Annotated in this window: 49 protein-coding genes and 1 pseudogene (2 of these 50 only partly in view); 31 read left to right on the top strand and 19 right to left on the bottom strand. The window is 49.2% G+C overall.

Translation table 11 applies throughout. From position 1 onward, the window contains the following. The 10 genes from MJO57_RS25100 to hemE form a co-directional block, all read left to right on the top strand. A protein-coding gene (locus MJO57_RS25100; protein WP_252019679.1) for a pilus assembly protein PilM crosses the window boundary here: on the top strand, positions 1-604 show its 3' portion. It extends 461 nt beyond the left edge of the window; only the last 604 of its 1065 coding nucleotides appear in the window; the start codon falls outside the window, past its left edge; the stop codon is at positions 602-604. Then, positions 604-1167, top strand: a complete 564-nt coding sequence (locus MJO57_RS25095) for a PilN domain-containing protein (protein ID WP_252019677.1) — start codon at positions 604-606, stop codon at positions 1165-1167. Before MJO57_RS25100 ends, MJO57_RS25095 begins: the two co-directional genes overlap by 1 nt. Then, positions 1164-1775, top strand: a complete 612-nt coding sequence (locus MJO57_RS25090; protein ID WP_252019674.1) for a type 4a pilus biogenesis protein PilO — start codon at positions 1164-1166, stop codon at positions 1773-1775. The genes MJO57_RS25095 and MJO57_RS25090 overlap by 4 nt, the downstream gene beginning before the upstream one ends. Further along, positions 1772-2308 (top strand): pilus assembly protein PilP, encoded by a 537-nt coding sequence (locus MJO57_RS25085; RefSeq protein ID WP_252019673.1) that lies wholly within the window; start codon positions 1772-1774, stop codon positions 2306-2308. Before MJO57_RS25090 ends, MJO57_RS25085 begins: the two co-directional genes overlap by 4 nt. 245 nt (positions 2309-2553) lie before the next feature. Further along, positions 2554-4578: a type IV pilus secretin PilQ gene (locus MJO57_RS25080; protein WP_252019670.1), complete on the top strand. Its 2025-nt coding sequence runs from the start codon at positions 2554-2556 to the stop codon at positions 4576-4578. A gap of 187 nt (positions 4579-4765) precedes the next feature. Next, a complete protein-coding gene (gene aroK, locus MJO57_RS25075; protein ID WP_252019669.1) occupies positions 4766-5287 on the top strand; it encodes a shikimate kinase AroK in 522 nt (173 codons plus the stop codon). A 14-nt stretch (positions 5288-5301) separates the two neighbouring features. Continuing rightward, positions 5302-6381: a 3-dehydroquinate synthase gene (aroB, locus tag MJO57_RS25070; RefSeq protein WP_252019668.1), complete on the top strand. Its 1080-nt coding sequence runs from the start codon at positions 5302-5304 to the stop codon at positions 6379-6381. Positions 6382-6842: 461 nt separating this feature from the next. Continuing rightward, positions 6843-11300 carry a glutamate synthase large subunit gene (gene gltB, locus MJO57_RS25065; protein WP_252027109.1) on the top strand — a complete coding sequence of 1486 codons (4458 nt, stop codon included), beginning with the start codon at positions 6843-6845 and terminating at the stop codon, positions 11298-11300. Positions 11301-11395: 95 nt separating this feature from the next. Continuing rightward, a complete protein-coding gene (locus MJO57_RS25060) occupies positions 11396-12871 on the top strand; it encodes an FAD-dependent oxidoreductase (protein WP_252019666.1) in 1476 nt (491 codons plus the stop codon). A 119-nt stretch (positions 12872-12990) separates the two neighbouring features. Continuing rightward, positions 12991-14061 carry a uroporphyrinogen decarboxylase gene (gene hemE / locus MJO57_RS25055; protein ID WP_252019664.1) on the top strand — a complete coding sequence of 357 codons (1071 nt, stop codon included), beginning with the start codon at positions 12991-12993 and terminating at the stop codon, positions 14059-14061. An 80-nt stretch (positions 14062-14141) separates the two neighbouring features. Here the strand turns inward: hemE and purD are convergent, their stop codons facing one another. The 5 genes from purD to MJO57_RS25030 all read right to left on the bottom strand — a co-directional run bounded on the left by purD (position 14142) and on the right by MJO57_RS25030 (position 19702). Further along, complete coding sequence (gene purD / locus MJO57_RS25050) at positions 14142-15440, bottom strand: phosphoribosylamine--glycine ligase (RefSeq protein WP_252019663.1); 1299 nt, start codon at positions 15438-15440, stop codon at positions 14142-14144. A 127-nt stretch (positions 15441-15567) separates the two neighbouring features. Continuing rightward, the gene (purH, locus tag MJO57_RS25045) at positions 15568-17151 is read right to left on the bottom strand and encodes a bifunctional phosphoribosylaminoimidazolecarboxamide formyltransferase/IMP cyclohydrolase (protein ID WP_252019662.1); all 1584 of its coding nucleotides are present in this window, start codon (positions 17149-17151) and stop codon (positions 15568-15570) included. 182 nt (positions 17152-17333) lie between these two features. Further along, complete coding sequence (gene fis / locus MJO57_RS25040) at positions 17334-17648, bottom strand: DNA-binding transcriptional regulator Fis (protein WP_252019660.1); 315 nt, start codon at positions 17646-17648, stop codon at positions 17334-17336. Then, positions 17645-18664, bottom strand: a complete 1020-nt coding sequence (gene dusB / locus MJO57_RS25035; RefSeq protein ID WP_256493376.1) for a tRNA dihydrouridine synthase DusB — start codon at positions 18662-18664, stop codon at positions 17645-17647. The genes fis and dusB overlap by 4 nt, the downstream gene beginning before the upstream one ends. Before the next feature lie 483 nt (positions 18665-19147). Then, positions 19148-19702 carry a hypothetical protein gene (locus MJO57_RS25030; protein WP_252019659.1) on the bottom strand — a complete coding sequence of 185 codons (555 nt, stop codon included), beginning with the start codon at positions 19700-19702 and terminating at the stop codon, positions 19148-19150. Between the two features lie 355 nt (positions 19703-20057). Here MJO57_RS25030 and MJO57_RS25025 point away from each other — a divergent pair. Both MJO57_RS25025 and MJO57_RS25020 read left to right on the top strand, forming a co-directional pair. Further along, positions 20058-21115, top strand: a pseudogene (locus tag MJO57_RS25025) (transposase). Positions 21116-21128: 13 nt separating this feature from the next. Further along, complete coding sequence (locus MJO57_RS25020; RefSeq protein WP_252019658.1) at positions 21129-22343, top strand: hypothetical protein; 1215 nt, start codon at positions 21129-21131, stop codon at positions 22341-22343. Between the two features lie 289 nt (positions 22344-22632). Here the strand turns inward: MJO57_RS25020 and MJO57_RS25015 are convergent, their stop codons facing one another. Beyond that, entirely contained in the window at positions 22633-22779 is a 147-nt protein-coding gene (locus MJO57_RS25015) for a hypothetical protein (protein ID WP_252019655.1), read from the bottom strand. Between MJO57_RS25015 and MJO57_RS25010 the strand changes: the two genes are divergently transcribed. The 5 genes from MJO57_RS25010 (at position 22778) to MJO57_RS24990 (ending at position 28715) form a co-directional block, all read left to right on the top strand. After that, positions 22778-23863 carry an IS66 family transposase gene (locus tag MJO57_RS25010; RefSeq protein WP_252019652.1) on the top strand — a complete coding sequence of 362 codons (1086 nt, stop codon included), beginning with the start codon at positions 22778-22780 and terminating at the stop codon, positions 23861-23863. The genes MJO57_RS25015 and MJO57_RS25010 overlap by 2 nt on opposite strands. Positions 23864-23874: 11 nt before the next feature. Next, a complete protein-coding gene (locus MJO57_RS25005) occupies positions 23875-24291 on the top strand; it encodes a transposase (RefSeq protein ID WP_252017803.1) in 417 nt (138 codons plus the stop codon). 36 nt (positions 24292-24327) lie between these two features. Continuing rightward, complete coding sequence (locus MJO57_RS25000; protein ID WP_252019649.1) at positions 24328-24843, top strand: polysaccharide biosynthesis/export family protein; 516 nt, start codon at positions 24328-24330, stop codon at positions 24841-24843. 43 nt (positions 24844-24886) lie between these two features. Further along, on the top strand, positions 24887-27154 hold the full coding sequence (locus MJO57_RS24995; RefSeq protein WP_252019647.1) for a polysaccharide biosynthesis tyrosine autokinase: 2268 nt from the start codon (positions 24887-24889) through the stop codon (positions 27152-27154). Positions 27155-27302: 148 nt separating this feature from the next. Continuing rightward, positions 27303-28715 carry an O-antigen ligase gene (locus MJO57_RS24990; protein WP_252019644.1) on the top strand — a complete coding sequence of 471 codons (1413 nt, stop codon included), beginning with the start codon at positions 27303-27305 and terminating at the stop codon, positions 28713-28715. On the opposite strand, the gene MJO57_RS24985 is transcribed toward MJO57_RS24990, so the two are convergent. Next, a complete protein-coding gene (locus MJO57_RS24985) occupies positions 28706-29272 on the bottom strand; it encodes a RimK/LysX family protein (RefSeq protein ID WP_252019641.1) in 567 nt (188 codons plus the stop codon). The genes MJO57_RS24990 and MJO57_RS24985 overlap by 10 nt on opposite strands. Positions 29273-29472: 200 nt before the next feature. On the opposite strand from MJO57_RS24985, the gene MJO57_RS24980 reads away from it, so the two are divergent. Further along, on the top strand, positions 29473-29733 hold the full coding sequence (locus MJO57_RS24980; protein ID WP_252019639.1) for a hypothetical protein: 261 nt from the start codon (positions 29473-29475) through the stop codon (positions 29731-29733). Positions 29734-29764: 31 nt separating this feature from the next. Continuing rightward, the gene (locus MJO57_RS24975) at positions 29765-30190 is read left to right on the top strand and encodes a CpsB/CapC family capsule biosynthesis tyrosine phosphatase (protein WP_252019636.1); all 426 of its coding nucleotides are present in this window, start codon (positions 29765-29767) and stop codon (positions 30188-30190) included. On the opposite strand, the gene MJO57_RS24970 is transcribed toward MJO57_RS24975, so the two are convergent. Continuing rightward, positions 30177-30569 carry a transposase gene (locus tag MJO57_RS24970; protein WP_252019634.1) on the bottom strand — a complete coding sequence of 131 codons (393 nt, stop codon included), beginning with the start codon at positions 30567-30569 and terminating at the stop codon, positions 30177-30179. The two genes, MJO57_RS24975 and MJO57_RS24970, sit on opposite strands and share 14 nt — an antisense overlap. Here MJO57_RS24970 and MJO57_RS24965 point away from each other — a divergent pair. Next, positions 30568-32082: an IS66 family transposase gene (locus MJO57_RS24965; RefSeq protein ID WP_252017330.1), complete on the top strand. Its 1515-nt coding sequence runs from the start codon at positions 30568-30570 to the stop codon at positions 32080-32082. The two genes, MJO57_RS24970 and MJO57_RS24965, sit on opposite strands and share 2 nt — an antisense overlap. On the opposite strand, the gene MJO57_RS24960 is transcribed toward MJO57_RS24965, so the two are convergent. Both MJO57_RS24960 and MJO57_RS24955 read right to left on the bottom strand, forming a co-directional pair. Next, positions 32083-32274 (bottom strand): DUF6444 domain-containing protein, encoded by a 192-nt coding sequence (locus MJO57_RS24960; RefSeq protein WP_371924672.1) that lies wholly within the window; start codon positions 32272-32274, stop codon positions 32083-32085. Beyond that, positions 32271-33584 carry an IS66 family transposase gene (locus MJO57_RS24955; protein ID WP_252019632.1) on the bottom strand — a complete coding sequence of 438 codons (1314 nt, stop codon included), beginning with the start codon at positions 33582-33584 and terminating at the stop codon, positions 32271-32273. The genes MJO57_RS24960 and MJO57_RS24955 overlap by 4 nt, the downstream gene beginning before the upstream one ends. Here MJO57_RS24955 and MJO57_RS24950 point away from each other — a divergent pair. Then, positions 33583-34008: a CpsB/CapC family capsule biosynthesis tyrosine phosphatase gene (locus tag MJO57_RS24950; RefSeq protein ID WP_252019631.1), complete on the top strand. Its 426-nt coding sequence runs from the start codon at positions 33583-33585 to the stop codon at positions 34006-34008. The genes MJO57_RS24955 and MJO57_RS24950 overlap by 2 nt on opposite strands. After that, complete coding sequence (locus tag MJO57_RS24945; protein ID WP_252019628.1) at positions 34005-34622, top strand: hypothetical protein; 618 nt, start codon at positions 34005-34007, stop codon at positions 34620-34622. The genes MJO57_RS24950 and MJO57_RS24945 overlap by 4 nt, the downstream gene beginning before the upstream one ends. Positions 34623-34740: 118 nt before the next feature. Here the strand turns inward: MJO57_RS24945 and hmpA are convergent, their stop codons facing one another. Continuing rightward, positions 34741-35943, bottom strand: a complete 1203-nt coding sequence (gene hmpA, locus MJO57_RS24940; RefSeq protein WP_252019626.1) for an NO-inducible flavohemoprotein — start codon at positions 35941-35943, stop codon at positions 34741-34743. A 94-nt stretch (positions 35944-36037) separates the two neighbouring features. Between hmpA and MJO57_RS24935 the strand changes: the two genes are divergently transcribed. Further along, positions 36038-36466: an Rrf2 family transcriptional regulator gene (locus MJO57_RS24935; protein ID WP_252019624.1), complete on the top strand. Its 429-nt coding sequence runs from the start codon at positions 36038-36040 to the stop codon at positions 36464-36466. 153 nt (positions 36467-36619) lie between these two features. On the opposite strand, the gene MJO57_RS24930 is transcribed toward MJO57_RS24935, so the two are convergent. The 7 genes from MJO57_RS24930 to ppa all read right to left on the bottom strand — a co-directional run bounded on the left by MJO57_RS24930 (position 36620) and on the right by ppa (position 44057). Then, positions 36620-37579: a DUF3426 domain-containing protein gene (locus MJO57_RS24930; protein ID WP_252019620.1), complete on the bottom strand. Its 960-nt coding sequence runs from the start codon at positions 37577-37579 to the stop codon at positions 36620-36622. A gap of 152 nt (positions 37580-37731) precedes the next feature. Next, complete coding sequence (gene prmA / locus MJO57_RS24925; RefSeq protein ID WP_252019617.1) at positions 37732-38619, bottom strand: 50S ribosomal protein L11 methyltransferase; 888 nt, start codon at positions 38617-38619, stop codon at positions 37732-37734. Between the two features lie 193 nt (positions 38620-38812). Further along, the gene (gene accC, locus MJO57_RS24920; RefSeq protein ID WP_252019615.1) at positions 38813-40153 is read right to left on the bottom strand and encodes an acetyl-CoA carboxylase biotin carboxylase subunit; all 1341 of its coding nucleotides are present in this window, start codon (positions 40151-40153) and stop codon (positions 38813-38815) included. Positions 40154-40174: 21 nt separating this feature from the next. Beyond that, positions 40175-40639, bottom strand: coding sequence for an acetyl-CoA carboxylase biotin carboxyl carrier protein (accB, locus tag MJO57_RS24915; RefSeq protein WP_252019612.1), 465 nt, complete (start codon positions 40637-40639; stop codon positions 40175-40177). Positions 40640-40863: 224 nt separating this feature from the next. Further along, a complete protein-coding gene (gene aroQ / locus MJO57_RS24910) occupies positions 40864-41316 on the bottom strand; it encodes a type II 3-dehydroquinate dehydratase (RefSeq protein ID WP_252019610.1) in 453 nt (150 codons plus the stop codon). 230 nt (positions 41317-41546) lie between these two features. Continuing rightward, entirely contained in the window at positions 41547-43331 is a 1785-nt protein-coding gene (gene dsbD / locus MJO57_RS24905) for a protein-disulfide reductase DsbD (protein ID WP_252019607.1), read from the bottom strand. 198 nt (positions 43332-43529) lie between these two features. Next, positions 43530-44057, bottom strand: a complete 528-nt coding sequence (gene ppa / locus MJO57_RS24900; RefSeq protein ID WP_252019605.1) for an inorganic diphosphatase — start codon at positions 44055-44057, stop codon at positions 43530-43532. A gap of 549 nt (positions 44058-44606) precedes the next feature. Between ppa and MJO57_RS24895 the strand changes: the two genes are divergently transcribed. The 8 genes from MJO57_RS24895 to MJO57_RS24860 all read left to right on the top strand — a co-directional run bounded on the left by MJO57_RS24895 (position 44607) and on the right by MJO57_RS24860 (position 55232). Then, positions 44607-46859: a hypothetical protein gene (locus tag MJO57_RS24895; protein ID WP_252019604.1), complete on the top strand. Its 2253-nt coding sequence runs from the start codon at positions 44607-44609 to the stop codon at positions 46857-46859. 128 nt (positions 46860-46987) lie between these two features. After that, positions 46988-47833: a hypothetical protein gene (locus MJO57_RS24890; protein ID WP_252019602.1), complete on the top strand. Its 846-nt coding sequence runs from the start codon at positions 46988-46990 to the stop codon at positions 47831-47833. A gap of 18 nt (positions 47834-47851) precedes the next feature. Further along, positions 47852-48328 (top strand): SycD/LcrH family type III secretion system chaperone, encoded by a 477-nt coding sequence (locus MJO57_RS24885; RefSeq protein WP_252019601.1) that lies wholly within the window; start codon positions 47852-47854, stop codon positions 48326-48328. 17 nt (positions 48329-48345) lie between these two features. Further along, positions 48346-50004: a type III secretion system translocon subunit SctE gene (sctE, locus tag MJO57_RS24880; protein WP_252019600.1), complete on the top strand. Its 1659-nt coding sequence runs from the start codon at positions 48346-48348 to the stop codon at positions 50002-50004. Positions 50005-50051: 47 nt separating this feature from the next. After that, on the top strand, positions 50052-51584 hold the full coding sequence (locus tag MJO57_RS24875; RefSeq protein WP_252019599.1) for a hypothetical protein: 1533 nt from the start codon (positions 50052-50054) through the stop codon (positions 51582-51584). A gap of 104 nt (positions 51585-51688) precedes the next feature. Next, a complete protein-coding gene (locus MJO57_RS24870) occupies positions 51689-54340 on the top strand; it encodes a TyeA family type III secretion system gatekeeper subunit (RefSeq protein ID WP_252019598.1) in 2652 nt (883 codons plus the stop codon). A gap of 9 nt (positions 54341-54349) precedes the next feature. Then, positions 54350-54718 carry a hypothetical protein gene (locus MJO57_RS24865; RefSeq protein ID WP_252019596.1) on the top strand — a complete coding sequence of 123 codons (369 nt, stop codon included), beginning with the start codon at positions 54350-54352 and terminating at the stop codon, positions 54716-54718. Positions 54719-54803: 85 nt separating this feature from the next. Continuing rightward, complete coding sequence (locus MJO57_RS24860; protein WP_252019595.1) at positions 54804-55232, top strand: EscI/YscI/HrpB family type III secretion system inner rod protein; 429 nt, start codon at positions 54804-54806, stop codon at positions 55230-55232. Between the two features lie 626 nt (positions 55233-55858). Here MJO57_RS24860 and MJO57_RS24855 read toward each other — a convergent pair. Beyond that, positions 55859-57671, bottom strand: the 3' portion of a protein-coding gene (locus tag MJO57_RS24855) for a hypothetical protein (RefSeq protein WP_252019594.1). The gene runs 371 nt beyond the window's last position; the window shows 1813 of its 2184 coding nt (coding positions 372-2184); its start codon lies beyond the right edge, outside the window — the gene reads right to left on this strand; it ends in the stop codon at positions 55859-55861.

Below are 57671 nucleotides of genomic sequence, written 5' to 3'. Positions count from 1 at the left end.
CGAGGAGGCACTTCGGCTTGGGGGAGTAACTGCCAGGGTCGTTGATGTAGAAGCCTTTGCCATGGAGCGGGCATGCGAGTTAATTGAAGACCAGCTTGACCTGCCAGATCAGGATCCGGTGCTTGCAGTCGTCGATATTGGCGCCACGAAAACCACACTGAATGTGATCAGTCGGGGTAAAACCGTATATACCCGTGAGCAGCTGTTCGGTGGACGTCAGCTGACTGATGAAATTCAGCGCCGCTACGGGCTCACCCCTGAAGAAGCGGAAAAAGCCAAGTGTAAGGGGGGGCTGCCTGATGATTATGAACCAGAAGTTCTGGAACCATTTCGGGAAACGGTGGTTCAGCAGGTATCACGCTCACTGCAATTCTTTTATTCCTCCAGCCAGTTCAATGATGTAGATGCTATTGCGCTGGTAGGAGGCTCCGCATCAATCCCAGATATGGCGGAAATGATTCAGGATAAACTGGGGGTTCCGACCAGACTGGCAAACCCTTTTGCCGGAATGTCCATGGCTGGGAAAGTGGATACCGACCAACTGGCCAGTAAGGCACCATCTCTGATGATTGCCTGCGGCCTTGCCATGAGGAGTTTCGACTGATGGCAAGAATTAACCTTTTACCCTGGCGTGAAGAACTCAGGAAAGAGCGGAAGCAACGTTTCATTGCTGCCTGGGCGGTAACGGTGTTGGTTGGTATTGGCCTGGTCTTTATTGGCGATTTTTATATCAGCCATAACATTAGCCACCAGCAGAGCCGTAACCAATATCTGCAGAATGAAATTACGCTGCTTAATCATCGAATCAGTGAAATCAAGGATCTGAGAACCAAGAAAGAGCAACTGCTGGAGAGGATGCAGGTCATTCAAAATCTGCAGGGAAACCGACCTGTGATTGTTCGTATATTTGACCAGGTTGCACGCGTGGTGCCTGAGGGGGTTTATTTCAAGCAGATAACGCTGGAGGGAAATCGCCTGACGCTTGTTGGGGTTGCCGAGTCCAATAATCGAATCTCTGCCTTGATGAGAAACTTTGATAACTCTGAATGGTTTACTGAGCCAAATTTGACGGCGGTCAGGAAAGTAGCAGCAAACAGTCAGCGCTGGAATGAGTTTGATCTAACGGTTAAGCAGATCAATCCCACTCAGGCCAAGGGGGGACTATGAGCTTTGCAGATTCTCTACAAAAGCTGAATGAGCTTGATTTGAATGACATTGATTTTGATAACATCGGTTCATGGCCTATGGGTGTCAGAGTCGTTGCCTGTGTTCTGACATTGGTTTTAATCCTGGGGTTTGGTTATCAATTTCACCTGACCAGTATGCAGAAACGGTATGATGTTGCTGCCAGCCAAGAACAGGATTTACGTGAGCAGTATCGAATCAGGGCATTCCAGTCTGCAAACCTGCAAGCCTACCGTGAACAGATGGCGGAAATGGAAAACTCTTTTGGTGCCCTGGTGAAACAACTGCCCAGTGATACAGAGGTTCCCGGTCTGCTGGAGGATATCACCTTCACTGGACGCGGTGCTGGTCTTCAGATCGAGGAAATAAAACTTCAGGATGAAAATGTCAGCCAATTTTATATTGAGCTGCCAATAAGTATTGGCGTGACGGGTACTTACCACGACCTGGGTAACTTCGTTAGTGGCGTCGCCAGTCTTTCGCGAATCGTTACCTTGCATGATTTTGAGATTCGTCCGGGCAAGAGTGGTCAGTTAACCATGAGCATCCTTGCAAAAACTTACCGTTACAATGATCAAGGGGGGCTATGATGAAGCTGCTTCAACTGGTAATTGTTGCGGGTACTGCGCTGATTCTTGCTGGATGCTCGGATGGTGGTCATCAGGGATATAAAGACATTGATGACTATATGGCAGAGATGAGGGATCGTCCTATGGGTAATATTGAGCCATTGCCCCAATTCAGACCATATGAGGCTTTTACTTATCAGGCATCAGCCATGCGGAGTCCTTTTAAGCAGCCCGTGAGAATTGAATTGACGACAGAACAGATCAATAGCAACATCAAGCCGGACCCATACCGTGTTAAACAGTATCTGGAGCAGTTTGAAATGGATTCGTTCCGTTTAGTGGGCTCAATCAGTAATGAGGAAGGATTCTGGGGGCTGGTACGAGGGGCTGATGGTGTTCACCGGGTTCGTGTGGGGGATTTCCTGGGGCGTAACCATGGTCGTATTACTTACATTGATGACCAAGAGTTGCGTGTGACCGAGATTGTTCCAGCTGGTCCAAGGTATTGGATTGAACGACCAAGGGTTCTCCGCGTTAACTTTAACAGTCAATGACTTTACTTCCATTATTGTAAATTAATCATCATATTTCCAATAAGTGTGCTGCTGTCATACCCTGAGCGGTTGACAGTTCGCCGCTGGGTTGGCTGGTTGTTTTCAGGCATGGATGCTGGTTTTCTATTTGGGGGCTTTGAAGTATGAAAGGATCTGGTTTTGAGTCATCGTGGCCTGATTGGCTGGATTATTTAGCAATGATGCCGATGAAAAAAACAATTCTGATTCTGAAATAGGTAAGTTAGATGAATATTAGTCCCCTGTTGCAGGCCAGGGCTGTTCGAGGGCTTCTGTATACGTTGCTGGCCGTGTTGCCTATTTCCGCGTGGGGTGTCGTCCTGAAAAATATGGATGCCGCTGCATTGCCGGGTGATATGGTTGAGCTACGTTTGATCTTTGATGGCGAAGCGCCGGTTGCTCATGGCTACAGTATTGAGAAGCCTCCCAGGATTTCCATAGACTTGCCTTTTACCCGCAGTGAACTCCCCAAGTATAATGAGATTGGTTTTAATAATGCCAAGAGCGTGACCATACTTGAGGCTGGTGACAGAACGCGTCTGGTCATTAATCTTCAGCAACCTACCCGCTTTAGTAGCCAGTCTGATGGCAGGACGCTCAGCATTTATCTTGGCGAGGATAACAGTGTCGCTGCGGTACAAAGGGAGTCAGCCCCGGAGAGCGAACCGTCTGATCAAGCAGCTGAGATCAAAACAGGCATCACCGATATTGATTTTCAGCGAGGTGATGATGGTGAAGGTGAGGTCATCATTGCCCTGTCCGATGACAAGATCCCAATGGATATGAATGAGCAGGGGGGGCGTATCCGTCTGGAGTTCCAGGGTGATGTATTGCCAAAGAATTTGAGAAACCGCCTGGATGTTATCGATTTTGCAACACCGGTTAAGTTTATTGATGCAACTGTTGAGGATGGTAACAGCATTATTGTTATCGAGCCCAAGGGGGAGTTTGAGTATCTGGCCTATCAGACAGACAATCTGTTAACGGTCAGTGTCAAGGCTCCAGACCCTAAAGATCGCGGTAGAAGAAGTGCAGGGCTTTCCTATAAAGGTGACAAACTGTCGTTAAACTTTCAGGATATAGAAGTCCGGGCCGTACTTCAGTTAATCGCTGATTTTACCGATCTGAACCTGGTTGCGTCGGATACCGTTGGGGGCAATGTTACCCTGCGGTTACAGAATGTTCCCTGGGATCAGGCACTTGATATTGTGCTTAAGGCCAAAGGGCTCGATAAGCGACTGGAAGGTAATGTTCTCACCGTGGCCCCGGCTGCGGAAATTGCAGCACGTGAGCGTGAGCAGCTGGAAAACGAAAAACAGATTCGTGAATTAGCCCCGGTATATACCGATCTGGTTCAGATTAATTACGCTGACGCTGCAGAAATTGCCACGGTCTTGCAGGGAGCAGAAGGTGCCAGTCTGCTGACAGAAAGAGGCTCGGTTCAGGTGGTTGCAAGAACCAATAGTCTGTTGATCAAGGATACTCAGGCCAAGCTGGATGAATTGAGAGAGCTGATTGATCAACTGGATATTCCCATTCGTCAGGTTATGATTGAAGCTCGTATCGTGACGCTCAGCTCCAATTTCAAAGAAGATCTTGGGGTCAAATGGGCTGGCTCAAGAGAAGATGACAACTTTTCTGTTGGTGGTGGTCAGGATGATAATGTTTTCACTGACCTGAGTGTAACCGGAGCGGGTTCAAGTGCTATTGCCATTGGCTTTTCCACCAATGGAGGCACCATTTTGAACCTTGAGCTTTCTGCCCTGTTGAGTGATGGCGGCGGTGAAGTAATTTCACAACCAAAAGTCATTACAGCAGATAAGAAAACGGCGGTGATCAAATCAGGTAAAGAAATCCCGTACGAAGAGAAAACTTCCAGTGGAGCTACTTCTGTGGCGTTCAAGGATGCAGTGCTGGGACTGGAGGTGACACCACAGATTACCCCGGATGGTCGGGTCATTATGGATATCAAAATCAATAATGACGATACCACCGATCAGGCATCCAATAATGTACCTATTATTTCGACCAATGAAATCACTACTCAGGTGCTGGTTGAAGATGGTGAAACCGTTGTACTAGGTGGTGTCTTCAAGCAGAGCAAGAAACAAGGTATTACTAAAGTACCTGTGTTGGGAGATATTCCCTGGGTTGGTGGCTTGTTCCGCAATAAAACAGAAAGTGATGATAAAGAAGAACTACTGGTCTTTATTACCCCAAGAATCGTTACTGAAGGTGTTTCATTGCGTTAAACTGCCTCATATTCCCTCGTTCTCAGGGAGGGCTGCGGAGGCGAAGCGGTAGGCGTCACTGTCGATATAACCACAACCGGGAAATTCACGAAAGCGGGAGCAGCTGCTCCCGCTTTTTTGTTGTCATAACTGCTTACGATGCGCTACGCTCGCTGCACACAGGCAGGAAGTCAGGCTGGCAAAGAGCATGCCATTAACAAATATCTATCTGATTGGGCCCATGGGGGCTGGCAAAAGTACCATCGGCAGGATGTTGGCTAAAGAGCTGTCCCGTCCCTTTCTTGACTCGGATCATGTCATTGAAGAGCGCAGTGGGGCAGATATTCCCTGGATTTTCGATGTTGAAGGTGAGCAGGGGTTCCGGTACAGAGAAAGCCAGGTCATCGAAGAGATTTGCTGTCAAAAAGGTGTGGTCATGGCAACCGGTGGGGGTGCTGTTGGCCAATCAGAAAACAGGCGGAACTTGAGCACCAATGGTTTTGTTGTTTATTTAAGTACACCGGTGTCAATCCAGTTGCAGAGAACAGAAAAAGATAAGCGTCGTCCACTGCTGCAACGACCAGATCGCGAAGAGGTTCTGACCAGGCTGCTTGAAGAGCGTGATCCGCTGTACCGGTCGATTGCAGACCTTGTTCTGGACACAGCCATCCTATCACCCCGCCAGGTTATTAAAAAAATTATTCAAACCGTTGGTTTGGAAAAACAGTGAGGGAGTAATCAGCCATGTTGGAACTTAAAGTCGATCTGATGGAGAGAAGTTATCCCATTTTTATCGGCTCTGAACTCTGTTCAAACGCTGATTATTTTCAGCCTTATATCAAAGGCAGGCGTGTTGCGATTGTTACCAACGGGACAGTTGCAGCTTTCTATCTGGATCTTATCAAGCACACCTTGGCAAATTATGAGTTAACGGTAATCACTTTGCCGGATGGTGAAAAGTATAAGAATCTTGACACACTCAACCTTATTTTTGATCAGCTTTTACAGGAACGGCATACACGAAAAACAACATTACTGGCATTAGGTGGCGGTGTCATCGGGGATATGACCGGTTTTGCGGCGGCCTGCTATCAGCGGGGTGTGGATTTTATTCAGGTGCCAACGACTCTGCTCTCCCAGGTTGACTCTTCGGTGGGGGGAAAGACCGGGGTCAACCATGCCTTGGGTAAAAACATGATCGGAGCATTCTATCAGCCCAATGCCGTCATTATTGATACAACGACACTGAACACCTTACCAGATCGGGAGCTTTCAGCGGGGCTGGCAGAAGTGATCAAATATGGCTTGATTTGTGATAAGCCATTTTATCAATGGTTACAGGAAAATATCGGGCGTTTGAGAGATCGTGACCCGGAGGTACTTTCCTATGCCATCCATCAATCCTGCCAGGACAAAGCCCGAGTGGTCGAGGCGGATGAAACCGAGTCCGGTATCCGTGCCATTCTTAACCTTGGACACACCTTTGGCCATGCAATAGAAACCCATATGGGTTATGGCTCCTGGTTGCACGGTGAAGCGGTTTCTGCCGGTATGGTGATGGCAGCTGATCTTTCCTGTCGGGAAGGGAATATATCCAGAGAAGACGTCGATGGTCTTGTCGCTTTGCTTGAGTCGGTGAGCCTGCCGGTCATGCCTCCTGCCGGTATTTCGCCGGAGCGCTTTCTTGAGCTAATGGCGGTGGATAAAAAAGTACTGGATGGCCAATTGCGGTTGGTGCTTCTGGATGCTATTGGCAATGCAGTGGTTACGGACCGTTTTAGTCATAAAAATTTAATGGACAGCCTTCAGCAGTTCTCTACCTGACTACTTTCTCAATGGCTGGAGAGTTCTCTCCAGTTCATCTCGAACTGATCAACTTTGTCCGGGAAAGTGTGGATTTGCCACAATTTGCTGCAAGCGGTTTCGATTTTTAGCTTTTTGTTGTGGTTTTTACTTGCATTGATAAGGGTCATTTGTGGTTGCCGTGACAGCCGTGTAGAATGACGAGCCGTTGTGCGTGTCAGATTTTTTTATGTATTTAAATTATATAATTATGGCTGCAGATGCACAGTGCGCCAGTAGTACACAGAACGTTTTAAAAGATGCGGAATCCACCTGATTAAGACGTGGAATGCGGAGCCTTCCGGGACAAAGCCTCCTTCCGGGCTACACCCCGGGGTATAAAAGACGCTCTGGGAAAAGTCGGGATGACTTTGATGACGAGTTATGACGAGCAAGGCAAGCCAGAAAAATAATGGGTTGATGAGGTTGGTGAGATAATGCCTATGAAAGCAGGTCTGTATAATCCCGGGGAGTTTCGGGATAACTGTGGTTTCGGGCTAATTGCCCAGATGGAAGGTAAAAAAAGTCATCACCTTTTGACAACGGCGATTGAAGCATTGACCTGTATGACACACCGCGGTGGTATTGCTGCCGATGGTAAAACAGGCGACGGTTGTGGTCTTCTTATTCAAACGCCGGATTCTTTTTTTCGAGCGGTGGCAAAAGAAAAGTTTGGCTGCGAACTCCCCGGGCAATATGCCGTGGGTATGGTTTTTCTCAACACGGATAAAGCAAAAGCCGGGAAAGGCAAAAAAACACTGGAAAAAGAGCTGGAGAAACAGCGACTCCACGTTGTTGGCTGGCGCAAGGTTCCTGTCAATATTGAATGCCTTGGACCTATTGCCAAAGACCTGCTTCCTGGCATAGAACAAATTTTTGTGACTCCCGAAGGTGAGCTGGACGAGAAAGAGTTCAATGCCAGGCTCTACATGGCTCGCCGTTATACCAATATGGAGATGGCAGAAGATCAGGATTATTATATCTGTTCCCTGTCGCCCAGAGTCATCACCTACAAAGGTTTGATGATGCCGGTTGACCTGTCGACGTTTTATCCGGATCTCGGCGATACCCGCTTTGAAACAGCGATCTGTGTATTCCACCAGCGGTTTTCTACTAATACCATGCCGCGCTGGCAGCTGGCTCAGCCATTCCGTATGCTGGCTCACAATGGGGAAATCAACACCATCACCGGTAACCGTAACTGGGCAGAAGCCCGTCGTAAGAAGTTCCAGTCACCGTTGCTGCAGACCCTCGATGATATTTCTCCACTGGTGAATCGCACCGGCTCTGACTCATCCAGCCTGGATAACATGATGGAGGTTCTGGTCACTGGCGGTGTGGATCTTTATCGTGCCATTCGTATGCTGGTTCCACCCGCATGGCAGAATGTCGATACCATGGACCCGGATCTCAGAGCGTTCTACGAGTATAGTTCCATGCATATGGAGCCATGGGATGGCCCCGCTGGCCTGGTGATCACCGATGGCCGCAATGCCGTCTGTGCCCTGGATCGTAACGGCCTGCGCCCTTCACGCTGGGTCATTACCAGAAACGGTTATCTGACCGTGGCTTCCGAGGTTGGCGTTCATGGCTACAAGCCTGAAGATGTCGTTGCCAAAGGCCGGGTTGGACCGGGGGAAGTTCTGGCGATTGATACCGAGACTGGTGAATTGCACCAGGCTCATGATATCGATGACAAACTGAAAGTCCGACAGCCCTATAAGCAGTGGCTAAAGCAGAACGCCTACCGTATCCGTTCGCACTTCAGCGAAGATGATTACAAGGTTGACCACTTTTCTCCTGAGCAGCTGAACGTCTATCAGAAGATGTTTATGGTCACCTTTGAGGAGCGTGACCAGGTAATCCGTCCGCTGGTAGAGTCTGGTCAGGAAGCGGTTGGCTCTATGGGGGACGATACCCCAATGGCGGTGCTCTCGAACAGAACCCGAACCGTATATGACTATTTCCGCCAGCAGTTTGCCCAGGTAACCAACCCACCCATTGATCCACTGCGTGAAGCGATCGTTATGTCGCTGGAAACCTGCCTTGGTCGTGAGTTGAACCTGTTTGAAGAAACGCCGGAACACGCTGCCCGGGTCATTCTCAAATCACCCATATTGTCCACAGCGAAGTTCCTGGATCTGATGAGTGTTCGTCATCAGCATAAGTCCTTAGAAACGGAAACCATCAACCTGACTTACGACCCGTCCACTGGTCTTGAACAGGCTGTACTCAATGTCTGTGACCAGGCAGAAAAAGCGGTGCAATCCGGCAAGGTGTTAATCTGCCTTTCTGACCGACATATTGATCAGGGTCTGTTACCCGTACCAGCCGCTATGGCGACAGGTGCCGTGCATCACCGATTGATTGAAAAGGGCCTGCGTTCTGAGTCCAATATCATTGTTGAAACGGCGTCTGCCCGTGACTCTCACCAGTTTGCAGTTCTGATTGGTTTTGGTGCCACTGCTGTTTACCCATATCTGGCCTATGAAATCATCAATGACCAGATTCGTTCCGGGGAGGTGATCACTGATCCTCGCGAAGCTTACAAGGGTTACCGTAAAGGTATCGGTAAAGGGTTGATGAAGATCCTGTCCAAAATGGGGATCTCTACCATTGCCTCCTATCGGGGAGCACAGTTGTTTGAGGCTGTTGGTCTTTCCAGAGAGATTGTTGACCTCTGCTTCTGTGGCGTTCAAAGCCGTATCCAGGGTGCCCGCTTTGAAGACTTCCATTATGAACTGGGCCTGCTGGCAGAAACGGCCTGGAAAGCTCGTAAGCCGATTCAGCAAGGTGGTCTGCTGAAGTATGTACACGACAGTGAGTACCATGCCTTTAACCCGGATGTGGTTCAGCAATTACAGATTGCCGTTAAAACCGGTGACTATCAGGAATACCGCAAGTACGCTGAACTGGTCAACAAGCGTCCGGTGGCTACTCTGCGCGACCTGCTGGGCCTTAAGCTGAGTGAAAAAGCACTGGTTGTGGATGAAGTGGAAGCCGTTGGTGAGATCGTTCGTCGTTTTGACTCGGCAGCCATGAGTCTCGGTGCTCTATCCCCGGAGGCTCATGAGGCACTGGCGGAAGCAATGAACCGTCTTGGCGGTCGTTCTAACTCCGGTGAAGGTGGTGAAGATGAGGCTCGCTACGGTACCAACCGTATGTCCAGGATCAAGCAGATTGCTTCAGGCCGTTTTGGTGTAACCCCTCACTACCTGGTCAACGCCGAAGTGCTGCAGATCAAGGTTGCTCAGGGTGCCAAGCCGGGTGAGGGGGGGCAGCTGCCGGGTGGTAAGGTGAATGCGCTGATTGCTCGTCTGCGTTACTCGGTGCCGGGAGTTACCCTGATTTCGCCGCCACCGCACCATGATATCTATTCCATCGAGGATCTGGCTCAGTTGATTTATGACCTTAAGCAGGTCAATCCTGAGGCGCTGGTCTCCGTAAAACTGGTGTCTGAGCCAGGCGTCGGTACTATCGCGGCAGGTGTCGCCAAGGCCTATGCGGATCTGATTACCATCTCTGGCTATGATGGTGGTACTGCTGCAAGTCCTCTGACGTCTATTCGTTATGCCGGTTCTCCCTGGGAGCTCGGGTTAAGTGAAGCCCATCAAACGCTCCGGGGTAATGGTCTGCGCGGCAAGGTCCGACTGCAGACAGATGGTGGTCTCAAGACCGGTCTGGATGTAGTCAAGGCGGCCATTCTCGGTGCAGAAAGTTTTGGTTTTGGTACTACACCCATGATTGCCATGGGCTGTAAATACTTGCGAATCTGCCACCTGAATAACTGCGCTACGGGTGTGGCGACTCAGGATCAGTCGCTGCGGGAAGAGCACTTCAAAGGTGAAGTGGAGATGGTCATGAACTTCTTCACGTTTGTTGCCGAAGAAGTGCGTGAGTGGCTGGCTTTGCTGGGAGCAAAAACCCTTGAAGAAGTGGTGGGCCGAACGGAGTTGCTGGAGCTTCTGCCGGGTCTGACGGAAAAGCAGCAGAATCTGGATCTGTCTCCGATTCTGGGCAGTGCCGATGTGCCTGTGGATAAGCCCATGACCTGCCAGGTGGATCGTAACCCACCATACGACCAGGGGGAGCTGGCAGAGGAGATGGTCCGGCAGACAATACAGACCATTGAAAGTGGGGAAGGTGGCGAGTTCAGTTTCACTGTCGGTAACTGTGACCGTTCCATCGGAGCCCGGCTCTCGGGTGAGATTGCCAAACGTTACGGTAACCAGGGTATGGCTGATCAGCCACTGAAGTTGAAGCTGACCGGTTCCGCTGGTCAGAGCTTCGGGGTATGGAATGCGGGTGGTCTGGAAATGCGTCTGGAAGGTGATGCCAACGACTACGTCGGTAAGGGCATGACCGGCGGTAAGCTGGTGATCTTCCCGCCGGTTGGCAGCAGTTTCGTTACCCATGAAACCGCCATTATTGGTAACACCTGTCTTTATGGAGCCACCGGTGGAACACTATACGCTGCTGGTCGTGCAGGTGAGCGTCTTGGTGTTCGTAACTCTGGTGCCAATGTTGTGGTGGAAGGCGCTGGTGATCACTGTTGTGAATACATGACCGGAGGTTTGGTAACAGTGCTGGGACGCGCTGGTCATAACTTTGGTGCAGGCATGACCGGTGGCTTTGCCTACGTGCTGGATCTGGAAAGAAGTTTTGTTGATCGTTATAACCATGAACTCGTGGATATACATCGCATTGATAATGAAGCCATGGAGCCTTATCAATCACACCTGCTGAGTGTCCTGGAAGATTATGTTTCAGAAACCGGCAGTGCCTGGGGGCAGGAGCTGATTGATGACTTTTATGACTACAGTGGTCGTTTCTGGCTGGTGAAGCCAAAAGCTGCCAGTCTCGATACCTTGCTGGCCAGTACCCGTGGCAGTCCTGAGTAATCAGGGCGGATGTGACCGGAATGAAAACGGTTCACAGCCATGGAGAAAAAAGCAACGGGTATTGAACACAAGAACAGCTTTGTGAGGTCAGCGAAATGTCACAGATACCGTTAAACAATGGCAGCAGCCTGAGCCGGAGAGACAGCCTGGGCCAAAAAGAGCGGCTTAATAACCACTTTCAATTTGTTGATGTGGGTCGTCATGACCCGGATAAGAAAAGCCTGCGTCAGCGAAAAACAGAATTTGTTGAAATCTATCAGCCGTTTGATGAAAAGCAGGTCAAAAGTCAGGCGCACCGTTGTCTGTCCTGTGGTAACCCATATTGTGAGTGGAAGTGTCCTGTTCACAACTACATTCCGGATTGGCTGAAGCTGGTCTCCGAAGGTCGTCTTTTTGAGGCGGCCGACCTGTCACACCAGACCAATACGCTGCCAGAGGTGTGCGGACGGGTTTGTCCACAGGATCGCCTCTGTGAAGGGGCCTGTACGCTAAATGACGGTTTTGGTGCGGTAACGATCGGGTCAACCGAAAAATACATTACCGATACGGCGCTGGCTCTTGGCTGGCGCCCGGATATGTCCAGGGTGTCCTGGACCGATAAAAAAGTGGCCATCATTGGTGCCGGGCCTGCTGGTCTTGGCTGTGCTGATGTGCTGGTGCGCAATGGTGTGACGCCTGTCGTGTTTGATAAAAACCCGGAAATCGGCGGGTTGCTGACCTTCGGTATTCCAGAATTCAAGCTGGAAAAACACGTCATGAGTCGTCGTCGTGATGTGTTTACTGAAATGGGAATTGAGTTCCATTTGAGTACGGAGATCGGTCGGGATATCGCCATGGAAAAGCTGCTGGAAGAGTATGATGCGGTGTTCATGGGTATGGGTACCTACACCTATATGAAAGGGGGATTCCCGGGTGAAGATCTTGAGGGGGTCCATGATGCGCTACCTTACCTGATCTCCAATGTGAACCGTAACCTCGGCTTTGAACAGGATCCGGCAGAGTTCATCGATATGAAGGGCAAGCGGGTGGTGGTGCTTGGTGGTGGTGACACCGCCATGGACTGTAACCGTACCGCCATTCGTCAGGGGGCCAGGTCAGTTACCTGCGCTTACCGTCGGGACGAAGAGAATATGCCCGGTTCTCGTCGGGAAGTGGCCAACGCCAGACAGGAGGGTGTGAACTTCCTGTTTAACCGTCAGCCGGTAGCAATTGTTGGTGAAGGTAAGGTTGAAGGTATCCGTCTGGTTACCACAGAACTGGGCGAGCCGGATGAGAATGGTCGCCGTCGTCCACAGGTGGTAGAAGGCAGTGACCAGATACTGGAAGCAGATGTGGTTCTGGTGGCATTTGGTTTCCGTCCAAGTCCGGCTGACTGGTTTGAACAGCACGATATTCAGATTGACGAAAGTGGTCGGGTAGTAGCCCCTGAAAAAGCAAAGTACAAGTTCCAGACCAGCAATCCCAAAGTGTTTGCCGGTGGTGATATGGTTCGGGGATCTGACCTGGTGGTCACTGCCATCTGGGAAGGGCGTCAGGCAGCTGAAGGCATTCTTGATTACCTGGATGTCTGATCATTAACGTTTTATAAAATATTATAGGCGCTTTCCCAATGGGAGAGCGTTCCTGCTTTTTCTAAAGCCTGAAATACTGTGAAATACTGATAGTTCTTGAAAATGGTATCAGGACTTTTATGACTCCATTAAAAAATGACCGCTTTCTTCGAGCTTTGCTCAGGGAGCCAGTTGATGTAACGCCTGTCTGGATGATGCGCCAGGCCGGCCGCTATTTGCCAGAATACCGGGAAACCAGGGCTCGTGCCGGAGACTTTATGGCCCTGTGCCAGAATGCCGAGTTGGCCTGTGAAGTCACCCTGCAGCCATTGGAGCGTTTTCCTTTGGATGCAGCGATTCTCTTTTCCGATATTCTCACTATTCCTGATGCCATGGGGCTTGGGCTCTATTTTGAAGCGGGAGAAGGGCCGAAATTCAAAAAGCCGGTACGTACGGCAGCCGATGTCGAAGCGCTGTCTGTACCCGATCCGGTAAAAGACCTGGGTTATGTGATGGACGCAGTGAGAACCATTCGTCGCGAACTCAATGGCCGGGTGCCACTGATCGGTTTCTCTGGCAGCCCCTGGACGCTGGCGACCTATATGATTGAAGGTGGCAGCAGCAAAGATTTTCGTCGTATAAAAGCGATGATGTTTGATCAGCCAGAGTTACTGAGGCATGTATTGACGGTACTTGCCGACTCGGTTACCAGCTATCTGAATGCGCAGATTGAAGCAGGTGCCCAGGCGGTTCAGATTTTTGATACCTGGGGTGGTGTGCTTAGCCCGGAGAATTATCGTGACTTCTCGCTGTACTATATGGACAGGATTGTTAAAGGCCTGAAGCGTGAAAATGAAGGCAGAAAAGTGCCGGTTATTCTCTTTACCAAAAACGGTGGGCAGTGGTTGGAATGGATGGCCGATACCGGTGCTGATGCTCTGGGCCTGGATTGGACCGCCGATATCGGTGACGCACGTCAGAGAGTAGGTAGCCGCGTCGCCTTGCAGGGCAATATGGACCCCTCAACGTTGTATGCATCACCAGAACGTATCCGACAGGAAGTCGCCACCATTCTGGCAAAATTTGGTAATGGCAATGGCCATGTGTTCAATCTGGGTCATGGTATTCACCAGTATGTTGAGCCTGAAAAAGCAGGTGCTTTTGTGAATGCCGTACATGAACTTTCTGCCAGGTATCATGTGTCAGCATAACGATGCTGTCTGCGGTTCAGGAATTGTCTTTGGGGGGGCATTCCCACGGGGACCGTGGGAATGAGGCCAGTTAATGTGGACTACGCTTCCTCACGGGTGATGCCCCGGTGGCCGATGTCGGTGCGGTAGTAAACATCTTTCCAGTTAATAGTCTTTACTGCCTTGTAGGCCAGCTCTTGCGCTTCTTTCACGGTATTGCCCAGTGCAGTCACACAGAGAACACGACCGCCGTTGGTCAGGGTTTTGCTATCGTCAATACGAGTTCCGGCCTGGAAGACTTTTACGTTGCTGGCGTCGCTGACGTTGCTGACATTGTCGATGCCAGTGATTTCATCCCCCTTGCGGTAGGCTTCCGGGTAACCGCCGGCAGCCATGACGACACCAAGGGCGGTGCGGCTATCCCACTCAACTTCAGCCTTGTCCAGCTCACCACGGGTGCCAGCCAGACAGAGTTCTACCAGGCTTGATTTCAGGCGCATCAGGATTGGCTGGGTCTCAGGGTCACCAAAACGACAGTTGTATTCCAGTACCCTGGGTGTGCCATCGGCCTCAACCATCAATCCGGCATAGAGGAAGCCTTTGTATGGCATACCCTCGCTGGCCATGCCTTCAACGGTAGGAATGATGACTTCCTTCATGGCGCGCTCATGAATCTCCTGAGTTATTACCGGGGCTGGTGAGTATGCACCCATGCCACCGGTATTCGGACCTTTATCGCCATTATCCCGAGCCTTGTGATCCTGGCTGGTGGCCAGTGGCAGAATGTTCTTGCCATCCACCATGACGATAAAGCTGGCTTCTTCACCAGTCAGGAACTCTTCTATCACTACGCGGTGACCTGCTGCACCAAAAGCATTGCCGGCCAGCATATCGTCGATAGCATCAAAGGCTTCCTGTTCCGTCCGGGCAAGAATCACGCCCTTGCCTGCAGCAAGACCGTCAGCCTTCACCACAATAGGTGCACCTTGCTGTTTAACGTAGGCTTTGGCTGGCTCAATATCAGTAAAGTTCTGGTAGGCGGCGGTGGGGATGTTATGGCGGGCCAGGAAATCTTTGGTGAAGGCCTTGGAGCCTTCCAGCTGGGCCGCTGCCTGTGACGGGCCGAATATTGCCAGCCCTGCTTGTTCAAACTGGTTAACAACGCCAGCCACCAGTGGCGCTTCCGGACCGACAATGGTCAGGCCAATATTTTCTGCCAGGGCAAACTCAACCTGCCTGGCGATATCCAGTGCATCGATATCAATATTGGCCACTTTGTTTTCAGAAGCGGTGCCAGCATTACCGGGAGCGACAAACACTTGTGTAACATGGTCGTCTTGAGACGCTTTCCATGCCAGGGCATGCTCCCGCCCGCCATTACCGATGATCAGCACTTTCATAAAAGGTGTCCTTTTTTGAACTGCAGAGATCACGAAATTCACAACGGTTTTCTTTTTGTGATGTCTGCCGGGAAAATTTTTTTCTCGAAGGCTGAGCCTGTTCTTCAGCCTTTTTTGCTTTAAACCATCAATGACGGAAATGACGAACGCCGGTAAACACCATGGCTATGCCGGCCTGGTTGGCAGCATCAATCACTTCCTGGTCTCGCATGGAACCACCGGGCTGGATGACGGCAGTAATACCTGCACTGGCTGCCGCATCAATGCCGTCACGGAATGGGAAGAAGGCATCGGATGCCATCACAGAACCACGAACTTCCAACCCTTCATCCGCTGCTTTGATGCCGGCAATGCGGGCGCTGTAGACACGGCTCATCTGGCCCGCGCCGATACCGATGGTCTGAGCATTCCGGGCGTAGACAATGGCGTTGGACTTGACAAACCTGGCCACTTTCCAGGCGAACTGAAGGTCCGCCATTTCCTGTTCGGTCGGTGCGCGATCCGTGACTACTTTCAGTTCAGCTGAGTCGACAAGGTGGGTATCGTAATCCTGAACCAGCAGACCACCATTGACGCGTTTAAAATCCAGGAATGGGGTTTGCCCGACAGGCAGCTGGCCTGCGCTCAGCACACGAATGTTCTGCTTATCCCGGAGAATGGCGGCCGCTTCAACATCCACTTCGGGAGCAATGATGACCTCCACAAACTGGCGTTCAATAATGGTACGGGCCGTCGTTATATCCAGCTTGCGGTTGAAGGCGATAATGCCACCAAACGCGGAAGTGGGATCGGTTTGATAAGCACGGTTGTAGGCTTCCAGGATGTCTGCGCCGGTTGCAACACCGCAGGGATTAGCATGCTTGACGATTACACAGGCTGGCAGATCAAATGACTTAACGCACTCTAGTGCCGCATCGGTATCGGCAATGTTGTTGTAAGAAAGTGCTTTACCCTGCAGTTGTTTAGCACTGGACACCGTGCCTTCCAACGGGTTCTTTTCCGTGTAGAAAGCGGCTTTCTGGTGTGGGTTTTCACCGTAGCGCAGATCTTCCACTTTCATAAACTGGCTGTTCAAGGTGCGGGGGAAGGTTTCCGGCTCATCGTCATCGCTGTCAAGGAGGGTACCCAGGTAGTTGGCAATCGCACCGTCGTAGCCAGCCGTATGTTCAAACGCCTTAACGGCCAGATCAAAACGGGTGGTGAGGTCAATCGACCCATCATTGGCTGTCATGCTGTCCAGTACCCATTGGTAATCACCGGCATTCACCACAATGGTGGTATCGAGGTAGTTCTTGGCAGCAGCACGAACCATGGTGGGGCCGCCGATATCAATATGCTCAATGGCGGTGGCCAGGTCGCAGTCAGGGCGGGCAATGGTTTGCTCGAAGGGGTAGAGATTGGCGACCACCAGGTCGATAGGCTTGATGCCATGCTCGTCCATCACTGTTTCGTCCTGGTCGCTGCGGCCCAGAATACCACCATGAACCTTTGGGTGAAGGGTTTTTACCCGGCCGTCCATCATTTCCGGGAAGCCGGTATAGTCAGAAATCTCAATGGCGGGAATGCCATTCTCTGCCAGCAGTGCATAAGTTCCGCCCGTGGATAGGATTTCAACCGAATACTGATGCAGGGCCCGGGCGAATTCGACAATGCCTGTTTTGTCGGAAACGCTAATCAGAGCCCGTCGAATCGGGCGTGTCGTGACTGCCATCGTTTCTCACTCACCGCTTGTTGGAATTGATAGTTGGAATAGATAGTTGGAATAGAAATTCCGGCAGATTTTAGCTGGAAATAACAGTTATTGGCAGGGGCAGGGGGAATAAAGTGAAAACCAGTAGCATCCCGTGTTGTAGAAGCTACTGATCAGATTGACAAGAAGGGTGAATAAAACAATCAGAGCAAGCCGTATTGCTTCAGCTTCTTACGCAGGGTACCCCGGTTCAGCCCCAGCAGCGTGGCCGCACGGGTCTGGTTGCCCTTGACGTAAGTCATTACCGTTTCCAGTAGAGGCGCTTCTACTTCAGACAGAACCATCTGATAGACATCAGTGACATCTTGCCCGTCCAGATGGGCAAAGTAGTTATTCATGGACTTTTCCACACTGTCGCGCAGAGTCTGGGACTCCGGGATTATCGACGCTGTGGCAAGGCTTCCCCCATGGCCATTTACTGGACGACCTTCTTCTACGATTACTTGTGTTGCCGTCATGCCGCTATGTCCTCTCCGTTACCTTTAACAAAAGTCGACGCTGAAAAATGGTGAAAATACTCCCGTATGCAGGATTGCTGTTGTTCCGAAGATTCCAGCTTATTAAAATACCGGCGAAACTCCAGGCCGGATGGCTGGTCCTGCATGTACCAGCCGACATGTTTTCGGGCAATCCGCACAGCATGGCTCTCTGGGTAAAAAGCGCCATAAAACTGATGGAGGGCGTTAAGATGCCCCAGGAGGATTGCCTGAACCTCATTCTGATCCGGTGCTGCCAACCGTTCCCCGTGTTGCAGGAAGTGGTTGATCTCCCGGAAAATCCATGGGCGACCCTGAGCGGCACGGCCAACCATTAATGCACTGGCACCGGTAGCGTCCAGTACATGCCGTGCTTTCTCCGGTGAGGTGATGTCACCATTGGCTATCACCGGTATGTTCACCGCCTCAACAATTCTGGCGATGGTTTGGTATTCCGCTTCACCCTTATACATGCAGGCCCGGGTGCGGCCATGAACCGCCAGGGCGGCAATGCCGCACTGCTCTGCCAGCCTGGCAACCGTAACTCCGTTGCGGTTGTCCGGATCCCAGCCGGTGCGAATCTTGAGCGTTACCGGAATATCCACCGCCGCAATAACAGCTTTCAGGATGGCCTCCACCAGTTCAACATCTCGCAGCAGTGCGGAGCCAGCCGCCTTGTTGCACACTTTCTTGGCCGGGCAACCCATATTGATATCAATGATCTGGGCACCAAACTCCTGGTTCAGTCTGGCTGCCTCGGCCATCTGTTTCGGATCACCACCGGCAATCTGGACGGAGCGTGGTTCGGATTCACAGCTGTGATCCATGCGCAGCCTGGACTTCCGGGTATTCCAGAGTTTCGGGTTGCTGGTCACCATCTCCGACACCGCCATGCCTGCACCCATCGACAGGCAGAGTTTGCGAAACGGACTGTCGGTAACGCCCGCCATGGGCGCCAGTACCACCGGGTTGGCGATGGAGTAAGGACCAATCTTCAGCGGTGTTGGCGTTGTTGGTGCTGCTGTTTGATCTGGTGCTTGATCTGGCACTTGTTCTGGCACTTGTTCTGGCAATAGCTGACCTGACAAAAAAGAAAGCCTCAATCTGATGGATGATGAAACCAGCGGGTCATCATACTCTCTACATATTTCACGATAAAGTAAGATTGATCAATATTTGTTCAGCTTGAGATGGTGGGCTTGCCTATGCAAAAACCTAACTCGCTGTTACTCAGGCCTTCCGACAGAGATCAATAATAGGGCCAATGGAGTGCTCATTTTTTGATATAAGTCAGCAAGAAACGGGTTCAGTGAAGGCATAAGCACTGAATTTGTACAAATTCTTGATGAATTGTATGAAAACTGAACGATCCTTAAGCTGTTGGGTGGAAACACAAGGGGCTTCGTGGCACGAAAAAGTTTTTGCGCTCAGGGTTGTTTTAACGATAAAAAAACACCCGAGCAAGGTCGGGTGTTTTCAGGTCAGTTCGGACTGGTGGCAGGAGGTTTATCGTTTGGCGTGTTGTTAGCTGGTGGCGGTGGCGGTGGAGGCGTCGGAGCCGGTGACTCATTGGCTGGTGCTTCGGTCTGTTCTGCTTCTGTTTCTGGCTCTTCACCCTGTGGCTGAGTCCCGGTGTCACCCCGGGCAATGGTCTGTTCAGCAGCATCAGCAGCCTGGTCAACGACGGCCTGTGCTTCAGCGGTATTTCCCAGCTGGGCTACGGCGGCGCTGGTGATGGCTGCTTTTTGATCCGGGGCTTCAGTGACGGCAATGTATACGATCTGGGAAGCTTGTTCAGGGAACGCCTTGATCGCTTCACTGACAATGGCCTGCAGCAAGGCTGGCTGGTCTTTAAACTGGGCAGCCAGATCACTAATCAGGGTTTCAACCGAAACACCCAGGGTTTCAGCGGTCTGTGCCAGGGACTCTGCGGTTGGCTGTCCGGCAGCCAGTTCTGCTGCCAGACCTGCCTGAGCCACACCGGCCATGGCAGAAACTGCCAGTGCAGTTGCAGCAACAAGTAGTTTAGATTTCATGGTCATCCTTTGTTTTAGTTTAATGGCCGGGAGTCAATTCTTGTTCATTCTGAGCAGGGAGTCCCTGATCGTATAATTTCAGGGGTTTATAGCGATTTCCCACGATAGATTTGTGTGTGAAAAAAAGATAGTTAACCCGCTGGAAATTATATTGACAATCTATTTATAATACAATCCGCGTCGTGCAGTGAGTTTTTACTTCTATAAATTATAAAATATTCAGAGAACTCTGGCAGTGCGCCCCTCTGGATGCGGAATCTTAATCAGCTGCCTTTCATGGCGGTTATTTTATACAGCAGGGTGAAATAATAACTCAAGTTACGCACCTTGCTGAAAATCAGCCATTATTGGTGGCATGAAAAATGATCTCATAGAACTTTATTCTGACTACCTGTTGTCGTCGTCTGGGAAGACCACTGCAACGGGAGTGTCAGAGCTTTTGGATAATGTCTACAGTCATGACCAATTCACCCGATTGCTTTCAAACAATGAGTTTACCAGTCGTGACTTATGGCTTTACGTTAAACCCGTCGTGCGACAGGTTGAGTGCAGTGATGGGGTTTTGATCTTTGACGATACGATTCAGGAAAAGCAGTTCAGCAAAGAGAATGCCCTGAACACCTGGCATTTTGATCATACAAAAAATCGCACCGTGAAAGGTATAAATCTGCTCAATGCACACTACCATGCCGGAGATGCGTCGATTCCTGTCGCCTATAAATTGATCGAGAAAACCATCCTGTACACCGACTTGAAGACAAAAAAGGTAAGACGATATGCAGAGCAAACCAAAAATGAAATGATGCGGGAGATGCTGATGATTTGCTGCCATAACCAGCTTATGTTCCGCTATGTCCTTGCAGATAGCTGGTTTTGCTCAAACGACAATATGATGTTTATTCGACACGACTGTAATAAACATTTCCTATGGCGATGAAGTCAAACCGCAAGGTATCCCTCAGTCTGGACGACAAATTACAAGGCCGTTCACAGCGTATAGATACTGTTGATTTTTCAGAAGATAAGCCTGTACAAGGGTGGATAGCAGGTGTCGATTTCCCTGTTCTGCTATACCGTCAGGTCTTTAAAAACAAAGACGGAAGCACAGGCATTCTCTATCTGGTTTGCAGCGATCTTGACTGTGATGCCGAGACTCTCAAGGCAATCTACGAGAAACGGTGGAAAGTCGAGGTCTTCCATAAAACGCTGAAATCGAATGCGTCAATGGCCAAGTCACCGGCGCATACTGTGAGAACACAGAGTAATCATATCTTTCTTTCAATTTACTCAGCCTTCAGGTTGGAAGTATTGTCATTGAAAGTAAATCTGAATCACTTTCAGCTCAGAGCCAAAATCTATATGGCAGGGCTGAAAGCTTCGTTGGGGCAGCTGAGAGAGCTGTTAGCTGCGTAACTTCAGATAATAAATGAAAGGGATCAGCAAGCTGAGCCTGGCCATGGCCATGGCAGGTTATGGCGTGACTGCGATGGCAGCGGTGGAAGATGCCGGTCATGTCAATATGGGGCCGGTGGAAGTGACGCCAATGGCGGCGCTGGCCATTGGTCACGATGACAATATCTTTCGTGAAGGCGAAGGTGAGCTGGCCGACAAAAGCTCTACGGTGGTGGATGTCGATGCTTCCGTTGCTTTTAAAGCTCAGCAGGGCATGAGCACCTATGAAGCCAAACTGGCTGCCAAAAACACCAGCTTTACCAGCGTGTCTGACGCCAATTTCACCGATTATGGTGTAACGGGCTTGATCCATCAGGAATTTAACAGCCGTAACCGTCTGGATGTGGACTTTGATCTTGGCCGTTACCATGATGCAGGGTCCACGGTTGATGGGGCAGACAATAAGGAGGCGCCAGAGTTTACCCGCACCAAAGGTGGCCTGAAGTACGGCTTTGGTTCTACACAAGCCATGATGCGTGCAGATCTTTTTGGTAACTATAACAAACAGACGTATCAGGAAGCTGCTGGAGAAAAAGAAGGCAGTGACCGTAAGAGCGTTGAGTATGTAACCACCGTCTTCTATCGCTTTATGCCAAAAACCGACGCGCTGGTGGAGATTAAACAGCGTGAGCTGGATTACACCAATGAGCAGGGCGCTGGATACGACATCACCAGTTATCTGGTGGGTCTGAGCTGGGAGGCGACGGCTAAAACCAGTGGTTATGCCAAGTTGGGTCGTCGTTACCGGGACACTTCAGCCAGTGATGTGGATCGTCAGGGCTACACTGGCTGGGAAATGGGGGTCAGCTACATGCCCGTTGACCACTCTGTATTTCAGTTGAGCACCAGCCGTGACTACGGTCTGGAATCTGAAAACCCACAGACTGCAGACTTTACCCAGGGTACTACCAGCTCAGTGAGCTGGAATCACCAGTGGACCGGGAAAATTAGCACCAACGCTAACTACAGCTTCACCGATGAGGAAGTTCAGAATAGATTCGGTGTCAGCCAGAAAGATCGTACCATTAATCAGTTTGGTCTCTCGGTAAACTGGAACGTCATGCGTAATGTGACCGTATCGCTTGCTTATGAGAACAGTGACCGTGATGAGTCTGCCCGCCAGGTGGCTGTTGACGAAGATGGTTACCAGCGTAACGTTTACATGCTGAGCGGTACCGTTGCTCTTTAGTAATGGCTGTTAATGAATCGTAAGGCATGCAGGCTGGTATAAATCCAGCCTGTTTTTTTCGTGGCTCTTGTAGGATTTCAGACTGCTACTGGGTTGAACATTGCTGAAGCCCTTTATCTACAAAGGTTGTCAGCATATTGTCCGGTAATGTTGCTCAATCCTTGTTTTTCGTGACCTACAGTCAGTTTTCACTGTAGAGCAGTTCGTAATCAAAATAGAGCCTTTTTCGTATCGAATGTTTACTCGCTGGTCAGGTTGTCAGTTCTCTACTGACGCTTCCAAGGAGTTATCAAGCAGGTTGTGGTAATGAGAACGATTCGAACCTTATCAATATTTTCATCATTTGTAACTGTTCAGCACCCCCACATAAATCTGGAATTTTCTGATTTTTATACCATCCTCTTAAGCACCATTTTTCCACAATATTCGCCAGCATGATTCCAGAACTACCCGCAACTATGTCGGCTGAGATTCTCTTGAAAGAGAATGCAGAGCTGCGGATGAGAGTTGCCTGTCTGGAAGAGCGATGTCGAGAATTGGAAGAAAAGGTTGGCAAGAACAGTCAAAACAGCAGCAAGCCGCCATCGTCTGATGGTTATCAAAAACCTTGTAAAAACAGTAATTCTCCAGATCATTCTGACGACCTTTCCGCAGATAAAGGTACCGATCCATCGGATGAAAAACCCAATCCTAAAAGTCTGAGACAGTCTTCTGGTAATAAAGCCGGTGGAAAGAAAGGGCATCAGGGCACTTGTCTTAAACAGGTCGATATCCCTGACTATATTGAGTACCTTCCGGTTAAAGAATGCAATAAATGTCAGGCGTCTCTTCTTGATAGTGAGCCGGTCAAATATATTGAACGACAGGTGTTTGAACCAGGGAGACCGGGTGAATTTGAAGTAACGGCCCATAGAGCTGAAGTAAAAATCTGCACTTGTGGTTGTCGGAATCAGGCTGAATTCCCGGAAGGTGTTACCGCTGCCGCACAATATGGCTCAGCCACACAGGCTATGGCCGTCTATCTTAACCAATACCATTTCCTGCCTTTTAAGCGCGTGTCAGAGTATTTTAATACTCTCTATAAAATGAGTGTAAGTGCAGGCACTGTCGCCAATTTTGTGGCCAGAACCTATGAAAATCTGGCTTCTACTGAAGAGGTTATTCGTGACGCCTTGCGGGAATCGTCTGTTGCCGGAGCCGATGAAACGGGTATGCGGGCCGAGGGCTCTTTGCACTGGCTACACGTTATGCGGGATGAACAATGGACGCTCTACTACTTGTCTGAAAAGCGAGGTCGTGAGGCCATGGACACGATGGGCATACTGCTAACATTTGCAGGCGTTCTGGTTCATGATCATTGGAAATCCTATTTTGCATATGCGGCAACTCACGTACTTTGCAATGCCCATCACCTGAGGGAGCTTTTGGGTGTTGTTGATAGGGACAGCAATCAACTGGCGTTGCGATTGATGAAGCTACTGAGGCTTTCCTGGCATTACTGCAAGGGCTTAAGACCATAGGTATGCTACAGATGCCAAGTGTTGTCTGTGAACGAATCGAGAAGATTTATGACCGGTTGCTTCAGCGGGCTCTAATGAAAGAAGTCGTCTATATGGAGAAGCAACGAGAGGAGCTTAAGCGCAAGAAAGTCAAGAATACTAAAGCTTACAATCTCTTCAAACGACTCACTGAGTTCAAGGCTGAGACACTGCGCTTCATGTCAGATTTTACCATTCCCTTCGATAACAATGGCAGTGAGCGGGATGTTCGAATGGCCAAGTTAAAGCAGAAAATCTCAGGCTGCTTCAGGAGTGCAGACGGTGGTTCTATGTTTGCACGGATTCGCAGCTATTTGTCGTCTGCCAGAAAACAGGGAATGGACATATATCAATCACTTCATAGAGCTGTTCGGAATTACTGTAATATGCCTTTGCTCAGTGCTGAATAGTTACCATCATTTTTTTCATTAATAGCCGCAGGACTGATGATGTCTGCGTTTCTGGTCAGCGCAGTTGCCAGTGCTGATCAGTTAATGAGTCTCTCCCGCTATGAACTGGGCTCGGGCGATAAAATTGGCATCTCGGTATTTGGCGAAGACGATATGGAGAAAGAGCTAATCCTTACGGATGCAGGTACCGTTTCCTACCCATTTCTGGGGGAGTTTCGAGTGAAGGGAATGACCGTCGGCCAACTGGAAAATCACATTACCCGACAGCTGAAAGATGGTTATTTTGTTGATCCGCGAGTGAGTGTTTCCATACTGGAATATCGTAAGTTCTTTGTCAGTGGTGAGGTGAAATCCCCCGGCGGTTTCAGCTTTGAGCCGGGTTTGACCCTTGAAAAAGCGGTGGCGCTGGCTGGGGGGTTTACCCAGCGGGCTTCCAAAAAAGGCATTATGGTCACCCGTGAAGAAAGTGGCCGTGCCGTTGAGCGGGAACTGGCGTTGAATGAGTCCGTCCTGCCGGGCGACATCATTACGATAAATGAAAGCTTCTTCTGATGAATTAATGCAGTATCGCTGCTGATAACGTTGTGCAGACTTTATGATGACAGATTCTAAAAAGACTTCGGCAGCACCCGCAGCCAGACCGATACAGGACGAAGATATTATTGACCTTCGTCAGATTTTCCATGTACTAGTCTCTTACCGCTGGCCCATTATTGGCTTTACCCTGGCTGTCATCCTGATGGCGGTACTGGTGGTGTTTTCCATGACGCCGGTGTATCAGGCGACAGCTGTCCTGCAGATTGAGCAGGAGCAGGCCAAGGTGGTCTCCATTGAAGAGATCTATGGTATTGAAGGTGGTAATGACAGCTATCTGAATACCCAGTTTGAAGTTTTGAAATCCAGAGGGGTTCTGGAAAAAGTGGTGCATAAACTCGGGTTGCTGAAGAATCCGGAGTTTAATACCTCGCTGCAGGAAAAGCCCTGGTATGCCGGGTTGACCGACTGGCAGGGGTTACTGGGTATTGCTCAGCCGGAAGAGGTAGCAGACGATAGCGCCACTCTACGGGATACGGTCAATGTATTGGCTGAACACGTCACTATAGAGCCGGTCAGGAAAACCCAGATTGTTCGCATTCATGCGGAATCGGAAAGTCCGCGTCTGGCTGCTCAGATTGCCAATGCCATCGCCAGTGCCTATATCGAATCCTATATGGAGGCGAAGCTCTCCCTGACCCTTAGTGCTACGAACTGGATGGAGGGGCGTTTAAGTGAACTCTCTGAAAAACTGAAATTGGCAGAACAGAACCTGCAGGCCTACCGCGAGCAGGAGCAGCTGATTGATATGGAGGGTGTTCTCACCGTTTCCAGCAATGAGTTGAAAGCCTTGACTGAATCACTGGTGCAGGTCCGTCATAAGTTGGCGGTTTCTGAAAATATCTATCAGCAGATCCGTGCCGGGAAACTGAAAAAGGATGATAACCGAACCCTTCAGGCGGTGCTGGCGCACCCATTAATCCAGGATTTGAAGCAGGACGAATCCAGGCTGGAGCGTCAGGTGCTGGACCTTTCCCGCCGCTATGGGCCAAAGCATCCGAAAATGATCTCTGCCCGTTCTGAGCTGGAAAGCATTCGACAGAATATAGAACTGGAGGTTCTCAATATTGTTGAAGGTGTTGAGCGTGAATATGAGATTGATAAGGCCAATGAGCGCAGCCTGGAAAGGGCGGTGGTTGAGGCCAAGATCAAGGTTCAGGATATCAACCGCAAGCAATTCCGCTTAAGAGCCCTGGAGCGTGAGGTTCGCATTAATAAAGATCTGTACGATGCCTTCTTTAAACGTATTCAGGAAACATCCGCAACCAGTGACCTGCAAACCGCCAATGCCCGTGTGGTGGATCAGGCATTTGCCGCACAGCATCCGGTCAAGCCTAAGAAAAAGCTGATTGTTGCTATTGCGGGCCTGCTTGGTTTGCTGGTCTCCTGTGGTATTGCCTTCCTGTTGGAAATGTTGAACAACACGGTGCGTACAACCAGAGATATTGAAGAGAAACTGAATCTTCCAGTACTGGGTGTGCTGCCAAAACTGACCGATAAAAAGCTGGATGGACAGATTTACAGCCTGTTCACCAATAAGGAGCAGCATGGTTTTGGTGAGGCGATTCGCACCATTCGAACCGGTATTAATCTGAGTGCCATGGATCGGGACAATAAGCTGTTTGCCGTCACTTCCACTGTGCCGGGTGAGGGTAAATCATCCACCGCTTCCAATATGGCGCTGGCGCTGGCGCTGGGGCAGCTGGGTAAAACGCTGTTAATTGACTGTGACTTGCGCCGACCGGTAGTGGGTAAGAACTTTGCTATTAAAGGCGGCTCTGCTGGTCTGGCAAACCTGCTGGCGGGTTCGGCTGCTGTTTCAGAGGCGGTGCATAAGGTGGATGGCATTGAGGTTATTCCCTGTGGCCTGGTGCCACCAAATCCACAGGAACTGCTGGCTTCTGAACGTTTTGGTACCCTGCTGAAAAAGTTGAAAGGGCATTACGATTATGTGGTGCTGGATTGTCCACCGGTGCAGAACGTCAGTGATGTATTAATGATTTCTCGCCATTGTGATGGCCTGGTTTATGTGGTGGAGGCTGGCCGTATGCAGATTAATGCCATTCAGGTAGCCCTTGGTCGTCTGTTGCAGGCCCGTGCACCGGTGACGGGTGCTGAACAAGATCAACCCGGCGCAGAAAGACGCTTATGGTTACAGTCAGGGGTATTACGACCACGACGGTTATTACTCTGGTTCTGCCTGACTGGTGCTTTACGGTCCCCGTTCAAATACCTGGATAAAGTCACCCGGTTCCAGGCCAGGTTTTAGGCAAATGCTTTGCGGGATGGTCACTTGCCGTTTAGCGGTTAATTTATGCATGTGGAATCTCTTTTGAGGATACTTACGAGCGCACCTGATTTGGTTTAACGCTTTTTAGTGGTTTAAGCATCGAATAACAATGACCTATAGACAGTGTTTGTTCTGGTCGTTACTGGCCATCGTTTTCTGGTTACCGCTACCAATGGGCAGTAACCCGCCCTGGGCTCGGGGAATTCTGGTATTGCTGATTGCTGTTCTCAGCCTGTTCTGGGTGTTGGGTTATGCCCTTGGCCGGTTGGAAACCACACCGTCTTTCCACCGGGCCAAATGGCTGCATGCGGGTTTTATGGGGGTTATTGGCTGGTTGTTTATCCAGCAGTTGCCCATCCCGTCGGGCTGGGCCTTGCAGCTTTCTCCGTTCTCATGGAATCTTCACGTCACTGCGGCAGAAGCACTGGGTTTGGCAACGCCCCAGTGGATGACGTTGTCGATCTCTCCTCACGATACGATGGTCAGTACTCTGTTGACCATGGCCTACTATCTGTTTTTTTGTCTCTGTCTACTGCTGGTGGAGCGGCCTGATAAATTACGCTGGTTTGCCTGGGCTTTTGTGGTCTCCGGAATTTTTCAGGCCGTGTTTGGTTCGCTGAGTACGCTTTCCGGGGCAGAAGTGCTGCTGTTCGGTGAAAAGCCATCTTACTTTGGTGTCGCTACCGGTACTTACGTTAACCGGAACAGTTTTGCCGGATGCATGGAGATGACACTGGCCTTTGGTATGGGGTTGCTGATTGCCCAGTTGAAGGATAGCAAAGCCGACAGCTGGCAGGAGTGGCTTCGCCAGACCCTGCAAACGTTGATGAGTAACAAGGTCATACTTCGTACCGGGCTGGCCATTATGGTGATTGGCCTGGTGCTTTCCCGTTCCCGTATGGGGAATACGGCCTTTTTCTCCAGTTTGCTGGTGACCGGAATTCTGTACGTTATCTGTCGTAAAAAGCTCAGCCGTGGGATGGTCGTTCTTTTTGTCAGCCTGCTGGTGATTGATACGGCAATCCTCAGCCAGTGGTTTGGCCTTGAAAAGGTGATGGAACGTATTGAACAAACTTCTCTGGAGCGGGAGACCCGCCCCAATGTGTCTGAGGTCACCCTGGTGGCAATCAGTGACTACTCACTGACAGGTTCCGGTGCAGGTAGCTTTTATACAACACTGCCTGCTTATCATGATGGCAGCTGGAAAGGTTTTTATGACCTCGCCCATAATGATTTTCTACAGTTTCCCCTGGAGTTTGGGGTTCCGGTATTTCTGATATTGGCGTTGATGGTGATCTGGTCATCCTGGCTGGCGGTTCAGGCGATGAAGCAGCGTCGCAGTCGGTTGATGATCGGTATGGGGTTCTCGTCGTTTATGGGGATGCTGGCCATCATGATTCATTCGTCGGTGGACTTTAACCTGCAGATGCCAGCCAATGCGGCGTACTTTGTGTCACTGATGGCATTGGGGGTTCTGGCCAGGTACTTGCCGTCCTGTTCCCGTAAAGATTCCTGTAAAAAAGCTGCTGGTCAGGGTTGACGGCTGATGTGTAGACAGTGATTTTTCAGCAGAAATTCTTCTGAGAGATCAATAACGGCCAGGTTCTTCAGCGTATTGGTGCCGAGAAGCATCTGGTTTTTGAATCGGGAGCGGGAGGTCAGGCTGAAATCGGTACGGATTTCAACAGGTCCCAGTCGTATGGTTGCTTCGATCACCGGGCGTTTCTGCGGAACACCGGAGTGGGTTTGTATCCGGGCGTAACGTTTCAGTGGTTTTATCATGTTAACCATTTCCTGTTGAGTGCCGCCGGAGAGAACGGAAAAGTAAACCCATAGGGTGCCATTGGTGTGTTTTCTGATGCTGATGTCTCTGGCATCCATGGAAGATAGGGTAGAGCCGGAGTCAATCAGTGCATTAATGCGGGTGGGAAATGCATCGATTTGATCCACCGTCTCCTGCAAGCCAAACCAATAACGGTCACCGATCAGGCATTGGTGCTGAGTATGAGGTGTTTCGGCTCTGGAATAGGTGTTGCTTATAAGCAGCAGTGCCAGGGTGGCAACAGAAAGGCCAGAAAAATTGGCGGAAAACAGCATGACTTCCTCCATGAAGGTACTGCACAATGAAATCCTTCTCTTTATATTTGTAGCTTCTGACGTTAGATTGAACCTATTTAGCGGTTGGTAAGTGGCGTTTATTGACGGTTTTGCGACGGGGTATTCCGGCGATTGGCAGATGAGCCTTTAGATTGCCGGGATTCTGTTACTTTGATGGGTAATCTGATGGTGCGGTTTTCATGAAAAAGTGGGTACCCGGGTGGGATATTCCCCTGATTATGGTGATTCTGGCCGGGGAAGTTCTGTGGCTAAACTACCTTTCCGGACCAAATGATTCACCGTTGAGCTTAAGTGTTGTGGATGCGGTGGTCAGTATTGCCTTTGCGTTTACCTATTTTCATGTTCCGGTTCCTGTCGCACTGTTTTTGACAGGAGCATTGCTACTGGTTCCCGCGTACTTGCTGACATTGCTGGTGCGCCGGCTGCTATCCAGAAGCTGAAAATATCAGTAACTAAGACTTATAAAACTAAATGATTGATATCCACAACCATATTATTCCTGGCATTGACGATGGCGCTGATAGTCTGGAGCAGGCACTGGTCATGTTGGAGCTGGCCCAGGCCGATGGCATCCGGAAACTGGTGTGTACGCCCCATATGCACCCCGGACGATTTGATAATAATTCGAGCACCATCCGTCCGGGATTTGCCAACCTTCAGCAACAGGCCAGAGCAGCGGGGTTGTCGATTCAGCTGGCTATGGCGGCAGAGGTTCGTTTCAGCGATGAAATGATGTTTCAGCTGCGCCGGGATGAAATTCCCATGATTGGGCAGTGGGAGGGTTTCCGGTGTCTGTTACTGGAAATGCCTCATCAACGAATTCCTGTGGGGATGGAGCAGATGCTGGACTGGCTCCATAAACGGGAGATAAGGGCAGTCGTAACTATTCAGCACTGAGCAAAGGCATATTACAGTAATTCCGAACAGCTCTATGAAGTGATTGATATATGTCCATTCCCTGTTTTCTGGCAGACGACAAATAGCTGCGAATCCGTGCAAACATAGAACCACCGTCTGCACTCCTGAAGCAGCCTGAGATTTTCTGCTTTAACTTGGCCATTCGAACATCCCGCTCACTGCCATTGTTATCGAAGGGAATGGTAAAATCTGACATGAAGCGCAGTGTCTCAGCCTTGAACTCAGTGAGTCGTTTGAAGAGATTGTAAGCTTTAGTATTCTTGACTTGTAACTGTTCAGCACCCCCACATAAATCTGGAATTTTCTGATTTTTATACCATCCTCTTAAGCACCATTTTTCCACAATATTCGCCAGCATGATTCCAGAACTACCCGCAACTATGTCGGCTGAGATTCTCTTGAAAGAGAATGCAGAGCTGCGGATGAGAGTTGCCTGTCTGGAAGAGCGATGTCGAGAATTGGAAGAAAAGGTTGGCAAGAACAGTCAAAACAGCAGCAAGCCGCCATCGTCTGATGGTTATCAAAAACCTTGTAAAAACAGTAATTCTCCAGATCATTCTGACGACCTTTCCGCAGATAAAGGTACCGATCCATCGGATGAAAAACCCAATCCTAAAAGTCTGAGACAGTCTTCTGGTAATAAAGCCGGTGGAAAGAAAGGGCATCAGGGCACTTGTCTTAAACAGGTCGATATCCCTGACTATATTGAGTACCTTCCGGTTAAAGAATGCAATAAATGTCAGGCGTCTCTTCTTGATAGTGAGCCGGTCAAATATATTGAACGACAGGTGTTTGAACCAGGGAGACCGGGTGAATTTGAAGTAACGGCCCATAGAGCTGAAGTAAAAATCTGCACTTGTGGTTGTCGGAATCAGGCTGAATTCCCGGAAGGTGTTACCGCTGCCGCACAATATGGCTCAGCCACACAGGCTATGGCCGTCTATCTTAACCAATACCATTTCCTGCCTTTTAAGCGCGTGTCAGAGTATTTTAATACTCTCTATAAAATGAGTGTAAGTGCAGGCACTGTCGCCAATTTTGTGGCCAGAACCTATGAAAATCTGGCTTCTACTGAAGAGGTTATTCGTGACGCCTTGCGGGAATCGTCTGTTGCCGGAGCCGATGAAACGGGTATGCGGGCCGAGGGCTCTTTGCACTGGCTACACGTTATGCGGGATGAACAATGGACGCTCTACTACTTGTCTGAAAAGCGAGGTCGTGAGGCCATGGACACGATGGGCATACTGCTAACATTTGCAGGCGTTCTGGTTCATGATCATTGGAAATCCTATTTTGCATATGCGGCAACTCACGTACTTTGCAATGCCCATCACCTGAGGGAGCTTTTGGGTGTTGTTGATAGGGACAGCAATCAACTGGCGTTGCGATTGATGAAGCTACTGAGGCTTTCCTGGCATTACTGCAAGGGCTTTAAGACCATAGGTATGCTACAGATGCCAAGTGTTGTCTGTGAACGAATCGAGAAGATTTATGACCGGTTGCTTCAGCGGGCTCTAATGAAAGAAGTCGTCTATATGGAGAAGCAACGAGAGGAGCTTAAGCGCAAGAAAGTCAAGAATACTAAAGCTTACAATCTCTTCAAACGACTCACTGAGTTCAAGGCTGAGACACTGCGCTTCATGTCAGATTTTACCATTCCCTTCGATAACAATGGCAGTGAGCGGGATGTTCGAATGGCCAAGTTAAAGCAGAAAATCTCAGGCTGCTTCAGGAGTGCAGACGGTGGTTCTATGTTTGCACGGATTCGCAGCTATTTGTCGTCTGCCAGAAAACAGGGAATGGACATATATCAATCACTTCATAGAGCTGTTCGGAATTACTGTAATATGCCTTTGCTCAGTGCTGAATAGTTACTTACTGTTTTTACAAGGTTTTTGATAACCATCAGACGATGGCGGCTTGCTGCTGTTTTGACTGTTCTTGCCAACCTTTTCTTCCAATTCTCGACATCGCTCTTCCAGACAGGCAACTCTCATCCGCAGCTCTGCATTCTCTTTCAAGAGAATCTCAGCCGACATAGTTGCGGGTAGTTCTGGAATCATGCTGGCGAATATTGTGGAAAAATGGTGCTTAAGAGGATGGTATAAAAATCAGAAAATTCCAGATTTATGTGGGGGTGCTGAACAGTTACCTTGACTTTCTTGCGCTTAAGCTCCTCTCGTTGCTTCTCCATATAGACGACTTCTTTCATTAGAGCCCGCTGAAGCAACCGGTCATAAATCTTCTCGATTCGTTCACAGACAACACTTGGCATCTGTAGCATACCTATGGTCTTAAAGCCCTTGCAGTAATGCCAGGAAAGCCTCAGTAGCTTCATCAATCGCAACGCCAGTTGATTGCTGTCCCTATCAACAACACCCAAAAGCTCCCTCAGGTGATGGGCATTGCAAAGTACGTGAGTTGCCGCATATGCAAAATAGGATTTCCAATGATCATGAACCAGAACGCCTGCAAATGTTAGCAGTATGCCCATCGTGTCCATGGCCTCACGACCTCGCTTTTCAGACAAGTAGTAGAGCGTCCATTGTTCATCCCGCATAACGTGTAGCCAGTGCAAAGAGCCCTCGGCCCGCATACCCGTTTCATCGGCTCCGGCAACAGACGATTCCCGCAAGGCGTCACGAATAACCTCTTCAGTAGAAGCCAGATTTTCATAGGTTCTGGCCACAAAATTGGCGACAGTGCCTGCACTTACACTCATTTTATAGAGAGTATTAAAATACTCTGACACGCGCTTAAAAGGCAGGAAATGGTATTGGTTAAGATAGACGGCCATAGCCTGTGTGGCTGAGCCATATTGTGCGGCAGCGGTAACACCTTCCGGGAATTCAGCCTGATTCCGACAACCACAAGTGCAGATTTTTACTTCAGCTCTATGGGCCGTTACTTCAAATTCACCCGGTCTCCCTGGTTCAAACACCTGTCGTTCAATATATTTGACCGGCTCACTATCAAGAAGAGACGCCTGACATTTATTGCATTCTTTAACCGGAAGGTACTCAATATAGTCAGGGATATCGACCTGTTTAAGACAAGTGCCCTGATGCCCTTTCTTTCCACCGGCTTTATTACCAGAAGACTGTCTCAGACTTTTAGGATTGGGTTTTTCATCCGATGGATCGGTACCTTTATCTGCGGAAAGGTCGTCAGAATGATCTGGAGAATTACTGTTTTTACAAGGTTTTTGATAACCATCAGACGATGGCGGCTTGCTGCTGTTTTGACTGTTCTTGCCAACCTTTTCTTCCAATTCTCGACATCGCTCTTCCAGACAGGCAACTCTCATCCGCAGCTCTGCATTCTCTTTCAAGAGAATCTCAGCCGACATAGTTGCGGGTAGTTCTGGAATCATGCTGGCGAATATTGTGGAAAAATGGTGCTTAAGAGGATGGTATAAAAATCAGAAAATTCCAGATTTATGTGGGGGTGCTGAACAGTTACGGGCAGTCATTGCTCACCCTGAGCGGAATAAAGAACTGATGTCTTACCCTGAACGTGTACTGCCGTTTGTGGAGCGGGGGGCGTTGTTGCAGTTGACAGCCGGTTCGGTTGCCGGTCGCTTTGGCGAAAGGGCAGAGACAACTGCCCGCTGGTTCGTGGACCAGGAGTTGGTGCAGTTTGTGGCTTCGGATGCCCATCATCCGGTTCGTCGGCCGCCGGCCATGACACTGGCTGCAGAGACTCTCAACCAATGGGTTGGCAGCGATCAGTGTGTGTTGCTGACAACGGTTAATCCGGATAAGTTAACGCAGTGCCTTTTTGGTGATGCCTTATGAAACGTTCTCTATCCTGGCATCGTGGTTTGCTGATGTTGCCGGTTGTTCTGGTGCTGTGTTTGGTGATTTTTCAGGCCTTTACCCTGTTGCGTTCGGAAGTCGGTCGTTACCAAACCGAACTGTTTCTGGATCATTGGCAACGGAAGACAGCAGCCAGCAAAAGTGTTGTGGTGGAGCCTTCTGAACTGGACATTGCCATTCAGGGTGTAGACGGTGCTATACGACAAATGCCGGAGAGTCCTGCCCTGTATGTTTTGAAGGCACGGGTGCTTGAGCGGGGCAGGCTATCCGGTATTGATATAGAGAATAATGTGGAGTTGGAAGCCTGGCAGAAAGCCATCGTTTTAAGGCCCGCTTGGCCATACAGCTGGAGTGATTATGCCCGGGCCCGCTCGCAGTACTCTCTGATCGACCGGTCGTTTACAGCGGCATTACTGCGTGCCAACGAGCTTGGGCCATGGGAGCCTCGTGTCCTGGAAAACAGCGCGTTATTCAGTTTTCACTACCGGGGCTGGTTGAGTGATGGGCTGCAGGCAGCGCTGGATAACAGTTATCAGAAGCTGGTGAAGGCTTATCCACACAGTGCCCGGAAGATCGCCGGGCAATATCAATGAAATTTTTCCGCTTCGCGTGATGTGTGACCGCCAGGGATGCTGAAATTGCCAATAATGCAGGAGCAATTATCGGTAATCTCTGCAGCTTTATAAAATTTCAGCTTTCTTCGGTTATGGATCAGATGTCTTTATGGGGGCCAAAGACTTCATAGTGAAGTCGGTCTTTAGTTACTCCCCAGCCTTGCAGCACCCCTTTCACCATTGCCATATACCCCAGTGGGCCACAGAAGTAGTAGTGTGCTTCCGGAAGGTCAATCTTATCGCGGACCAGTTCCAGGTCCATTCTGCCTGCATAATGATGAGCAGAGCAATCATCGGTTGGCTCATCATAAAACAGAATCTGTTCAATATTGTCATTTGTCCCGGCAATATCCCGGACGTGCTGACCGAAAGCATGGGTCCGGCTGTTGATGGCACTGTGGACAAAAATAATCGGTAGGTCGGTTTTTTTTCTGGTCAGGCTGTTCAGCATGCTTAACATGGGGGTTTGGCCAACACCGGCACTCATCAGGACGACAGGTGCATCTGATCGATCAATCAGGTAGAAATCGCCACAGGGTGGGCACAGTTCGACAACATCATCCAACTGAACATTGTCGTGCAGATAGTGCGATATTATGCCACGGGTTTCTCCTTCACCCTCACGCTTTACTGAAATGCGATAACTCTTGCCATTAGGGGCATCGGAGAGGCTGTATTGACGAATGCAGCGATGTTCTGAATGATCGGGATGCAGATAAATACCGATGTACTGACCGGGCAGGAAATCAGCTACCGGTAAACCATCCAGTGGTTCAAAATAGAAGGAGGTGATCAGATCACTTTCCTTAACCTTGTTCACTACCTTGAACTCCCTTGTCCCCCGCCAGCCACCGGATATCTGCTGATTCTCCCGGTAAATCCCTTCTTCCACTTCAATGAACAGATCTGCCAGGAAACCATAGGCTTCCTGCCAGGCATCCAGTATTTCATCGGTTGCGGCCTCACCCAGAACATGGGCTATGGCTTCCAGAAGATGCTTGCCGACAATGGGATAATGCTCCGGCAGAATGTTGAAGCTGGCGTGTTTATGGGCAATGCGTTGTACGGCGCTGGTCAGGGTTCCAAGGTTATCGATGTTGGCAGCATAGTCATAGACGGCTTCGGCCAGTGCTGCTTGCTGGCGACCGGTTTTCTGGTTGGTGGCGTTGAAAATATTGAGCAGTTCTGGATTCTGGCTGAACATCTGCAGGTAAAAGCGCCGGGTAATGGTTTCACCATGTTCTGCCAGAACCGGGGCTGTGGCTTTGACGATTCCAATGGTTTTTTCATTCAGACTCATAGCACATCCCTCGATGGTTACAGAAAAGATGTATTTGAAATGCATTTTATTAAGATGCATTCTATTTGCTTTTTTACACTGTGTCGATTTTTGCATGAAACTGACAAAACACACCGACTATGCATTACGCATTCTGATGTATGCCGCCCTGCAACCAGAAGGGCGGTTGCTCTCTATTCAGGAAGTAACGGATACCTATGACATATCACGTAATCATGTGATGAAAATTGTTCAGAAACTTGGTCATGAGGGGTATCTCACCACCATTCGTGGTAAAGGAGGAGGGTTTACTCTCGGTAAGTCACCAGAAGCGATTAACCTGGGCGCACTGGTCAGGTGCATGGAAAACACCATGAAGGTGGTGGAGTGTGAACAGCCGATGTGCAGGATTTCACCAGGGTGTGAGTTGAAAGGGGTGTTTGCCGAAGCGGTAGCAGCTTTTATGGGCGTGTTGAACCAGTACAGCCTGGCCGATTTGATTGGTAATCGTAAAGAGCTTATCCGGCTGCTGGCAATTGCTTGAGCAATAAAAAGACCTTGGCATCACAGCGATTACCCAATTCACAAAGCAAAGAAGAGAAAAAGGCTTATCTTTCGTTGTGGGCTTTGCGTGATCGCCAGGGATGGCGGAAGTGCCGGTAATGTGGAGCAATTAGCGGTGTATGTTCTGCAAATGTTAGTTAAACCGTGCTGTTTTGTTTTCACTGAAGGTCAGTCGATAGTTTACTGCCTGTTCACCCGGGTCGATAATTTCCAGCTCCAGTCGAACAGGTTGTGCCTTGGGCATTTCATTCGAGCCTGCCAACTCACCACCAAGGTACTCTGATGGGGTGAAGGTGCGGCTAGCTACCAGTCGGCCATTGATATCCGCAAAGGTCAGGTTAAGGTTCGGAAAGGGTTGTGAGTGTCCGGCTTCATTAATGATCACCGCATCCACCTGCAGGGCATTGTTTTGGTCAGGGTGGCTGCGTACCACAAGGTCAACACTTTTAATGGCGTTGATGTTGACCATGGGGGGGAGTATGCAGGAAAGCAGGTTGCAGGTCATGGCATAAGCTGGCCGCAGAGCGGGATTCAGTGACAGAGTATTGCGGTTAAACCAGGCAAATTGCAGTGTCAGCAATACTAGCAGGGTGCAGGCCGCAACGCTCCAATAGGTCCTTTTCCTACGGCGCTGTTGTTTGTTAATGGTTTCTTCGGTTTCCCGCTGGTCCAGTTCGTGAATCAGGGTTTTGATGCTTTGCTGGTGATAACCATCATACTCTATGGGGGCAGTAGCCACCTTTGCCTTTATGGAAGGAGCAGGGTCTTTGCCTCTGGATGTTTCCGATTGTGTTGAATCCGGCTTTTTTACCGGTTTTTGCTGTTGGATAACGAGCGTTTCCTGGAGCTCTTTTCTGGGTTGAACGGATACCTGGGCCTCTTCCCTGTGGGGAGAAGGGGGTGTTTCAACGGTTTCAATGGCGGTGTTCAATGCCTCCTTTTCTTGTTCTTTAAGGTGTGGCATCTGCTCCATAGCATTGAATATCTGCAGGCATGAACCGCAACGCACCGAACCATTGGCAGCCTTAAGCTGGGTATGGGTTATGCGAAATGTGGTCTGGCAGTGGGGGCAAGTGACACTTGAAGGCGTCATGTTTACTGTTTACCTGATCTTAAAGCTGCATTTTTTATTAGACCAGAGCCCCCGTGCTGAATCCAGTCTAATTGATAGTGCAGGCACTTCAGTTTCTATTGAAAAAACCGGAATAACCAGTTCTACCATACCTGCATTACATCAATGCCTGTTTATGAACGTCGCTTGCCAGAGAGCATGGCCCAGCCTTCATAGATGACTGCAGTGTCCATGGCAAACCACTGATCATAGGCTTGAATTATTTCATCTGCCTGCTCAGCCAGAATCCCGGACAGAGCAATGGAACCCTCTTTCCTGGTCAGGCCTGCCAGTTTGGGAGCCAGTTGAGTCAGAGGACCAGCAAGAATGTTAGCCAGTACTACATCTGCCTGATCGGATGGCTCATCATCTGGCAGAAAAACCTCCAGCTTATCCAACGGGATGTTATTCCGTTTGGCATTCTCGATAGTGGCTTCCAGTGCCTGCGGATCAATATCAACGCCGACAGCCGATTTGGCGCCAAGCAATAGAGAAGCAATGGCGAGAATGCCTGATCCACAACCATAGTCGATAATTGTTTTGCCGGTCAGGTCAGTCTGCTGGTCCAGCCACCGCAGGCAGAGTGCAGTGGTGGGGTGCGTCCCGGTGCCGAAGGCCAGGCCCGGGTCCAGCATCAGGTTAACCGCCTCAGGATCGGGAACTTCCTTCCAGCTGGGGCAAACCCACAGGCGCTCACCGAACTGCATGGGGTGGAAGTGGGTCATCCACTCTCTTTCCCAGTCTTTATCTTCTACCAGTTCGACCTTGTGATTAGGGAAAGGGTTCAGCCCGGCATTCTCTTTCAGAAATGGGATGACATCATCGGTACGGGTCTGGGCGTCAAACAAGCCAACAACGACGGTATTATTCCACAGAGGTGTCGTACCCAGCTCTGGTTCATAGACAGGCTGATCTTTTGCATCCTGCAGGGTTACTGCACAGGCACCCGCTTCCAGAAGCAGGTCTTCCAGAATTTCAGCGTGGTCAGAAGTTGTATCCAGCCTGACTTGAATCCAAGACATTGTGTTATCCAGAATGAAAAGCGATAAGAATTCCAGCCTGTTCTTCAGGAAAGAAATTCGTGCAACATAAGCTGCCTATTGTAGCTGAGCACACGTGGTTCATAAACATACGTTGGCTGATCAGCCAGTAAAATAAAGGCCATACTCCGGTGGGAGATGGCCTTTATTTTATGCAGGTGTATAAAACTGGACATTATTCAACCAGTTTCTTCTCCAGATAGTGAATGCTGACACCGCCTTCCTTGAAGTAAGGATCAGTCACCAGGTCCTGGTGAAGAGGAATATTGGTTTTAATCCCTTCGATAACGGTTTCATCCAGTGCGTTCTTCATCCGGATAAGGGCCGTTTCCCGATCCGGGCCATAACTGATGATCTTGGCGATCAGTGAGTCATAGTAAGGAGGCACGCTGTAACCGTTGTACAGATGGCTATCAACGCGAACGCCATTACCGCCAGGTGCATGGAACTGCAACACCTTGCCAGGTGATGGCATAAAGGTTTTTGGGTCTTCGGCGTTGATACGGCATTCGAAGGCATGGCCTTTGAGCTCGATGTCTTCCTGACGAACGCTCAGAGGCAGTCCGCTGGCAATTCTCAGCTGCTCTTTGACAATATCAATGCCGCTGATCATTTCGGTTACCGGGTGCTCAACCTGAACCCGGGTGTTCATTTCAATAAAATAGAACTCGCCGTTTTCATACAGGAATTCAAAGGTGCCAGCGCCTTTGTAGCCCAGCTCGATACAGGCACGGGTACAGGCACTGGGCACTTCCTGACGCTTATCTTCCGGAATCCCCGGCGCAGGGGCTTCTTCAATAACCTTCTGATGACGACGCTGCAGAGAACAGTCTCGGTCACCCAGATGAATGGCGTTGCCCTGACCGTCGGCCAGCACCTGGAACTCCACATGACGGGGATTCTGCAGGAATTTTTCCAGGTAAACCGTGTCATTGTTGAATGCAGCACCGGCTTCTGATTTGGTCAGGGCTACGGAGCTAATCAAGTCCTCCTCGTTGTAGACCACACGCATACCTCGGCCTCCACCACCACCGGCGGCCTTGATGATGACGGGATAACCGATATCCCGGGCAATGGCCATTGTGTGGCTATGGTCGTCAGTAAGTGATCCGTTGGAGCCCGGAACCGTTGGCACACCGGCTTTCTGCATGGCTTCGATCGCGGAAACTTTGTCTCCCATCAAGCGGATAACGTCTGCTGAAGGCCCGATAAAGGTAAAGCCACTGCGTTCTACCTGTTCAGCAAAATCTGCGTTTTCGGACAGGAAGCCGTAACCCGGGTGGATGGCAGTGGCGTGAGTCACCTCGGCAGCACTGATGATGGCAGGAATATTGAGATAACTGTCTGCCGGGTTGTTTGGACCAATACAGACGGACTCATCCGCCAGGTGCAGATGCATAAGGTCAGCATCAGCCTTGGAGTGAACCGCAACGGTCTTGATGCCCAGCTCTTTGCAGGCTCTTAATATTCTGAGCGCAATTTCGCCCCGGTTGGCTATTACGACTTTATCGAGCATAACGCGATTCTCAGGCGATTATCAGACAATAGTGAACAGGGGCTGGTCGAACTCAACAGGCTGACCATTTTCTACCAGAACAGCTTCAATGGTGCCGGATTTATCGGCCTTGATCTGGTTCATCATCTTCATGGCTTCAACAATGCAGAGCACATCACCTTCCTTAACCCGCTGGCCGACTTTGACGAAGTCAGGGGCATCCGGTGACGGAGCGCTGTAGAAAGAGCCAACCATGGGCGACTTGACCTGATGACCGGAGATGACTGGTTCCGTTACAGCAGCTGGTGCAGAGGATGCAGTTTCTGCCGTCGGTGCGGGGGCTGGAGCAGGTGCGGCTGCCGGGTAAGCAACAGGTGCTGCAGCAAGAGGAGCACTTTTCGAATAACGGCTGATACGAACGGACTCTTCACCTTCATGGATTTCGAGTTCATCAATACCTGACTCTTCCAGCAGCTCAATGAGCTTTTTTACTTTTCTGATATCCATTGTCAGTCTCAAATGCTTGTACTGGCGGGGCTGGCCAGCCAGTGTGGTTGATTTTACAAGAAATTGTTCGCTCGACTCTGTGAGTCGCACGATCCCCGATCGTCAGTTTTGCCTGACAGTGCGGTTGTTTAAACGTTATTTAAAAACAGCTGCACTGTAATGAAAATGAATCAGAACGCTGTGATGTGCTTTTGAACAACGTACTGATGAATGGGTTCGCCATCTTATGATTCTGGTTGTCTGGTGAGTTTTTCAATAGCAGCAGACAGTGCCAGCTCATAGCCTTTAGGTCCCAGTCCGGCAATGATTCCTTCAGCTACGTCACTGAAATAGGAGTGATGACGGAAAGGCTCCCTGCGATGAATGTTAGAAAGATGTACTTCAATAAATGGAATAGCGACTCCAAGCAGCGCATCCCGCAGCGCCACACTGGTATGGGTGAAAGCGGCCGGGTTGATGATGATGAAGCGTACGCCCTCATTACCTGCCTGATGAATACGGTCCATCAGAATGTGTTCTGCATTGCTTTGAAAGCTTTCCAGCTGAAGGCCTGCTTCAGTAGCCAGGTGGACAAGGTTCTGGCAGATCTGTTCAAGTGTGGTTGCACCGTATACACCGGGCTCCCGGGAGCCAAGCAAATTCAGGTTTGGACCATTGAGCACAAGAATGTCGGCCATGTTCATCCTCTTAAAGACCACCATTGTCACCATTGTGACCCAGCCCAGTGGGAGGGCTTCAGCAGTCAACATGGTTTGACAAACCGGACAACGCAATTGACCTTCCTGAAGTGCATTGCCATCGTTACTGATCAGCCATTTTGCACCATTGTCAAGAGTGCGTCCAGTTTGTGCGTGTTACAGGAGGTTAACGACAGTTAAGAAGAATTTCATGCCTGTTTCAGGCATGTTCAGACATCGGTAATTGTTTCGGAGGCTGCAAGAAGTTTTGTCAGCTTTCGATGCAGCTGCAAAGGGGTGATTTCACCCTGGGATTTCAGGGCAGAGAACTCATTCCCACTGGCATCGTAAAACAGCAGGGCTGGTGGTCCAAACAGTTGATGTTGATTGAGAAACTGTTGGTGTTCCGACGTATTGTTGGTGATATCAAGCTTGATCAGGGATATTGTGGCGAGCTGGTCAGTGACCAGCGGGTCAGGAAAAACGGTCCGCTCAATGACCTTGCAGGATATGCACCAGTCAGCATAGAGATCCACCATGGCCGGCAGGTTGTTCAGGGCTGCGTCTGCCAGCAGGTTATTCAGTTCATTCAGTGTCGTGACCGTCTTGAAGCCGGAACTCTCTGCCTGGTGGGTAATGTTGTCTGTTGAAGTGCTGCTTTTGCCCCATAAAGGTTTCAACGGGTCACTATTGCCCATAGCTGCGCCAATAATCAGGCAAGCTCCGTATATCAGGCAGAGTATGCCGACGGTCTGTCGGAGCTTCTGGTGTGCTTCATTCAGGCTGCTGTGAAGAGCGCCCAGGAACACGGCACTGCCAATTAGCAGAGCACCCCACAGGAAAAGCGTGACTGATGGAGAAAGAACCCTTTCCAGCATCCAGATGGCAACGCCAAGGAGTAACACACCAAAGAATGAACGGACCCCATTCATCCAGGGCCCGGACTCTGGCAGCCAGTGTCTTCCACCTAAAGCCAGGACAAATAAGGGAATGCCCATGCCCAGGCCCAGGGCAAACAGTGTCAGCCCACCAAAAAGGGCATCACCTGTTGAGCTGATATAGACCAGTGCACCGGCCAGTGGGGCCGAGACACACGGGGAAACCACAAGGGCGGACAACATCCCCATCACGGCAGCCCCCGACAAGCTGCCTGATTTTTGCTGGCTGTTATTGAGCCTGTCCCGAATTCTGGCGGGCAGCTGCAACTCGTAAAGGCCAAACATACTCAGGGCCAGCAGCACGAAGAGCATTGCCATAGGGATCAGCATCCATGGGGACTGGAGCTTTGCCTGAAGGTTTAGACTGGCACCAAACAGCCCCATTAACGTACCTGCGATGGCAAAGGTGGCTGACATGGTGAGTATGTAGGTCATCGTCAGGGCAATGGTCCTGGTTTTACCCTGTGTCCTGGTTCCCAGGATCAGGCTGGACAGTATCGGGAACATTGGCAGAACACAGGGTGTCAGACTGAGGCCAATACCTGCCAGAATAAACAGAAGTAATTCAATCGGCAGACTGTTCTGTTCCAGCTGCTGTTGGAAGGTATTTTTAGAGTCTGGTGCCACCGTTGGGGTAACACTGGCTGAAATGGGTGAATTGCTGGCTTCTGCCCGGGTAACCAATGGAATAACAACTTTATGGGGTGGATAACACAGTCCGGCGCTGGCGCAGCCCTGAAAGCCGATTTCCAGCTCAGGCAGGTTGCCTGAATGACTGGCAGGAACTTTGATAACCAGGTTTTCACTGAATACTTCCAGTTCTTTGTTGTAATAAGGGTCAAAAATCGATTCACCGGCAGGATAATCAGCCGAATCCAGTGTTGAGATATCGGCTATCGGGGTAAAAGTGAAACGGTGCTTATATAGGTAGTGCTCTGGTGTTACAGCAACATCAATGATCGCCGTACCCTGTTCAATTCTTCCAGTGAATTGAAAGGCTTCTTCAACTGGAAGAAAGTCCCGGTTTTTACTGGATTCTGTCCCGAATAGCTGACTCAGGTTTGCCTGCGCAGACAATGAGAATAACAGACCCAGAAAAAGGGAGCAGGTCAGGCGGAGATAATATGTTGGCATATAAGCTGCTGTTTATAATGGCGAATACTATTTATTGTGCAGCGATATATCACAGATGCAAGCAGAGAGTGGTTTACAGAGAAAAGAAAACAGTAGAAATGGCTGGAATAGCTCAGGCCGGGGCCTGAGCTACCCGAGAAATCAGCCTTTGTAGCTGGCGGCAGACTTCTTGATGACTTCCAGCGCAGCTTCGGAACCTTCCCAGCCATCAATCTTGACCCACTTGCCTGGCTCAAGATCTTTGTAGTTTTCAAAGAAATGCTCAATCTGCTGGAGCAGCAGGGCTGGCAGGTCAGTGTACTCTTTGACGTCTTTGTAGATGGTGGAAAGCTTGTCGTGAGGCACGGCAATCAGCTTCTCGTCACGGCCTTTTTCGTCAGACATGTTCAGCATGCCGACAGTTCGGCAACGAATCACCGAGCCCGGGATAACCGGGTAGGGGGTAACCACCAGGACGTCCAGAGGGTCGCCATCGTCAGCCAGAGTCTGGTTGATGTAACCGTAGTTGGCGGGGTAGAACATTGGGGTTGCCATGAAGCGGTCAACCAGGATGGCATCCATATCCTTGTCAACTTCGTACTTGATTGGCGCAGCATTGGCAGGGATTTCGATGATAACGTAGATATCTTCTGGCAGATTTTTACCAGCAGGAACCGATGAATAGCTCATTGACAGTCAATCTCTGTGTGAGGTCAGTATGAAATTGCTGGGTATTATATAGAGTTTATTACGCTCTTTTCCATTATGTTGCAACGTAGATGACAACTCCGGGAGCTGAAGACTAAAACAACACATCTTTGACCTGTCCGCTGGATCTTCAGTCCGTCATACGAACCCACTGGCTAAAGCCGTCAGTTGTTTATTGATTTTGTTTTTGGCTCTATTTTGATTACGAACTGCTCTACAGTGAAAACTGACTGTAGGTCACGAAAAACAAGGATTGAGCAACATTACCGGACAATATGCTGACAACCTTTGTAGATAAAGGGCTTCAGCAATGTTCAACCCAGTAGCAGTCTGAAATCCTACAAGAGCCTTGTTTTTTTATCCATCAACTAGACTTTTCTTTTATATGTCGGAGATTTTTGAAAAGGAATTCGCATGGAAAGCGCACCACTTCCCTCATCTGCAGGCCCTCAGGCATCGTCAACAAATGGCTCGCCCCCATTCCTTACAACCGGGAGGACGGGTACGTTTGTTAATTCTCAGGGTAAGAGAGTGGATGTTCAGGTAATGGATAGCCGTCGTCCAACGCTCCTGGGTCGACAAAACCCTGCTTCATCTCCGAATCCATCCACACCCTCAAGAACCGTTAGAGCAGTTAAACCTGAGCCGCCATGGCTTATGGATACAACTCCTGAGTCCGATAAGGGCATTTCTGTTGACAATGGCCAAGTGTCAGAACCTGTTTCTCCTGAAACAGAATCGCCGACTTCTTACGAACTTGACAGCCATTCACCCTCCCGTCCATCAAGCGCTTATTCAGGTGCTCATGAGGACTGGGATGACGATACCATTGAAGACTTTGCGTTACAGGTTGATGATGATGATCTTCTATCGATAACCTCTGAGCTTGCTGACGCACCTCACAATTTGGGAGTTGATGAGTCTGGTGATCAGTTTTCTGAAATTGGCACTGCTATGAGCGAGGTTATAAACGATAATAGAGATCTTTTGTCTCCTGATCATCAGTTGCAGTTTCCTGCTGTTAAAACGCCTGAGGATGGTGCCGAGACGACAGCGTTGAAAGATGAGTTGGCAGTCGAAAGCCTTTCGATTGAGGGGGGGCGTGTTGATAATGCTCCAGTCGTTAAGGGCGAGGGCTCAGTTGATATTAAAGGCGGGGGTAAAACAACCAAAAAGACAATCGGTCAGCGGATATTAGCTGCACTCAAAAAACTTGGCAATTGGATCGAAAAGAATCCGCTATGGGCCGGATTTGTGATTTTTATCGTCGCTTTTTTCATCTGTCTCGCGGCGGCAAGCGGTTATGGTTTGATTATTGGTGCAACTGTTTGTGGAATTTGTGCCCTGACTTTTCTGGGCTTGGCTATAGGAGTAAAAATACGTAACACATTTTTCAGTAATGAACAGAATCCATCACAGACTAACAATGGTCAGAACCCGAATCCACAGCAAACCCATGAAGGCAGAACACGGACTGACCCAGAGAAACCCACTAAGACTGAATCTGGCACTAGCCCGCGCACTAAGGCTGATGAAACGGATGGCAAGTTCGTGATGACCGAATCACAGCCACAGTCTGTCGCCAATAGCGAAGGTAAGCCACCGGTCAGAGAAAATAAGGTCTCTACTGCAGCAACGCAAACTGTGGGGGAACAGAATGACGATGATCTTGCGCAGAATCTTGAGAAGCTTCTGCAACTCATTAATGAAAATTTCAGCCCGTTCTCAAATGAGTCTCATGTTCCAGAGCAATGGAACAGGAATTCCCGGGATCCGAACAGAAAGATCGATGAACAGACCTTAGAAGAGGTATCTGCTGCTGCGGAAAGACTTATTGACCAGTTTCGCCATATTGCAGACCATCGGGATATCAAGGGTTCTGATACTATCCAGCATGCCAGGATGCATGCGGTTCAAAGTGAAGTAAATCGGCTTATGAATTTAATAAATCCTACCAAAGAATTTATTAAACATTTGGAGGATAAAATTCGCTTGAAATTCCCTGACCCCAGGCTTGCCCCGGATCCAGAGGCTCCACCACTGACCATCGGTGAAGTGCGCCGTCGGCTGGCAAATTTTGCTGATAAGGATCTTAAGGGGATCGAGTTTTTTGATCTGTTGATGGAGTTTTTACGTGCCGCAAAGGCTTATAGAAATGATAGAAACGATAGAATAATGGATCGGTTTGGTCAGGTTAGGCCAGAAGTGAAGCCAACTCCTTCACCTATGCAAACTTCTACGCCTGAAACAGCGATTGAATTTCCAAACAAAACAGACTCTGGCGGCAGTCTTGATGAAGGGCGGCAGGAAGCAAGGGCAGTACGTTACAAAAGGGTATTAAGGCGTCATCTTGAACCCCAGCAATCTGATATTGATCTTAATGACACTTCGAATTTGAATGTAAGAGAGCAAGCATTTCTTATCAATATTCGCGATGGCATTTCCGATTGGTTTAATCAGAAACAGAATCACAGAAGAGAGTCAAAACGTAATAAGGCTGACATGACCACAGAGAACTATCAGGACCTTGTGGTTACTGAACTTGGTAAAGCTGTATTTGGTTGCGCAAAGGAGCATTTGCAACAGGCAAAAGTGGAGCATGGTAAAAATGGCGATCAGCCAACTCCAGTTGATCTCCGAACCCCGGAATCCAGAGCAGTATTCCTGCAAGAAATATTTGATAGCGATGAGATTAATGAAGCTTTTGCTGGAATTGAGGCTTCGGACTACGAGCAGAGGGTCGCTAAGAAACACTTTCTTGATCACATATCAAAAAGAATTTAAATGGTTTTTTTAATTTCTTTTTTTTATAAAAAATGGTCAGTCAAGGTGTAATTGGCAAGAACGCAGTTAGATAACCTAGATTTAAAGAAGTGATTTAATGGATATTCCAAAAATACAGGGAGTCACTAATGAGTACCTCGATTAGCAGCGCAGATTCGGCCAGCTCTGAATCTGGAAACAACCCAACCAGAATCATTGCATTGAATGATGCGAGGATTGGTTCACTCCGAGCTGCCGGCTATAGCGATGCCCAGATTGAGGCTTTGTTATCAATGGCTGACCCGGATGATCAGGGTAACTCGCTAACGCCTACCCACTTTTACTCCGTTAACAAACAGACACTGAATTCGCTCAGATATACGGGCCAGATGGATCAGGCGTCACAACAGCTGGTCTATCTACAGGCACCGGTTGCCCTGGTTCAGGAGGTCAGTAATCCCGCCAACTGGAATGGTGATAATTACATAGGTCCCGGGGCTTCAGAGATTAATGCCTACTTGTTGGGTGAACCTGTGGATTTTACCAAACCCAGTCTGGATGCCTTAATTATGGGAGTCTTGACGGCGCGGGCAGATATCCTGCAGACACAATTGGAAGAACAGATTGAGTCCATCAATCAGAAGAACGACTTGCTGGAAGAAGCCAATTCGTATTTGGCCAAAGCTAAGGAAAAAAAGGCGGCGGCAGGTACATCAGGCCATTCTTTGATGACACAGGATATGCTTGACTTCTGGAATAAGCTGGGTGCCGGGACCGATCGAAGCGGAAATGATGATTCGCATAACTCTGCCGAATGGGATGCCAATATTGAGCATTTGAAATCAAAAATCGAGTCACTGACCAGTCAATCACAATTGCAAACGACCAAACTTCAACAGACGATCAATAAGTACAACCAGACCTTCGAAATGCTCTCTAATTTTATCAACAAGTACTTCCAGTCAATAAGTACTATTATTCAAAATATGCGTTAACTCATGGAGGAGTCTCACGTGAACAATGAGGATTTGAATGATTATGAAGGTTCAGAACTTGAAGATAAGCTCCTGAATTTTTTCGGTGAGGGGGGGACCTTCAAAGATTTGAAAAACATGAGTGATGATGCCATGGAGGCAATTTACTCAGTTGCCTACAACCTTTATCAGGGAGGGAAGTACGAAGAAGCAAAAAAAGTTTTTCAATTCTTGTGTTTTTACGACCACTTCAATCGTAAATACTTTCTGGGATTGGGCGCATGTCAACAAATGCAGAAACAATATGACAGCGCCATAGAAATCTTCTCATTTGCTACGCTTCTGGATTCTGATGATCCCCGCCCAATGATGTATATCGGTGATTGCCACTTGGCAAAAGGCGACAGGGAAAATGCTCGGATTTCCTATGAAACCTCCATTGACTGGGCCGGTGATAGCCCGAAGTATGCTGGGGACCTGGATCGAGCCAAAAATATGCTGGAAAATCTAAAATAAGATAAGGAGTACGCAGAATGGCGAATATTCAACAGGGGCATCATTCGGCGGTTCAGAATCAGCAACAGGTCGGTCAGTCGGGTATAGACCCCTCGCTCCTGCAACAACAACAGAAAGATCGGGTTGATCTAAAAGACAGCGTCAATCGAGGTTACTCGGAAGAGAACACGGTTTCGACGAATAAGAAGCAGGAGGATATTGCTCCCCCCATTAAGTCCCAGCACAATCTGGATGCACCTGTAAAAGGTTCAGATTCTCCTTCTCAGAAAGTCCTCAAAGAGATCTCTGTTTATTCAGAAATCCAGAAGCTGAGTCAAACCGACCCTGAAGCGGTAAAGCTTGGTCTGGCATCTGAGGAACTGATCGAACAAGGTGGTCCGGACGTTCTGGGTCAAGTCACTGGTGATCTGAAATCCTTCGAAGAAGGGACAGGAGGGCGACCAAATCCCCTGGCCAGTCACATCAGCTCTATGCAGAGCAACAAAGATCATCTGTTGTCCATGGGATACAGTGAAGATCTGATTGATGGAATGCTGAAAATTGCTGACCCGAATGATCCAGATAATTCGTTGAAGAGTATGCATTCATTTTCTGCTCAAGTGGGTGGCAAGCTTGCTGGTGATGACTCGCTTGAAAAGCTGAGCGATCTTTTCGCCGATACCTTCAATAAGGTTGCCAACCTGAAAGGGGGGCCCAAAGACCTGCAAAAAGAATTGCAAGCTGAACTGAAGGCCTTTAATGCAACTTTCCTTGATGCAAATAAACACCTTGATGTGGATGCTGCAACAGAGATGTTGATGAGGATTCAGACCAAGTTGCAGGATAGCCGTCTGGTCTTTAACCAGGAGAATATAAAAATCAATGAGCAACAGCGACAGCAGATTTCAGAAAAACGCTTAGCAAAGATTGCCGAATCTATTGAAAAAGCGGAAAAAGCTAAAGAATCGGGGCAGATCAGTAGAATATTTGGTTATATAGCCGTAGCCCTCATGGCCGTTGTGATGGTCGTTATGTTTGCTACAGGGGTTGGTTCGCCCGTTGCCATGGGGTTGATGGCCGCTGCTCTGGCTTTAACCGTGATGATGACTGTTTCTTCCGAAACCGGTGACTGGATGAACAAGGGTGTTGCCGCGATGTTTGAGGCATTTGGTGCAGATAAAAAAGGGGCCATGATTGGCGCGATGGTGTTCTGGTCGGTCGTCATTCTTGCATTGAGTCTTGGTGGCGCGGCTGCCGGTTGGTCAGCCAGTGCTGCTTCAACAGCAGCAACGGCAACTGCCCAGGCTACTGCTGCAGGGACTGGTGGTGCAGCCGCTGCAGCGACAGTCACTGCTTCCGCAACGACGGCGGCAACAACAACAGCCAAGATCTCAAAAATGGCGGTAATGGCCGCTCGTTTTAGCCGTCTGGCGAGAATCACCGGTGGGGCAGCCATGGTTGCTGATGGCTCGGCCAGTGCTCACAGTACTACCATGAATTATCAAGCCGATATGCTAAGAGCCGAGGCGAAAGAGCTGTATGCCTGGATGTTGGCCAATCAGCATGTGATTGATGGAATGACCGAGGATATCGCTAAGGTTATTGAAGATATGCAACAGGTGTGGCAAGTCATGACCGGCATGATGAAAGACAACCACGATACGATGACCAAGCTCAATGCCGCTCTCAAAGGATAATGAACTTAAGGTGCTTTTACCTTGATAGTGATACATGGAGGTAACTCATGGCTGAAGGAATTTCTGGTGCAGAACGGGCGGCACAAAATGCCCATATGCAAATGCTCCTTGATAAACCAGCGACATCTGACGCAAAGAAGGCAGCAATAAAGAAAGGCGATATTGACTTTCAGCAAGAGAGTGTCCGTCTTTCCTCAAGCAAACATATAAAATCTGAGGTTTTGAATGACCTCAATAAAGCAGGGCAACAGGCAAAGCCCTCACTGGCCTCTCCTGATGATCTGTCACCGAATCAAATGACCAATGCCAGTAAAACGCTGGCTACTTTGTCCAAGTCAACCGACGAGGCCATGGAGTCGACTAAACAGCTGTTCAGTGATGTTCTGAATGGCACGGTCACCAAAGCAGAGGCGGCAAAGTTGAAATCACAGGCGGCGATTCTTGATGATACCGCTTCTCACCTGCAGTTTCTTTCCGGCAAAGGTGTCGAAACTGCTGAAGGAAGGCGGCAAGTTCTGGCCGGTATGGGAGGGTTTCAGAAGTTTCAGCTGGATAACCTGGAACAGCAGTCAAACGCTAAAGATATTCAGACCTATTTGGCCAATCAGCATGGTGGGGCAAAAGGTTTGGATCAGAAAACTGCCATCCTGAGATCCCTGGGCTTCAGTGACAGTCAGATTAAAACGATGATGTCCCTTGCGCCTCCGGATACTGATGGTAGCCGGCTGGATATGATGCGCTCTGCAGGATCTGATGTTAAAGCCGTTCTGCAGGCGCTTGGTTTTGGTACTGATGCGGCTAAGGGACTGACGGCATTACTGACTGGCAAGTATGCTCAGCTGGGCAGTGCAGAGCAAAAGCAGCTTCTGGCCAAAATGGGCTTCAGCCAGCAGGAAATAGATGTCATTCTGCTGGCCAGCAATCCCGCTTCATTAAAGAACCAGGCAGTCTTGATGCGCAATGCTCCACAGGGGCTTTCACAATTCCTGATGATGAGCAGCAAAGGGATGAACCTGCTTGCTGCAGGCCAATCCTTTGAAGATATGAAAATGCTTGAGCAGTTGGTGGATATCTTTGCTGTGATGGAGCTTTTGTTCAAGATGAGTGCAAACCAGCGCGCTTCCGCAAGGGAGACTCGTGCCACTGAGTACGAAGCGGCAAAAAATGAGATTCTGAATCAGGCTGAAGAAATGAAGAGTGCTGCCCTGATGACCGCAATTGGTGGCTGGGTCAGTGCGGGTACCAAGATTGTTTCCGGTGGTATACAGGTCGGTATGTCTGTAAAAGCTGGTGGGCTGGACCAAGGGTCAATGCAGCGGCAGGTAGCTGTTGCCAATGGTATCTCCCAGGTGACCTCTGCAAGCGGTGACGCCATCAAGGCCGGTACAGACTACCAGGCCGGCATGCATCAGGCTCAGGTCAAAGTGCACGAGGCAGCCCAGAAAACCAGAGATAATGCTGCACAGTCTGCCACCGAGTTTATGAACCTCCACCAGGATATGGTGAAAACGGTGATCAGCAAGATGGATGAGATCATCCGCTCATGGTTCGAAACGCTCAAGTCGACAACAAGGGCTTGATCACGGGTCAATCACTTGATCTTGATGACAAGGTAATCAAAGGACGTGGTTTATAAGCTGTAGCCAACCTTACGGGTTGGCTTTTTCTTGCATAGAGGGAAAGCATGGGTAATCCACTTGGAGGAATACAAGCCTCAGGAGTGACGCAGCAGCTGCAGACTCCCGGAGCGGCGGCTGCAGGCGCTGCTGGGCAGACAGGGAAACTATCAACCGGTCAGGAAGTAAAAGTTTCGAATACTAAACCATCGCTTGCTTCAATTGGAGATGCAGCGGAAGAAGTTGCTAGTTTGAGATCTAAGTTCCTGAAAAGAAAAGACACTAAAACCACCAAAGGTAAAACGCAAAGTGAGCGGCAGCTTGAATTAATTGAAAAAATCAAGATTGTTGATGAAGTTCCTGAAACGCAGGACTTCAAAAGACGCTTTCCTGAAGAGTCAAGACAGGATTATCAACAGGAAGACTATCTTAAAGGGGCCAAAGAGCACTTCAAGGACCCTTACCACCAGTATCTGGCGTTGTATGAGATTGCTGTTGAGTTTAAAGCCGATCCTGCTGCCCTGCCTAAAGATGAAATTTTCAAAGCCATTGAAGCGCTTGAGAAAGAGCATCCTCAATATATTGACATTGGCAGAGAGATCTCAAAAGCTGCCGGTAAACTGGCTGAGGAATACCATCCGGGTAAAACGCCGGATGAAATTCGCACCCAGGTATTTGGCCATGTCAAGGATCATAAATCCCTCGCTGCAGCGTTTAAAGATCTGAATAATAACCAGGAGGTTGTGAATACAGATCCGGACAACGATCAGGTGAATGGTTTTGAGAAGTCGGTCGATAGAAGGCTCAGGTTTCTTAGTGGTGAGCTGAATTCGATGACGTCCACAACGGAAGATACCCACTTGCGCTCAGTGATTAATGACATGATGGCCTTGAAAAGGCTTGTGGGTATTCATGATAGCTGTATGGAAACACAAGGAGAGATGAGTAGGCCGCCGATTAATATTGAGCAATTTGATGGCCAGCAATATATGACGAAGGTTCTTGATTTGCTGGATAAGCAGTTTGTGGTGGGGAGTGATTTTACCACGTTAATGGATCAAATGGGTCTGGGTATGCAGAGTGTTCAGGTTAAAACGGCCTTCATTAATAAAACCGCGACCTTGATTCGTGAGATTCCGGAGGAAATTTTTGCCAATGAACAAGTTAAAGACAGCCTGGTGGCTGCTATTCAGGATGAACAGGATTCACTGGCTTTAGAAGAAGAAGGTACCGGAAGACCAGATGATAACTATGGTAAAGGGGGTGAAACTGAAGTTTCTGAAGACACGTTAAAACAGTTTCTTTCTTCAAACCCTGGCCAAAATAGCATTCTTGAGGATTTGGGCAATGATTTCAAAGGGGCTAGCCCGGTTCCAGATTTTATGGCATCTACTGGTGTTCCCAATCTGGGTCAGGTGGCTGAAGAGAACCAGTCTGAGCCTGCTGCACAGGGTGAACAATCGACAACAGCAGCTAAAGCCACTACTGATCCAGCAAAAGCTACCTCAGCGGAGGTGACCGCCAAAGGGGGCGCTAATCGGGCACCCGAAGTCTCGGCAATGGGTAGCGTTGATGGGCTTTCCGATCCAGAACTCATACAGAAGCAGGATGAGTTTCTGAATAAGGCCCGGGGTTTGCATCAGCTTAAGGATACCAACTTCGTTTATGACTGCTCATTAACGGCATTGAAACATGCGGAAGAAAATAGTGATGTAGATATTATTAATGCGCTGAAAGAGATCGCCAGTCAACGAGGAAAAGCATTTGCCAAGGATCTTAAGGTTGCTATTACCCCGGCAGGGGAAGGGAAAGAGTTACAGCTTATTCCTCCAGATACAAAGGCGCTGAGAGAGTGGGTGGCTAATCATCCGGGTGAAAATGTGAATGATTTGGTTCGTACGGCAATGGACGTTCTGAAAGATAATCGTGGTCCAGACTTTGATCTGGAGCAATTAAATAATGATCTTGCAAGCCTTAAATCATCTATTGCCGAGATTGATTCGAAAATAAAGAAAAGGCCGAGTCAATCTCTTAAAGAAAGCTTGCATCCCCGCTTTAAAGAGGGTCCATTTACTGCTCGTTTGAAAGCGTTCTTCACTAATCCTTTAGCTCCGATGGCTGATTCGAAAACACGCCCACTGGGTATCCAGATCTTTGATCGGCTGGAATACTCTCACAAGTTCAGTATCAGGGCGGATGATAAAGACTTATCCATTAAATCAACCTGGAATGAACCCGATGCTCAGGAAGTTGGGGAAGATATGCTGGTCGAGGCAACCCTGGATGAAGCCAAAAGTCAGGATGTTGATGAGAGTATGACGGTAGAAGCAACATTTGAAGCTTCTGGTGAAGACGGAGGTTCTTTTGGTGAGGGTGGTGATACGTCTGGTGATGCAAATGTATCCGGGAAATCTGCCACAGAGTCAGCACCTGCCAGGGGAACTGCAGCTTACATTGCTGCTAAGGTGCAAGGGCAAGTTAAAGGAGAGTCATATGCCAATCTTGGCGACGTCTATAAGGACATACGATCTCTGGCAGGGGACCAGGCTCAGTTAAATAAGCTGCTTGATTATATGGAGCAGGCGAAGGGATCAGGGACTGAAATACCGTTACTGAGTGGTCATGAAGCGGAGGTAAGGGCCTATATCCAGTCGTTTGCTGAGCCGGGTCGGATGAATCCGGGTGGAAATAATCGCCCTGCGGGTGAAATGAAAAGTTAAGGAGGACGGATGGATTGGCGTAATAACGTAATCTCTGAATTTGCTGAGGCCATGGGCATCAGAGGGTTTGATTTTGGCGATACCGGCGTTGCATGCTTTGAAATTGAGGGTGCAGGATCGCTTTACATGGAGCAGAAGGAAGATGGCATTTTGATGTATCTGGCTCGGGAAATAGACCCTTTTAATAATTTGCCAATATTGGAAAATGCACTGGCAGAATGTCATTACAAAAAAAGCGTTTCCTATCCCTTGCAGGTAGGTGTTAGAGAAAATCAGTTGGTAATCTGTCTGTTTGTGGATGATTCCGATTTCACGCGACCCACAGTGGAAAGCGCTATGCAGTTTCTTATCAACAAAGCAGATGAGCTAATATCATAAGACAATAGTATTAAAAAGCTGTTTATCAATTGATAAGAGGATTTTAAGTACCTCAACTGATCAAAAATGAATAGAGGTTACTATCATGGCGGACAATATCATCAAGACGGGCGATCTGGCTGACAAAGTGCTGGAAAAAACGCAGGAGGGCTTTGCCAATCCGGATCAACCAGAAGAAGGGGCAGCAGGGCGTTTTGCGGAGCTGGTTGCCCAGAGACCAGAAGAAGCCCCACAGGCAGCGAACTTCAAACCCATTGAAGTGGCAGCTAATCGGGATGCACCTGGCCTAACGTTGGGAGATAAGGTACTTCAAGGTATGCAGGGGCTCAGAGATCATGTGGAAGGCAGGGCTGATCTGGTCAAACAGCATCTTGCACCCGGTGAGGCCATGGGGATGAAGGATATGTTCAAAACTCAGATGGCGATGACTAATCTGATGATTACCGAAGACTATATTGGAAAAATTGTCAGTAAAAGTACCCAGACATTCGATACGTTGTTGCGGAACCAGTAACATACTTCCAATTTAATTTTTACTAACCATAGTGCATTAAAAACTATAAAGTACAAAGTCATTGAAAATAAGGAATTTTCGATGGCTTTTGTATTCTCCCTTATACTTCCATGTTGTCTGTTAAGAACCAATTGGTGACAGGTTTTGTTTATTGTTTTGTGTACCGAAATAACTATATTTTTGTGTATCAAAAAATCTATAAACCAATAATGTGTAAATGTTTAAGGGCATCCTGGCCTTGGACAGCCATACCCCTCCCCACTACACAAACCGACTCCCTGAAGAGAGTGTGCTGGGCCAGCATTAGTGGTTGGCGGTCGGGTAGTTGAGTGCCTTGATTACAGCGGTCAACCTTTGAAGCTGGCGATTGAGTCATTGCCAGTGCCTGCTGCATTTAAAGTCGTATGTGCATAACCCACTGACCCTGTAGACCAGGCCTGAGCCGCCCTGGCAGGTCGTTACCAACCTATTGCATGGGGTCAGCGGCTGGAAGGCATTCAATCGGAGAAGTGCATAATTAGGTGCCTGGTTTCACAAGTGGGAAATGATACTGGAAATATTCACAGCATCAGTGGTGGTGCTAAATGAATATTTGGTATAAAAACACCTTTAATTACACCAAATGTTCATGGGTCCTGTGAATCCATATGATCGTTCAGCTCAACAGATTCAGTCTCTGACAACAGGTTGCCATGCCTGTTTGAGTAATGTCTAAAGCCAAGGTAGCCAGCCACGCCCAACGCACCCAGTCCAACCAAAGAGCCCAAAGCAATACCGGCAATCGCCCCTGAACTCAGAGAAGATGCTGTAGCAGAAGCCAGAGGTACGGTAGAAAATGGAATCGGCGCGACTGAAGTAGGTGTCGGTGAAACAGAGGATGTTGGAAGCGATCGCGGTTCACACCCTTCATTGGCAAAACCCGCATAATTAACAACCCGGCAGTCATTGGCAAGAAAGCGGGAGTCGGCAGTTTCGCATAAATGATTTAATTGACTTTGATCAATGCCCCTGCCTTGCAACTGGTCATAAACCATACTGTTGTATGTTTTAGTGGAATTCTCATCCGCGCTCCCACTGAAAAGTTCACCATAAGCGATGCCAGTCAGATCCCTTTCGTTTCCTCTAACCTCGCAATTCAGTGCAGTAATATTTTCAAGGTGCGACTCTCCAAAAACCAGACCCGCACCGATACCGGCAGGAGACTCTTCCCCATCGGCAATTACCGTGGTGTTAATCGCCTTGATATTGTTTATCTGACCTCCTTTCGCAGCGTAGCCAGAACCAACTGCTGCTGCTGAATCTACACCACTGGCATGGACATTGCTGCCATAAGCGGTGACATCGCTGATCTGACCGAATGAATCGAATTGGCCAGCGCCGATAGCAGCATCAGCACTATCACCGATTGTAGATACTTTGGAATCAATGGCAGTAATAAAAGATAATTCCGCTCTTGGAGAATTAGCCAATCCACAGCCAATGCCTGCGTCTGCATCAATACCTTCCGTCACCACCTGACTGTCAACTGCCGAGAGATAACGGATTTGACCATCCAGTAGACCGGCCCCAATACCTGCATGTGCATCGCTACCTTCCGTCACCACCTGACTGTCAACTGCTGAGAGATGACGGATTTGGCCATCCAGTATGCCAGCTCCAATACCTGCGTATGCACTAGTACCTTCGGATGTAACGTTGCTGCGCAATACTTTCAGTCCCGTTACTTCACCGGAAATATGGCCGCCGGCGATACCGACAAAGGAATGGTTCCCGGTTGTTGCGACCGAACAATCCGTTACGTTCACCCCATTGATCCGGGTAGCAGGGCTTTCGTTTTGGTGAGCTGTTACCACTCCGGCATAGGCATAGCGTTGTTGCCCGAAGTCAGTATCTCCTGTAGTGGCGACCTGAGAACGTGTAATCGCCACGTTCTCAATCCTGGCTGCACCAGTCATCTGACAGGCCACGACAGCGGCAGATTCTTCCCGGACATTGATCTTCGCATCGCTCAAATGCAGATTATGGACATTGCCACTGAGACTTTTGAACAGGCATTCTTTCTGATTCCTGATGGTACGGCACATGCCATCGTAACTGCCGGAAAATGGTTCTCTTTTGCTGCCAATGGCTTCGTTGTCTTTAGCATCAATATTACCAGTCTGGATATAAAAGGCATTTGACGGGTGTTTGGGATCACGCCCGATTTTCTTCAGTGTTGCGCTGTCCCCCACAGGGATAGGATTATTCCGTCCTCCCCGAGCGTCGGGGAGAGGTACTGCGGCAGTACCGGCAAGGCGATCCAGGGCTTCAACGGCAACAGCTGCTGCTGCAGCATGGGCAAGATGATTTGTCCCCGTTCCCGTGGGGGAGTGCTGTTTTGGCTTGGTGTGCCCCAACTCAGAAGTTGCCGGGTTGCCAGCCATCGTTCGGCGCAGCTCA

Source organism: Endozoicomonas sp. SCSIO W0465 (assembly GCF_023716865.1).
Classification (GTDB): Bacteria; Pseudomonadota; Gammaproteobacteria; order Pseudomonadales; family Endozoicomonadaceae; genus Endozoicomonas.
This window is presented reverse-complemented; position numbering and strand designations above follow the sequence as displayed.

Excerpts from the sequence above, each read along its gene's own strand:
- MJO57_RS25095 (WP_252019677.1), top strand. The coding sequence starts at position 604 with ATGGCAAGAATTAACCTTTTACCCTGGCGTGAAGAACTCAGGAAAGAG.
- MJO57_RS25060 (WP_252019666.1), top strand. The coding sequence starts at position 11,396 with ATGTCACAGATACCGTTAAACAATGGCAGCAGCCTGAGCCGGAGAGAC.
- MJO57_RS25085 (WP_252019673.1), top strand. The coding sequence starts at position 1,772 with ATGATGAAGCTGCTTCAACTGGTAATTGTTGCGGGTACTGCGCTGATT.
- MJO57_RS24955 (WP_252019632.1), bottom strand. The coding sequence starts at position 33,584 with ATGATTCCAGAACTACCCGCAACTATGTCGGCTGAGATTCTCTTGAAA.
- MJO57_RS25010 (WP_252019652.1), top strand. The coding sequence starts at position 22,778 with ATGATTCCAGAACTACCCGCAACTATGTCGGCTGAGATTCTCTTGAAA.
- accC (WP_252019615.1), bottom strand. The coding sequence starts at position 40,153 with ATGCTCGATAAAGTCGTAATAGCCAACCGGGGCGAAATTGCGCTCAGA.
- accB (WP_252019612.1), bottom strand. The coding sequence starts at position 40,639 with ATGGATATCAGAAAAGTAAAAAAGCTCATTGAGCTGCTGGAAGAGTCA.
- MJO57_RS25000 (WP_252019649.1), top strand. The coding sequence starts at position 24,328 with ATGATGTCTGCGTTTCTGGTCAGCGCAGTTGCCAGTGCTGATCAGTTA.
- MJO57_RS24965 (WP_252017330.1), top strand. The coding sequence starts at position 30,568 with ATGATTCCAGAACTACCCGCAACTATGTCGGCTGAGATTCTCTTGAAA.
- MJO57_RS24860 (WP_252019595.1), top strand. The coding sequence starts at position 54,804 with ATGGCGGACAATATCATCAAGACGGGCGATCTGGCTGACAAAGTGCTG.
- MJO57_RS24865 (WP_252019596.1), top strand. The coding sequence starts at position 54,350 with ATGGATTGGCGTAATAACGTAATCTCTGAATTTGCTGAGGCCATGGGC.
- gltB (WP_252027109.1), top strand. The coding sequence starts at position 6,843 with ATGAAAGCAGGTCTGTATAATCCCGGGGAGTTTCGGGATAACTGTGGT.
- aroB (WP_252019668.1), top strand. The coding sequence starts at position 5,302 with ATGTTGGAACTTAAAGTCGATCTGATGGAGAGAAGTTATCCCATTTTT.
- MJO57_RS24890 (WP_252019602.1), top strand. The coding sequence starts at position 46,988 with ATGAGTACCTCGATTAGCAGCGCAGATTCGGCCAGCTCTGAATCTGGA.
- MJO57_RS24935 (WP_252019624.1), top strand. The coding sequence starts at position 36,038 with ATGAAACTGACAAAACACACCGACTATGCATTACGCATTCTGATGTAT.
- MJO57_RS24875 (WP_252019599.1), top strand. The coding sequence starts at position 50,052 with ATGGCTGAAGGAATTTCTGGTGCAGAACGGGCGGCACAAAATGCCCAT.
- MJO57_RS25015 (WP_252019655.1), bottom strand. The coding sequence starts at position 22,779 with ATGCTGGCGAATATTGTGGAAAAATGGTGCTTAAGAGGATGGTATAAA.
- MJO57_RS24975 (WP_252019636.1), top strand. The coding sequence starts at position 29,765 with ATGATTGATATCCACAACCATATTATTCCTGGCATTGACGATGGCGCT.
- fis (WP_252019660.1), bottom strand. The coding sequence starts at position 17,648 with ATGACGGCAACACAAGTAATCGTAGAAGAAGGTCGTCCAGTAAATGGC.
- MJO57_RS25020 (WP_252019658.1), top strand. The coding sequence starts at position 21,129 with ATGAAAGGGATCAGCAAGCTGAGCCTGGCCATGGCCATGGCAGGTTAT.
- hemE (WP_252019664.1), top strand. The coding sequence starts at position 12,991 with ATGACTCCATTAAAAAATGACCGCTTTCTTCGAGCTTTGCTCAGGGAG.
- MJO57_RS24995 (WP_252019647.1), top strand. The coding sequence starts at position 24,887 with ATGATGACAGATTCTAAAAAGACTTCGGCAGCACCCGCAGCCAGACCG.
- MJO57_RS24980 (WP_252019639.1), top strand. The coding sequence starts at position 29,473 with ATGAAAAAGTGGGTACCCGGGTGGGATATTCCCCTGATTATGGTGATT.
- aroQ (WP_252019610.1), bottom strand. The coding sequence starts at position 41,316 with ATGGCCGACATTCTTGTGCTCAATGGTCCAAACCTGAATTTGCTTGGC.
- MJO57_RS25080 (WP_252019670.1), top strand. The coding sequence starts at position 2,554 with ATGAATATTAGTCCCCTGTTGCAGGCCAGGGCTGTTCGAGGGCTTCTG.
- MJO57_RS24985 (WP_252019641.1), bottom strand. The coding sequence starts at position 29,272 with ATGCTGTTTTCCGCCAATTTTTCTGGCCTTTCTGTTGCCACCCTGGCA.
- MJO57_RS24950 (WP_252019631.1), top strand. The coding sequence starts at position 33,583 with ATGCTGGCGAATATTGTGGAAAAATGGTGCTTAAGAGGATGGTATAAA.
- MJO57_RS24870 (WP_252019598.1), top strand. The coding sequence starts at position 51,689 with ATGGGTAATCCACTTGGAGGAATACAAGCCTCAGGAGTGACGCAGCAG.
- MJO57_RS24960 (WP_371924672.1), bottom strand. The coding sequence starts at position 32,274 with ATGATTCCAGAACTACCCGCAACTATGTCGGCTGAGATTCTCTTGAAA.
- MJO57_RS24930 (WP_252019620.1), bottom strand. The coding sequence starts at position 37,579 with ATGACGCCTTCAAGTGTCACTTGCCCCCACTGCCAGACCACATTTCGC.
- purH (WP_252019662.1), bottom strand. The coding sequence starts at position 17,151 with ATGGCAGTCACGACACGCCCGATTCGACGGGCTCTGATTAGCGTTTCC.
- MJO57_RS24945 (WP_252019628.1), top strand. The coding sequence starts at position 34,005 with ATGAAACGTTCTCTATCCTGGCATCGTGGTTTGCTGATGTTGCCGGTT.
- purD (WP_252019663.1), bottom strand. The coding sequence starts at position 15,440 with ATGAAAGTGCTGATCATCGGTAATGGCGGGCGGGAGCATGCCCTGGCA.
- MJO57_RS24970 (WP_252019634.1), bottom strand. The coding sequence starts at position 30,569 with ATGCTGGCGAATATTGTGGAAAAATGGTGCTTAAGAGGATGGTATAAA.
- MJO57_RS25030 (WP_252019659.1), bottom strand. The coding sequence starts at position 19,702 with ATGAAATCTAAACTACTTGTTGCTGCAACTGCACTGGCAGTTTCTGCC.
- hmpA (WP_252019626.1), bottom strand. The coding sequence starts at position 35,943 with ATGAGTCTGAATGAAAAAACCATTGGAATCGTCAAAGCCACAGCCCCG.
- prmA (WP_252019617.1), bottom strand. The coding sequence starts at position 38,619 with ATGTCTTGGATTCAAGTCAGGCTGGATACAACTTCTGACCACGCTGAA.
- MJO57_RS25090 (WP_252019674.1), top strand. The coding sequence starts at position 1,164 with ATGAGCTTTGCAGATTCTCTACAAAAGCTGAATGAGCTTGATTTGAAT.
- ppa (WP_252019605.1), bottom strand. The coding sequence starts at position 44,057 with ATGAGCTATTCATCGGTTCCTGCTGGTAAAAATCTGCCAGAAGATATC.
- aroK (WP_252019669.1), top strand. The coding sequence starts at position 4,766 with ATGCCATTAACAAATATCTATCTGATTGGGCCCATGGGGGCTGGCAAA.
- MJO57_RS25005 (WP_252017803.1), top strand. The coding sequence starts at position 23,875 with ATGCCAAGTGTTGTCTGTGAACGAATCGAGAAGATTTATGACCGGTTG.
- sctE (WP_252019600.1), top strand. The coding sequence starts at position 48,346 with ATGGCGAATATTCAACAGGGGCATCATTCGGCGGTTCAGAATCAGCAA.